51 protein-coding genes, 1 other RNA gene and 7 pseudogenes (1 of these 59 running past the window's edge) are annotated in these 57,671 nt (G+C 54.0%); 33 read left to right on the top strand and 26 right to left on the bottom strand.

Going from position 1 to position 57,671, the window contains the following annotated elements:
• Positions 1–26: 26 nt before the first annotated feature.
• From tgt to secF, 4 genes and pseudogenes are all read left to right on the top strand, one after another.
• On the top strand, positions 27–1,151 hold the full coding sequence (gene tgt, locus O1V66_RS13115) for a tRNA guanosine(34) transglycosylase Tgt (RefSeq protein WP_045046029.1): 1,125 nt from the start codon (positions 27–29) through the stop codon (positions 1,149–1,151).
• Between the two features lie 111 nt (positions 1,152–1,262).
• Positions 1,263–1,596 (top strand): annotated as a pseudogene (yajC, locus tag O1V66_RS13110) (preprotein translocase subunit YajC).
• Between the two features lie 27 nt (positions 1,597–1,623).
• A complete protein-coding gene (gene secD, locus O1V66_RS13105) occupies positions 1,624–3,471 on the top strand; it encodes a protein translocase subunit SecD (protein WP_072045028.1) in 1,848 nt (615 codons plus the stop codon).
• A 70-nt stretch (positions 3,472–3,541) separates the two neighbouring features.
• The gene (secF, locus tag O1V66_RS13100; protein WP_045046841.1) at positions 3,542–4,453 is read left to right on the top strand and encodes a protein translocase subunit SecF; all 912 of its coding nucleotides are present in this window, start codon (positions 3,542–3,544) and stop codon (positions 4,451–4,453) included.
• A gap of 84 nt (positions 4,454–4,537) precedes the next feature.
• Here the strand turns inward: secF and O1V66_RS13095 are convergent, their stop codons facing one another.
• Positions 4,538–5,089, bottom strand: a complete 552-nt coding sequence (locus tag O1V66_RS13095; protein WP_045046031.1) for a DUF3251 domain-containing protein — start codon at positions 5,087–5,089, stop codon at positions 4,538–4,540.
• Between the two features lie 174 nt (positions 5,090–5,263).
• Here O1V66_RS13095 and nrdR point away from each other — a divergent pair, with 174 nt between their 5' ends.
• The 6 genes and pseudogenes from nrdR to pgpA all read left to right on the top strand — a co-directional run bounded on the left by nrdR (position 5,264) and on the right by pgpA (position 9,629).
• Positions 5,264–5,713 carry a transcriptional regulator NrdR gene (nrdR, locus tag O1V66_RS13090; protein ID WP_045046032.1) on the top strand — a complete coding sequence of 150 codons (450 nt, stop codon included), beginning with the start codon at positions 5,264–5,266 and terminating at the stop codon, positions 5,711–5,713.
• 27 nt (positions 5,714–5,740) lie between these two features.
• Positions 5,741–6,883 (top strand): bifunctional diaminohydroxyphosphoribosylaminopyrimidine deaminase/5-amino-6-(5-phosphoribosylamino)uracil reductase RibD, encoded by a 1,143-nt coding sequence (gene ribD, locus O1V66_RS13085; protein WP_045046033.1) that lies wholly within the window; start codon positions 5,741–5,743, stop codon positions 6,881–6,883.
• Positions 6,884–7,063: 180 nt separating this feature from the next.
• Entirely contained in the window at positions 7,064–7,534 is a 471-nt protein-coding gene (gene ribH, locus O1V66_RS13080; protein ID WP_045046034.1) for a 6,7-dimethyl-8-ribityllumazine synthase, read from the top strand.
• A 20-nt stretch (positions 7,535–7,554) separates the two neighbouring features.
• The gene (nusB, locus tag O1V66_RS13075) at positions 7,555–7,968 is read left to right on the top strand and encodes a transcription antitermination factor NusB (protein ID WP_045046035.1); all 414 of its coding nucleotides are present in this window, start codon (positions 7,555–7,557) and stop codon (positions 7,966–7,968) included.
• 92 nt (positions 7,969–8,060) lie between these two features.
• A pseudogene (gene thiL / locus O1V66_RS13070) lies at positions 8,061–9,048 on the top strand (thiamine-phosphate kinase).
• Between the two features lie 86 nt (positions 9,049–9,134).
• Positions 9,135–9,629 (top strand): phosphatidylglycerophosphatase A, encoded by a 495-nt coding sequence (gene pgpA, locus O1V66_RS13065; protein ID WP_045046842.1) that lies wholly within the window; start codon positions 9,135–9,137, stop codon positions 9,627–9,629.
• 93 nt (positions 9,630–9,722) lie between these two features.
• Here the strand turns inward: pgpA and O1V66_RS13060 are convergent, their stop codons facing one another.
• The 4 genes from O1V66_RS13060 to xseB form a co-directional block, all read right to left on the bottom strand.
• Positions 9,723–10,697 carry an aldo/keto reductase gene (locus O1V66_RS13060; RefSeq protein ID WP_045046037.1) on the bottom strand — a complete coding sequence of 325 codons (975 nt, stop codon included), beginning with the start codon at positions 10,695–10,697 and terminating at the stop codon, positions 9,723–9,725.
• 183 nt (positions 10,698–10,880) lie between these two features.
• Positions 10,881–12,743, bottom strand: coding sequence for a 1-deoxy-D-xylulose-5-phosphate synthase (dxs, locus tag O1V66_RS13055; RefSeq protein WP_045046038.1), 1,863 nt, complete (start codon positions 12,741–12,743; stop codon positions 10,881–10,883).
• Positions 12,744–12,811: 68 nt separating this feature from the next.
• Positions 12,812–13,741 carry a (2E,6E)-farnesyl diphosphate synthase gene (gene ispA, locus O1V66_RS13050; RefSeq protein WP_045046039.1) on the bottom strand — a complete coding sequence of 310 codons (930 nt, stop codon included), beginning with the start codon at positions 13,739–13,741 and terminating at the stop codon, positions 12,812–12,814.
• 6 nt (positions 13,742–13,747) lie between these two features.
• Positions 13,748–14,002, bottom strand: a complete 255-nt coding sequence (gene xseB, locus O1V66_RS13045; RefSeq protein ID WP_269127650.1) for an exodeoxyribonuclease VII small subunit — start codon at positions 14,000–14,002, stop codon at positions 13,748–13,750.
• A gap of 220 nt (positions 14,003–14,222) precedes the next feature.
• Between xseB and thiI the strand changes: the two genes are divergently transcribed.
• Complete coding sequence (thiI, locus tag O1V66_RS13040; RefSeq protein WP_045046040.1) at positions 14,223–15,671, top strand: tRNA uracil 4-sulfurtransferase ThiI; 1,449 nt, start codon at positions 14,223–14,225, stop codon at positions 15,669–15,671.
• A gap of 73 nt (positions 15,672–15,744) precedes the next feature.
• On the opposite strand, the gene O1V66_RS13035 is transcribed toward thiI, so the two are convergent.
• The 5 genes from O1V66_RS13035 to O1V66_RS13015 form a co-directional block, all read right to left on the bottom strand.
• The gene (locus tag O1V66_RS13035; RefSeq protein ID WP_045046041.1) at positions 15,745–16,467 is read right to left on the bottom strand and encodes an acid phosphatase; all 723 of its coding nucleotides are present in this window, start codon (positions 16,465–16,467) and stop codon (positions 15,745–15,747) included.
• Positions 16,468–16,625: 158 nt separating this feature from the next.
• Entirely contained in the window at positions 16,626–17,063 is a 438-nt protein-coding gene (locus O1V66_RS13030; protein ID WP_045046042.1) for a hypothetical protein, read from the bottom strand.
• 127 nt (positions 17,064–17,190) lie between these two features.
• Positions 17,191–17,781 carry a protein deglycase YajL gene (gene yajL, locus O1V66_RS13025; RefSeq protein ID WP_045046043.1) on the bottom strand — a complete coding sequence of 197 codons (591 nt, stop codon included), beginning with the start codon at positions 17,779–17,781 and terminating at the stop codon, positions 17,191–17,193.
• On the bottom strand, positions 17,741–18,655 hold the full coding sequence (panE, locus tag O1V66_RS13020; protein WP_045046044.1) for a 2-dehydropantoate 2-reductase: 915 nt from the start codon (positions 18,653–18,655) through the stop codon (positions 17,741–17,743). The genes yajL and panE overlap by 41 nt, the downstream gene beginning before the upstream one ends.
• 229 nt (positions 18,656–18,884) lie before the next feature.
• A complete protein-coding gene (locus tag O1V66_RS13015; RefSeq protein WP_045046045.1) occupies positions 18,885–19,433 on the bottom strand; it encodes a helix-turn-helix domain-containing protein in 549 nt (182 codons plus the stop codon).
• A 102-nt stretch (positions 19,434–19,535) separates the two neighbouring features.
• Here O1V66_RS13015 and O1V66_RS13010 point away from each other — a divergent pair.
• The 3 genes and pseudogenes from O1V66_RS13010 (at position 19,536) to O1V66_RS13000 (ending at position 21,145) form a co-directional block, all read left to right on the top strand.
• Positions 19,536–20,214 (top strand): annotated as a pseudogene (locus O1V66_RS13010) (AzlC family ABC transporter permease).
• Positions 20,211–20,534 (top strand): AzlD domain-containing protein, encoded by a 324-nt coding sequence (locus O1V66_RS13005; protein ID WP_045046047.1) that lies wholly within the window; start codon positions 20,211–20,213, stop codon positions 20,532–20,534. The pseudogene O1V66_RS13010 and the gene O1V66_RS13005 overlap by 4 nt, the downstream one beginning before the upstream one ends.
• A gap of 119 nt (positions 20,535–20,653) precedes the next feature.
• The gene (locus tag O1V66_RS13000; protein WP_045046048.1) at positions 20,654–21,145 is read left to right on the top strand and encodes a YajQ family cyclic di-GMP-binding protein; all 492 of its coding nucleotides are present in this window, start codon (positions 20,654–20,656) and stop codon (positions 21,143–21,145) included.
• 77 nt (positions 21,146–21,222) lie between these two features.
• Here the strand turns inward: O1V66_RS13000 and O1V66_RS12995 are convergent, their stop codons facing one another.
• From O1V66_RS12995 to O1V66_RS12960, 8 genes and pseudogenes are all read right to left on the bottom strand, one after another.
• Positions 21,223–22,587, bottom strand: a complete 1,365-nt coding sequence (locus tag O1V66_RS12995; RefSeq protein WP_045046049.1) for an MFS transporter — start codon at positions 22,585–22,587, stop codon at positions 21,223–21,225.
• Between the two features lie 211 nt (positions 22,588–22,798).
• Positions 22,799–23,686: a heme o synthase gene (gene cyoE, locus O1V66_RS12990; protein ID WP_045046050.1), complete on the bottom strand. Its 888-nt coding sequence runs from the start codon at positions 23,684–23,686 to the stop codon at positions 22,799–22,801.
• Between the two features lie 17 nt (positions 23,687–23,703).
• Positions 23,704–24,036, bottom strand: a complete 333-nt coding sequence (locus O1V66_RS12985; protein ID WP_045046051.1) for a cytochrome o ubiquinol oxidase subunit IV — start codon at positions 24,034–24,036, stop codon at positions 23,704–23,706.
• Positions 24,033–24,650 carry a cytochrome o ubiquinol oxidase subunit III gene (locus tag O1V66_RS12980; RefSeq protein WP_045046052.1) on the bottom strand — a complete coding sequence of 206 codons (618 nt, stop codon included), beginning with the start codon at positions 24,648–24,650 and terminating at the stop codon, positions 24,033–24,035. Before O1V66_RS12980 ends, O1V66_RS12985 begins: the two co-directional genes overlap by 4 nt.
• Positions 24,640–26,631: a cytochrome o ubiquinol oxidase subunit I gene (gene cyoB, locus O1V66_RS12975; RefSeq protein ID WP_045046053.1), complete on the bottom strand. Its 1,992-nt coding sequence runs from the start codon at positions 26,629–26,631 to the stop codon at positions 24,640–24,642. The genes O1V66_RS12980 and cyoB overlap by 11 nt, the downstream gene beginning before the upstream one ends.
• A 3-nt stretch (positions 26,632–26,634) precedes the next feature.
• Positions 26,635–27,588, bottom strand: coding sequence for a cytochrome o ubiquinol oxidase subunit II (gene cyoA, locus O1V66_RS12970; protein WP_045046054.1), 954 nt, complete (start codon positions 27,586–27,588; stop codon positions 26,635–26,637).
• A gap of 610 nt (positions 27,589–28,198) precedes the next feature.
• A pseudogene (ampG, locus tag O1V66_RS12965) lies at positions 28,199–29,678 on the bottom strand (muropeptide MFS transporter AmpG).
• Between the two features lie 151 nt (positions 29,679–29,829).
• On the bottom strand, positions 29,830–30,414 hold the full coding sequence (locus tag O1V66_RS12960) for a lipoprotein (RefSeq protein ID WP_045046056.1): 585 nt from the start codon (positions 30,412–30,414) through the stop codon (positions 29,830–29,832).
• Between the two features lie 309 nt (positions 30,415–30,723).
• Between O1V66_RS12960 and bolA the strand changes: the two genes are divergently transcribed.
• The 10 genes and pseudogenes from bolA (at position 30,724) to O1V66_RS12910 (ending at position 41,474) form a co-directional block, all read left to right on the top strand.
• Complete coding sequence (gene bolA, locus O1V66_RS12955) at positions 30,724–31,038, top strand: transcriptional regulator BolA (RefSeq protein ID WP_045046057.1); 315 nt, start codon at positions 30,724–30,726, stop codon at positions 31,036–31,038.
• A gap of 23 nt (positions 31,039–31,061) precedes the next feature.
• Positions 31,062–31,421, top strand: coding sequence for a hypothetical protein (locus O1V66_RS12950; protein WP_269127641.1), 360 nt, complete (start codon positions 31,062–31,064; stop codon positions 31,419–31,421).
• Complete coding sequence (gene tig, locus O1V66_RS12945; RefSeq protein ID WP_045046058.1) at positions 31,337–32,641, top strand: trigger factor; 1,305 nt, start codon at positions 31,337–31,339, stop codon at positions 32,639–32,641. Before O1V66_RS12950 ends, tig begins: the two co-directional genes overlap by 85 nt.
• Positions 32,642–33,079: 438 nt before the next feature.
• Positions 33,080–33,709, top strand: a complete 630-nt coding sequence (clpP, locus tag O1V66_RS12940) for an ATP-dependent Clp endopeptidase proteolytic subunit ClpP (RefSeq protein ID WP_045046059.1) — start codon at positions 33,080–33,082, stop codon at positions 33,707–33,709.
• 224 nt (positions 33,710–33,933) lie between these two features.
• Positions 33,934–35,208, top strand: a complete 1,275-nt coding sequence (gene clpX / locus O1V66_RS12935) for an ATP-dependent protease ATP-binding subunit ClpX (RefSeq protein ID WP_045046060.1) — start codon at positions 33,934–33,936, stop codon at positions 35,206–35,208.
• Between the two features lie 188 nt (positions 35,209–35,396).
• The gene (lon, locus tag O1V66_RS12930; protein WP_045046061.1) at positions 35,397–37,751 is read left to right on the top strand and encodes an endopeptidase La; all 2,355 of its coding nucleotides are present in this window, start codon (positions 35,397–35,399) and stop codon (positions 37,749–37,751) included.
• 215 nt (positions 37,752–37,966) lie between these two features.
• Positions 37,967–38,242: a nucleoid-associated protein HU-beta gene (gene hupB / locus O1V66_RS12925; protein ID WP_045046062.1), complete on the top strand. Its 276-nt coding sequence runs from the start codon at positions 37,967–37,969 to the stop codon at positions 38,240–38,242.
• A 289-nt stretch (positions 38,243–38,531) separates the two neighbouring features.
• A pseudogene (ppiD, locus tag O1V66_RS12920) lies at positions 38,532–40,416 on the top strand (peptidylprolyl isomerase).
• Positions 40,417–40,564: 148 nt separating this feature from the next.
• A complete protein-coding gene (locus O1V66_RS12915; protein ID WP_045046064.1) occupies positions 40,565–40,948 on the top strand; it encodes a ComEA family DNA-binding protein in 384 nt (127 codons plus the stop codon).
• 133 nt (positions 40,949–41,081) lie between these two features.
• Complete coding sequence (locus O1V66_RS12910; RefSeq protein WP_045046065.1) at positions 41,082–41,474, top strand: YbgC/FadM family acyl-CoA thioesterase; 393 nt, start codon at positions 41,082–41,084, stop codon at positions 41,472–41,474.
• Positions 41,475–41,558: 84 nt separating this feature from the next.
• Here O1V66_RS12910 and queC read toward each other — a convergent pair whose 3' ends face one another.
• Both queC and O1V66_RS12900 read right to left on the bottom strand, forming a co-directional pair.
• Complete coding sequence (gene queC, locus O1V66_RS12905; protein WP_045046066.1) at positions 41,559–42,257, bottom strand: 7-cyano-7-deazaguanine synthase QueC; 699 nt, start codon at positions 42,255–42,257, stop codon at positions 41,559–41,561.
• Positions 42,258–42,350: 93 nt separating this feature from the next.
• A pseudogene (locus O1V66_RS12900) lies at positions 42,351–44,090 on the bottom strand (SgrR family transcriptional regulator).
• 128 nt (positions 44,091–44,218) lie between these two features.
• Here O1V66_RS12900 and cof point away from each other — a divergent pair.
• Positions 44,219–45,067: an HMP-PP phosphatase gene (cof, locus tag O1V66_RS12895; RefSeq protein WP_269127634.1), complete on the top strand. Its 849-nt coding sequence runs from the start codon at positions 44,219–44,221 to the stop codon at positions 45,065–45,067.
• A gap of 103 nt (positions 45,068–45,170) precedes the next feature.
• Here the strand turns inward: cof and O1V66_RS12890 are convergent.
• Positions 45,171–46,215: pseudogene (locus O1V66_RS12890) on the bottom strand (PLP-dependent cysteine synthase family protein).
• Between the two features lie 120 nt (positions 46,216–46,335).
• Between O1V66_RS12890 and O1V66_RS12885 the strand changes: the two are divergent.
• From O1V66_RS12885 to amtB, 5 genes are all read left to right on the top strand, one after another.
• Positions 46,336–46,791 (top strand): Lrp/AsnC family transcriptional regulator, encoded by a 456-nt coding sequence (locus tag O1V66_RS12885; protein ID WP_045046069.1) that lies wholly within the window; start codon positions 46,336–46,338, stop codon positions 46,789–46,791.
• Positions 46,792–46,939: 148 nt separating this feature from the next.
• Positions 46,940–48,709, top strand: coding sequence for a SmdA family multidrug ABC transporter permease/ATP-binding protein (locus O1V66_RS12880; RefSeq protein ID WP_045046070.1), 1,770 nt, complete (start codon positions 46,940–46,942; stop codon positions 48,707–48,709).
• Positions 48,706–50,490 (top strand): SmdB family multidrug efflux ABC transporter permease/ATP-binding protein, encoded by a 1,785-nt coding sequence (locus O1V66_RS12875; protein ID WP_045046071.1) that lies wholly within the window; start codon positions 48,706–48,708, stop codon positions 50,488–50,490. Before O1V66_RS12880 ends, O1V66_RS12875 begins: the two co-directional genes overlap by 4 nt.
• A 368-nt stretch (positions 50,491–50,858) precedes the next feature.
• Positions 50,859–51,197 (top strand): P-II family nitrogen regulator, encoded by a 339-nt coding sequence (gene glnK, locus O1V66_RS12870; protein ID WP_045046072.1) that lies wholly within the window; start codon positions 50,859–50,861, stop codon positions 51,195–51,197.
• A gap of 42 nt (positions 51,198–51,239) precedes the next feature.
• Complete coding sequence (gene amtB, locus O1V66_RS12865; protein ID WP_045046073.1) at positions 51,240–52,526, top strand: ammonium transporter AmtB; 1,287 nt, start codon at positions 51,240–51,242, stop codon at positions 52,524–52,526.
• A gap of 96 nt (positions 52,527–52,622) precedes the next feature.
• Here amtB and tesB read toward each other — a convergent pair whose 3' ends face one another.
• Complete coding sequence (gene tesB / locus O1V66_RS12860; protein ID WP_045046074.1) at positions 52,623–53,489, bottom strand: acyl-CoA thioesterase II; 867 nt, start codon at positions 53,487–53,489, stop codon at positions 52,623–52,625.
• Positions 53,490–53,713: 224 nt separating this feature from the next.
• Here tesB and O1V66_RS12855 point away from each other — a divergent pair, with 224 nt between their 5' ends.
• Positions 53,714–54,280, top strand: coding sequence for a YbaY family lipoprotein (locus O1V66_RS12855; RefSeq protein WP_045046075.1), 567 nt, complete (start codon positions 53,714–53,716; stop codon positions 54,278–54,280).
• A gap of 86 nt (positions 54,281–54,366) precedes the next feature.
• Here the strand turns inward: O1V66_RS12855 and O1V66_RS12850 are convergent, their stop codons facing one another.
• Positions 54,367–54,675, bottom strand: coding sequence for an MGMT family protein (locus O1V66_RS12850; RefSeq protein ID WP_045046076.1), 309 nt, complete (start codon positions 54,673–54,675; stop codon positions 54,367–54,369).
• Between the two features lie 142 nt (positions 54,676–54,817).
• On the opposite strand from O1V66_RS12850, the gene ffs reads away from it, so the two are divergent.
• Positions 54,818–54,914: signal recognition particle sRNA small type (ffs, locus tag O1V66_RS12845), an RNA gene on the top strand.
• Between the two features lie 336 nt (positions 54,915–55,250).
• Here ffs and O1V66_RS12840 read toward each other — a convergent pair.
• The 3 genes from O1V66_RS12840 to O1V66_RS12830 form a co-directional block, all read right to left on the bottom strand.
• Positions 55,251–55,454: an HHA domain-containing protein gene (locus tag O1V66_RS12840; RefSeq protein WP_026110585.1), complete on the bottom strand. Its 204-nt coding sequence runs from the start codon at positions 55,452–55,454 to the stop codon at positions 55,251–55,253.
• Positions 55,455–55,497: 43 nt separating this feature from the next.
• The gene (tomB, locus tag O1V66_RS12835; RefSeq protein ID WP_045046077.1) at positions 55,498–55,866 is read right to left on the bottom strand and encodes an Hha toxicity modulator TomB; all 369 of its coding nucleotides are present in this window, start codon (positions 55,864–55,866) and stop codon (positions 55,498–55,500) included.
• 292 nt (positions 55,867–56,158) lie between these two features.
• On the bottom strand, positions 56,159–56,512 hold the full coding sequence (locus O1V66_RS12830; RefSeq protein ID WP_045046078.1) for a hypothetical protein: 354 nt from the start codon (positions 56,510–56,512) through the stop codon (positions 56,159–56,161).
• A 431-nt stretch (positions 56,513–56,943) separates the two neighbouring features.
• Here O1V66_RS12830 and O1V66_RS12825 point away from each other — a divergent pair, with 431 nt between their 5' ends.
• A protein-coding gene (locus tag O1V66_RS12825) for a metal ABC transporter ATP-binding protein (RefSeq protein WP_045046079.1) crosses the window boundary here: on the top strand, positions 56,944–57,671 show its 5' portion. The gene runs 10 nt beyond the window's last position; the window shows 728 of its 738 coding nt (coding positions 1–728); it begins with the start codon at positions 56,944–56,946; the stop codon falls past the right edge of the window.

Below are 57,671 nucleotides of genomic sequence, written 5' to 3'. Positions count from 1 at the left end.
TTTCCGGCGCGGAGAAGAATGTGAAAATGAAGTACGAACTCTCTACCACTGATGGCCGCGCACGTCGCGGTCGTCTGGTTTTTGAACGCGGCGTGGTCGAAACGCCTGCCTTTATGCCTGTCGGCACCTACGGCACGGTAAAGGGCATGACGCCGGAAGAAGTCAAGGAAACCGGCGCGCAAATCCTGCTCGGCAACACCTTCCACCTGTGGCTGCGTCCGGGTCAGGAAATCATGAAGCTGCACGGCGATCTGCATGATTTCATGAACTGGAAAGGTCCGATCCTTACCGATTCCGGCGGTTTCCAGGTCTTCAGTCTGGGCGCGATGCGCAAGATCAAGGAAGAGGGCGTCTACTTCCGCAATCCTATCAATGGCGACAAAGTCTTCCTTAGCCCTGAAAAGTCGATGGAGATCCAAAACGATCTCGGCTCCGACATCGTCATGATCTTCGACGAATGTACGCCTTATCCTGCCGACTGGGATTACGCCAAACGCTCGATGGAAATGTCGCTGCGCTGGGCACGACGCAGCCGCGATCGTCACGATGAACTGAAAAATAACAACGCCTTATTCGGAATTATTCAGGGCGGCGTTTACGAAGATTTACGAGATGTATCGATAAAAGGGCTGGTAGATATTGGCTTTGATGGTTACGCTGTGGGCGGTTTGGCTGTCGGTGAGCCAAAAGAGGACATGCACCGCATTCTCGAGCACGTCTGTCCGCAGATTCCAGAGGATAAACCTCGCTATCTGATGGGCGTCGGCAAGCCTGAAGATCTGGTTGAAGGCGTTCGTCGCGGTGTGGATATGTTCGACTGCGTCATGCCAACCCGTAATGCGCGTAACGGCCATCTCTTTGTGACCGATGGCGTGGTGAAAATCCGCAATGCCAAGCATAAAAATGACACATCGACCCTTGATGAGCATTGTGATTGCTATACGTGTCGCAATTATAGCCGTGCCTACTTGCATCATCTCGACCGTTGCAACGAAATACTGGGTGCGCGCCTGAACACTATCCACAACCTGCGTTTCTATCAGCGCTTGATGGCCGATATGCGCGCCGCGATTGAAAAGGGCGAGCTTGAGCAGTTTGTGGAAGTGTTTTACACACGTCAGGGTAAGGCAGTTCCGCCTGTAAACTTCTGATGTCGAAGGGCCGAGCGTTTTCAACCGCGACAACGGTCGGCCCCTTCGGCTTCGGCGCTTTTAACGTGTTTTAATAACAACTTGTTTTATAACAACAATGAGGGAATTTAAATGAGTCTTTTCATTTCTGATGCCGTCGCAGCCACTGGCGCACCGTCACAGGGAAGTCCTTACTCTCTGGTTATCATGCTGGTGGTATTTGGTCTGATTTTCTATTTCATGATCCTGCGTCCGCAGCAAAAACGTTCCAAAGAACACAAGAAACTGATGGACTCCATCGGTAAAGGTGATGAAGTCATGACGACCGGCGGTCTGATCGGCCGTGTGAGCAAGGTAGCCGATACCGGTTATGTTGTGATCGCGCTGAACGACACCACGGAAGTGATGATCAAGCGTGACTTCGTGGCTGCCGTTTCTGCCGAAAGGTACGATGAAGGCGCTTTAATTTTTGATTTTCCCGAAGGGAACTGCCGTGTTAAACCGTTATCCTTTGTGGAAGTATCTGATGCTGATCGTGGTTATCATCGTCGGTCTGCTTTATGCGCTTCCCAACCTGTATGGTGAGGATCCGGCTGTTCAAATTACTGGCGCTCGGGGTTCCGACGCCAGTGTTGCAACGCTGGACCAAGTCAGAGATTTACTGAATAAAGACAAAATCGACAGCAAGTCCATTGCGCTTGAAAATGGCTCAATCCTTGCAAGATTTCGTGATACCGATGTCCAGCTGCGCGCGCGCGATGCGCTGTCTGCGGCCCTGGGCGACAAATTTGTCATTGCACTGAACCTGGCTCCTGCGACGCCAACCTGGCTGACCATGCTGGGCGGCGAGCCTATGAAACTGGGTCTCGACCTGCGTGGCGGCGTGCACTTCCTGATGGAAGTCGACATGGATACCGCACTGGGCAAACTGCAAGAGCAGACGATGGACAACATGCGTAGCGATCTGCGCGACCAGAGCATTCCCTATGCAACGGTTCGCAAAGACGACAACTACGGTGTTGAACTGACCTTCCGCGACGCGGCTACCCGCGACAAAGCCTCGGGCTACCTCTCTCCTCGCCATCGCGACCTCGTGTTCACCAACAGCGGTGACAATGCCCTGCGTATCGTCATGACCGACGATCGTCTGAGCGAAGCCAAAGAGTATGCGGTTCAGCAGAACATCAACATTCTGCGTAACCGTGTGAATCAGCTGGGTGTGGCCGAGCCTCTGGTGCAGCGTCAGGGTTCCGACCGTATTGTGGTTGAACTGCCGGGTATTCAGGACACGGCGCGCGCCAAAGAGATTCTCGGTGCGACCGCAACGCTGGAATTCCGTCTGGTAAATACCAACGTGGATACCACCGCCGCGGCCAGTGGACGTGTTCCGGGTGACAGCGAAGTCAAAACGATGCAGGACGGCCAGCCGGTTGTACTGTACAAGCGCGTGATTCTGACCGGTGACCACATCACCGATTCCACCTCCAGTCAGGACGAATATAACCAGCCGCAGGTTAATATTTCTCTCGACAGCGCGGGTGGCAACATCATGTCCAACTTCACCAAGGACAATATCGGCAAGCCGATGGCGACCCTGTTCGTGGAGTACAAGGACAGCGGCAAGAAAGACGCCAACGGGCGTTCGATTCTGGCGAAGCAGGAAGAAGTCATCAACGTCGCGACCATTCAGTCTCGTCTGGGTAACAGCTTCCGCATCACCGGTGTGAATGATCCCAACCAGGCCCGTCAGCTTTCCCTGCTGCTGCGTGCCGGTGCGTTAATTGCGCCAATCCAGATTGTTGAAGAACGTACCATTGGTCCAACCATGGGTGCGCAAAACATCACTCAGGGTCTGGAAGCCTGTCTGTGGGGCCTTCTGGCGTCCATCCTGTTCATGGTGGTGTTCTACCGCAAGTTCGGCGTGATTGCGACCAGCGCGCTGGTGGTAAACCTTGTGCTGATTGTCGGCATCATGTCCCTGCTTCCGGGCGCAACGCTGACCATGCCGGGTATCGCGGGTATCGTACTGACGCTGGCGGTGGCGGTTGACGCCAACGTATTGATTAACGAGCGTATCAAGGAAGAGCTGCGTAACGGACGTTCCGTTCAGCAGGCCATCCATGAAGGCTACAGCGGTGCGTTCTCCAGTATCGTCGATGCAAACGTCACGACGTTGATCACGGCAATTATTCTGTATGCGGTCGGTACGGGATCGATCAAGGGCTTCGCTATCACTACCGCAATCGGTGTGGCGACTTCCATGTTTACATCGATCGTCGGTACGCGTGCCATCGTCAACATGCTTTACGGCGGCAAACGCATCAAAAAGCTGTCTATCTGAGGAGTGCGTTGTGGCACAGCAAGATTATACTGTTGAACAACTGAACTACGGCCGTCGAGTCTATGACTTCATGCGCTGGGACAACGTGGCCTTCTGTCTGTCGGGCCTGTTGTTAATCGCGTCTATCGCGATTATGGGCGTTCGCGGGTTTAACTGGGGTCTGGACTTCACCGGCGGTACGGTTATCGAGATTACCCTGTCTCAGCCTGCCAACCTCGACAATATGCGTGATACGTTGGAGAAGGCCGGTTTCCAGGACCCTATCGTTCAGAACTTCGGCAGCAGCCGTGACGTGGTGGTGCGTTTACCGCCTGCGTCCGATACCGCCGGTCAGGAACTGGGCAACAAGGTTATCAGCCTTATCAACGCCGATGTCGATAAAACCGCGAGCGTGAAACGTATCGAGTTTGTCGGCCCGAGCGTCGGGAGCGATCTGGCGCAGGCCGGCGGCATGGCGCTGCTGATTGCCCTGATCTGTATCCTGATTTACGTCGGTTTTCGCTTTGAGTGGCGTCTGGCGCTGGGTGCCGTGCTTGCACTGGCGCACGACGTCATCATCACGATGGGCGTGCTGTCACTGTTCAAAATCGAGATTGACCTGACCATCGTGGCATCGCTGATGTCGGTCATCGGTTACTCGCTGAACGACAGTATCGTGGTTTCGGACCGTATTCGTGAGAACTTCCGCAAGATCCGTCGCGGCAACTCCTACGAAATCATGAACGTGTCCCTGACCCAAACGTTGAGCCGTACCATCATGACCTCGGCGACAACGCTGATGGTGGTGCTGATGCTCTATATCTTCGGCGGTCCTCTGCTTGCAGGCTTCTCGCTGACGATGCTTATCGGTGTTTCCATCGGTACTATCTCTTCAATCTATGTGGCCTCGGCGCTGGCGCTGAAGCTTGGCATGAAACGCGAACATATGTTGCAGCAGAAGGTCGAGAAGGAAGGGGCGGATCAACCGTCAATTCTGCCTTAAACCGACAGACTTACCATAATAAAAAAGGCCCTGCAGTTCGCTGCGGGGCCTTTTTCTTTGCCGATTCGGCAGTCGATACAAGCGTTAGGGTTTGGGCGGCGTCAGTACGGTGACCTGATGCAGATGCACAAAACCGAGATTTTCGACGGTAACATTGCCGAGGCGAACCTCCGTGGATTGCTCGCTGGAGGGCAGCAGGCGAGGCGTGACGGTAATCACCTGTGACTGCATATCCACTGTCAGCGGCTTGCCCGTCACCTGGTCTATCTGTCCCCAGTCGACCACGGCCTTGAATTCCGGCAGCGGCTTGCCGGAGGTCGCGCGGGTAGTCAGCACCACGCTTACGCCGGTGCTGTCGGGCGTCAGGGACGCGATGGCCACACTGAGCTGACCAAAGTCGGTATTGAGCAAGGCGGCGGTTTTCGCCTGTGGCAGCAGGTAGACGCCGTGCGTCGACTGGCGGTTCAGCAACGTCTGGCGCTCGAGCGCCCCGGCGAGGTCGGTCAGGCGATCAAGTTTCTGATTCAGCTGCGTCACTTCTTTGTTCAGCGCGGGTACCTGCGGATTCTGCCGAGCGCATCCAGCCAGAGTAAACAGGGCCGTCACCGCGCAAACGGCACGAAAGAGGGGAGTCATTGGCCTGAGGTCCTTTTCTGCAATTTATGTCAATGTTAAAGAGAGGGTTATGTGCCAAATTGAATACTACGTGCCAAAGTTTATCACGATAGTGCGTCAAGGTTGCGACAGCCTTTGTTGTCGCGTCACTTCGCGGTAAACTGTTGTCCAGATATTATCCGAGCAGGAAGTTCTATGCATTGTCCATTTTGTGCCGCCGTTGACACGAAAGTCATCGATTCCCGTCTGGTAGGCGACGGATCCCAGGTACGCCGCCGCCGTCAGTGTCTGGTGTGCAGCGAACGTTTCACCACCTTTGAAGTGGCCGAGCTGGTCATGCCGCGCGTGATCAAGAGCAACGAAGTCCGTGAACCGTTCAACGAAGACAAACTGCGCAACGGTTTTTTACGCGCGCTCGAGAAGCGCCCGGTCAGCTCCGACGACGTCGAAACGGCGATAAGCCACATTAAATCCCAGCTCCGCGCCACCGGTGAGCGCGAGGTTCCGGCCAAGATGATTGGCAATCTGGTGATGGATGCCCTGAAAGGGCTGGATAAAGTCGCCTATATCCGTTTTGCCTCTGTATACCGCAGCTTTGAAGATATCCGCGAGTTTGGCGAAGAGATTGCCCGACTTCAGGATTAACCGATTTACATGACGACAGGGAAGGCTATGTCCAGCGACGACTTTTACATGGCGCGTGCTTTCGAACTGGCACGCAAAGGCCGCTTCACCACCACACCCAATCCCAACGTCGGGTGCGTTATCGTACGCGATGGCGAGATAGTGGGCGAAGGCTATCATATTCAGGCCGGTGGCCCGCACGCCGAAGTGCATGCGCTGCGGATGGCCGGTGAACGTGCCAAAGGCGCGACCGCCTACGTGACTCTCGAACCCTGTAGTCATCATGGTCGAACGCCGCCCTGCGCCGACGCGCTGCTCAATGCCGGTATCACGCGCGTGGTGGCCGCGATGCAGGACCCCAATCCCGATGTCGCCGGACGGGGCCTCTATCGCCTCGCGCAGGCGGGCGTCGAGGTGTGCAACGGGCTGATGCCGGCGCAGGCCGAAGCGATCAATCTGGGCTTTCTGAAAAGGATGCGCACCGGTTTTCCGTATATCCAGCTGAAAATCGCCGCTTCGCTCGACGGCAAAACCGCAATGGCCTCGGGTGAAAGCCAGTGGATAACCTCCGCCGCCGCGCGTCAGGATGTTCAGCGTTTTCGCGCCGAGAGTTCAGCCATTCTTTCCACCAGCGCCACCGTGCTGGCCGATGATCCTTCGCTGACCGTGCGCTGGACCGAGCTGGACGAAGACACGCAAAGCGTCTATCCCGCCGACTTTGTCTCCTCCGATACCGCCTCGAGCGAGGGGGTGCGCCAGCCTTTGCGGGTTATTGTCGACAGTAAAAATCGCGTGACGCCGCAGCATCGACTCGTCAATCAGCCGGGTCGGACCCTGCTTGCCCGCGTGCAGGCCGACGACAAAACCTGGCCGTCTTCAACCGAACAGCTACAGGTGCCTGCCAATGCGCAAGGCCGTGTAGATCTGGTGATTCTGATGATGCAGCTGGCGAAACGTCAGGTGAATTCCGTGTGGGTCGAAGCGGGAGCCGAGCTGGCAGGCGCATTGTTGCAGGCCGGTCTGGTCGATGAACTGATAGTCTATATGGCCCCGAAACTGCTGGGAGAGACTGCGCGCGGTCTCTGCGTTCTGCCCGGACTCGAAAATCTGGCCGATGCGCCGAATTTCGAGTTTACGGATGTCCGCCAGATTGGCCCGGACCTGCGCTTGCGCCTCAAGCCGGTCTACTGATTTCGACAGTCATCGCCCTGAATATTGCCCGTCTGCGCAGGTTTACAAAACCGTATGTCCAGGCGGGGGAATAATATGATAGAATCCGCCCCCTGCGGCTAAGCATGGGCTGAGTCGGTTCGAATAGTACGAAGCTTTTAATAGAAAACAAAACGATTTAACCCATTCCAAGGAATATCTATGAACGTTATTGAAGGTGTTGTCGCTACGCCAGACGCGAAGGTTGCCATCGCGATCGCCCGTTTTAACAATTTCATCAACGACAGCCTGCTTTCCGGCGCCCTTGATGCGTTAAAGCGTATTGGCCAGGTGGCCGATGACAATATCACCGTTGTATGGGTTCCTGGTGCCTACGAACTGCCACTCGCGACTCGCGTACTGGCCAACAGCAAGAAATACGACGCTGTTATCGCGCTGGGCACCGTTATCCGTGGGGGTACCGCCCATTTTGAATTCGTTGCTGGCGAATGCAGCTCTGGCTTGTCCAGCGTTGCGATGAACAGTGAAATCCCTGTTGCCTTTGGTGTGCTGACTACAGAAAGCATTGAACAAGCCATCGAACGTGCGGGAACCAAAGCCGGTAACAAAGGAGCGGAAGCCGCTCTGACCGCGCTTGAAATGATCAATGTTATCAAGGCCATCAAGGCCTGAATCTAGTTAAGGGGAATTCCGTGAAACCTGCTGCTCGTCGCCGCGCCCGTGAATGTGCCGTACAGGCGCTTTACTCTTGGCAGTTGTCTAAAAACGACATCGCCGATGTTGAATTACAGTTCCTGACCGAGCAGGATGTCAAAGATGTCGACATTACCTATTTCCGTGAGCTGCTGTCCGGCGTTGCCACCTCTGCCGAGAAGCTCGATGCGCTGATGGCTCCGTACCTTTCTCGTCAGCTCGAAGAATTGGGTCAGGTTGAACGTGCAATTCTGCGTCTGGCCTTGTTCGAACTGAGCAAGCGTCAGGACGTGCCTTACAAGGTTGCTATCAACGAAGCCATCGAACTGGCGAAAACCTTCGGTGCGGAAGATAGCCACAAGTTTGTAAACGGTGTGCTGGATAAAGCAGGCCCGCACATTCGCAAGAAGTAAGGTTCCTCATTACAGAACGCGTTTCATTAAGGCCGGATATCCGGCCTTAATGCATTCTAAAAACGCAGATCGTCATTATTTGGACTACTACTATGGCATGCGGCGAATTTGATTTAATTGCGCGCTATTTCAACCGTTACAGAACGGCACGTCAGGACGTTCAGTTAGGCATTGGCGACGATTGCGCCCTGCTGACTGTAACTGACAAACAGCAAATAGCCGTCAGTACCGATACCCTCGTCGAAGGGATCCACTTTCTTAAAACGATTTCACCCGCCGATCTCGGCTACAAGGCACTGGCGGTCAATCTCAGCGATTTAGCGGCGATGGGTGCCGATCCGGCCTGGGTGTCGCTGGCATTAACGCTGCCCGAAGTGAACACCGACTGGCTGGAAGCCTTCAGCGACAGCCTGTTTGATCAGCTGGATTACTATGGTATGCAGCTGATTGGCGGCGATACCACGCGCGGCCCGTTAAGCATGACGCTGACCATTCAGGGTTTGATCCCGACCGGTCGCGCGTTGCTGCGAAGCGGCGCGCGTGTCGGCGACTGGATATTTGTGACCGGCACGCTCGGTGACAGCGCAGCGGGTCTTGCGATTTTGCAGGACCGTCTCGACATCGACGATGACAAGGCCCGCGCGGCGCTGGTCAAACGCCATCTGCGCCCGACGCCTCGCGTCTTGCAGGGACAGGCGCTGCGCCAGCTGGCGAATTCGGCTATCGATATTTCCGACGGCCTTATTTCCGATCTGCGCCATATCCTGAAAGCCAGCGACTGCGGCGCCCGTCTGGATCTCGACGCCATACCGGTTCTCGGCCGAAATGCAGCAGCACGTCGAACCCGAACAGGCGCTGAAGTGGGCGCTTACGGGCGGAGAAGATTACGAACTTTGCTTCACGGTGCCGGAAATCAACCGTGGCGCGCTGGAAGTGGCGCTCGCGCATCTGGGCGTGCGTTTTACCTGCGTGGGGCAAATTATGCCGCTGTCCGAAGGCATCAAGTATCAACGCTCCGGGGAAACCGTGGAGCTTGAATGGCAGGGATTCGACCATTTCGCACAGGAGATTGCCTCGTGACAATAGACAAGCAAGTAAGCGGTAACGCGGGCGATAAAAAGCGCCCGATGCGCCATAAAGGCAGAACCGGTAATGATGCCGTAGACATGGCCGCCGCCAAGAAGCGCCTGAACCTGCGCAATCCGTGGCATTTGCTGGCTACCGGTTTCGGCAGCGGCCTGTTCCCGGTCGGGCCGGGCACCGCCGGTTCCGTCGCGGCGATCCCGTTCTGGATCCTGATGACCTATCTGCCATGGCAGGTCTATTCAATGGTGGTGATGTTCAGCATCTGTATCGGCGTTTATCTGTGCCGCCAGACTGCGAAGGACATGCGCGTGCACGATCACGGCAGCATCGTGTGGGACGAATTCGTCGGCATGTGGATAACCCTGATGGCCATTCCGACCAACGACTGGCAGTGGGTACTGATAGGCTTTGTGGTGTTCCGCATTCTGGATATCTGGAAACCGTGGCCGATTCGCTGGTTCGACCGCAATGTGCAGGGCGGTATGGGTATCATGATTGATGACGTGGTGGCCGGGGTGTTTGCGGCCGCCATTATCTATCTGATTGGTCATCACTGGCCGGTCAACCTGTTCTAACCCATCAGAATGTGAAAGGGCGTCGTGGAGAAAATCCACGACGCCCTTTTTTATGGCGAAGCCTTTAGGTCAATGCCTGGGCGACGCTTCGCGTTATTTGTAGCCTGTGGCCTGATGTGGCTGGTAGGCCATCTCCAGTTCGGCAATCTCGTCGATGCTCAAGGTGATATCCAGCGCGGCAATCGCGTCTTCCAGATGACCGGCACGCGAGGCGCCAATAATCGGTGCCGTCACAACGGGTTTGTTCAGCACCCACGCCAGGGCAATCTGCGCGCGCGGCACGTCGTGATCTTCGGCGATTTTCGCCACACGTTCGGCAATTTTGGCATCCGCTTCTTCCGTATCGCCATAAAGCGCAGGAATCACTTCATCGGACACCGATCGCGCCGTGGTTTCGCCCCACGGACGCGTCAGCCGTCCGCGCGCCAGTGGACTCCACGGCAGCACCGCGATATCGCGCTCCAGACACAGCGGATGCATCTCTTTCTCTTCTTCGCGCTGAATCAGGTTGTACTGGTCCTGCATCGAGACGAATCGCGCCCAACCCTGCTGCTGCTGAATATCCAGCGCCTGCCTGAACTGGGAGGCATGCATCGACGACGCGCCTATGAATCGTGCCTTGCCCGCCTTAACGACGTCGTTAAGCGCTTCGAGGGTTTCTTCGACAGGCGTGTCATAGTCCCAGCGGTGGATTTGCAGCAGGTCGACATAGTCGGTTCCCAATCGGCGCAGGCTGTCGTCGATTGATTGCAGAATCGAGGCGCGAGAAAGACCGCCTTTCAGGTCAGGCAGCGGGAAATAGACCTTGGTCGCCAGAACGTATTGATCGCGAGCCAGCGATTCACGCAGGATTTTACCGACTATCTCTTCGCTGCTGCCATCGGAGTAGCTGTTGGCGGTGTCAAAGAAGTTGATACCGGCGTCGATAGCCTGCTGGATGAGCGGACGGCTACTCTCTTCGGGCAGCGTCCAGGCGTGTTTGCCGCGAGAAGGTTCGCCGTAGGTCATACAGCCGAGACACAGGCGTGAAATCTTTAAACCGGTGCTTCCAAAGTGCGTGTATTGCATGATTTCTCCAACCTCGGTGCGTCGCAGTGTGCGACAGACAGTGACGGTAAACAGTGTCGTTAAAAATAAGACAGGTATGGAGTAACTGTAGCTCAGTCTGCGGCAGGAAGGGGAGAAGCTGGGCGGTATGAGAGGAGAAATCCCCCTTTTTGTTCACTCGAAAAGGGGAGGACATCAGGTAAATCAGGCAAGCCAGTCGGTAATCTGTTTTTCGATACCTGCGGCATCCAGACCGAAATCGCTGCGGACTTCTTCCTGCGTACCCTGCGGAATAAACAGGTCCGGCAACCCGATATTCAGTACCGGTACAGGTTGACGTTTCGCCATCAGCAGTTCGTTCACGCCGCTGCCTGCGCCGCCCATAATGGCGTTTTCCTCAACGGTCACCAGCACATCGTGGCTGGCGGCAAGGGAGAGGATCAGGTCATTGTCCAGCGGTTTGACAAAGCGCATGTCGACCAGCGTGGCATTGAGTTTTTCAGCCGCCGCTCTGGCTTCCGGCAACAATGTCCCGAAGTTCAGAATGGCAATCTTTTCGCCTTCACGACGCACGACGCCCTTGCCAATCGGCAGCGAAGCCAGCGGCTCGCAGGTTGCGCCCGTGCCGTTGCCGCGCGGATAACGCACCGCCACCGGACCTTGCTGGTGGTGATATCCCGTGTGCAGCATCTGGCGGCACTCGTTTTCATCACTCGGCGTCATGATAATCATGTTCGGAATGCAGCGCAGGAAGGAGAGGTCGAACGCGCCCTGGTGGGTTTGCCCGTCCGCCCCGACGATACCGCCGCGGTCAATGGCAAACAGCACCGGCAGATTCTGGATAGCCACGTCGTGGATAACCTGATCATAGGCGCGTTGCAGGAAGGTCGAATAGATGGCCACAACGGGTTTGTAACCGCCGATAGCCAGACCCGCCGCAAAGGTCACCGCATGCTGTTCGGCAATGGCGACATCGAAATACTGCTGCGGATAGCTTTTGGAAAACTTGACCATTCCGGAGCCTTCGCGCATCGCAGGCGTGACCGCCATGAGCTTGCTGTCACCGGCCGCAGTTTCGCACAGCCAGTCGCCGAAGATCTTCGAGTAGCTCGGCAAGCCTTCCTTGCTTTTCGGCAGCGTGCCGCTGGCGATGTCGAATTTCGGCACCGCGTGCCAGCTGATAGGGTCATTTTCGGCAGGCGCGTAGCCTTTGCCCTTGCGGGTCATGACATGCAGCAGCTGCGGACCGGCCAGACCGCGCATGTTTTTCAGCGTCTGGGTCAGCGCGACTACGTCGTGTCCGTCAACCGGGCCGATATAATTGAAACCGAGTTCTTCAAACAGCGTGCCGGGAACCACCATGCCTTTCAGATGTTCTTCGGTACGGCGAATCAACTCCTTGATAGGCGGCACGCCGGACAGCACTTTCTTGCCGCCTTCGCGCAGGCGAGAATAAAGTTTGCCCGACAGCAGCTGCGCCAGGTGATTGTTCAGCGCGCCAACGTTTTCGGAAATCGACATTTCGTTGTCGTTCAGCACGACCAGCATGTCGGATTTGATATCGCCCGCGTGGTTCATTGCTTCAAACGCCATGCCCGCCGTGATGGCACCGTCGCCAATCACGCAAATCGTGCGACGGCCTTTGCCTTCGCGTTCGGCGGCAACGGCCATGCCCAGACCGGCGCTGATGGAGGTCGACGAGTGGCCTACCGACAGCACGTCGTATTCGCTTTCATCACGCCACGGGAAAGGGTGCACGCCGTTTTTCTGGCGAATGGTCGAGATTCTGTCGCGACGGCCGGTCAGAATCTTGTGCGGATAGGCCTGATGGCCGACGTCCCACACCAGATGATCGAAAGGCGTGTTGTAGACATAATGCATGGCCACGGTCAGCTCGACGGTACCCAGACCGGAGGCAAAGTGGCCGCTCGACTGACTGACGCTGTCCAGCAGATATTGACGCAGCTCGTCACAGAGCTTCGGTAGGCTTTCTTTCGGAAGCGAGCGGAGTTCTTCGGGGTTCTCCGCCAGGGCCAGCGTTGGGTATTTGGCTATATCAAGACTCATTGGTTACTCATATAAGAGGCGCTTCCAGGTACTTTTGGAAATATCGCGACGTTAGCATTCGGGTGAAATCAGCTTTCGCGCTCGATAACAAAGCGGGCTAATGCCAGCAAAGGGGCCGTGTTGTAAGAATGTGTGGCCAGCTCTTCCAGGGCCGTAACGGCTTCCTGATAAAGGTCTTTGGCTTTGGCTTGTGCGCCTTCCAGGCCCAGCAGGGCGGGATAGGTGCTTTTGCCAAGCTGCTGATCCGCACCCTGACGCTTGCCCAGCGTTTGGGTATCTCCAATCACATCCAAAATATCGTCCTGAACCTGGAATGCGAGGCCGATAGCTTCCGCATAGCGGTCAAGCAGCGGCAGCGCGGCGCGTCCGCGTGCACCGGCAGCCAAGGCTCCAATACGCACGGCGGCGCGAATCAATGCGCCGGTTTTATGACGATGAATACGTTCAAGTGCGACCAAATCAACCTGTTTGCCTTCGGCTTCGAGATCCAGCGCCTGGCCGACACACATGCCGGCCACACCGCTGGCGCGCGCCAGTTCGGAGATCATCGACAGGCGATCGTTAACCGCGACGTCGGGCATCTCCACATCGGCCAGAATTGAAAACGCCAGCGTTTGCAGGGCATCACCGGCCAGAATGGCATGGGCTTCACCAAATTTGACGTGACAGGTCGGCTGACCGCGACGCAGGTCGTCGTCGTCCATTGCCGGCAGGTCGTCATGGATAAGCGAATAGGCGTGAATGCATTCGATGGCCGCCGCAGGCGCGTCCAGATTGACGAGATTCAGCCCGAACAGTTGTCCGCTCGCGTAAACCAGATACGGACGCATGCGTTTGCCGCCGAGCAGAGAGCCGTGACGCATCGCGGCTACCAGGGGCGTTTCGCCAAAGGGCAGGCCGTCGATGTAGGCTTCAAGTACGCCATCGACGCGCAGTTGCAGCTCGCGAAGCTGATGACCGAAGCTCGGGGCTTCAATGTGTTGTTCAATTTGGGACATCGGGAATTACTCGGCTTCCGGTGTAAAAGGTTGCAAAGGGGCATCGTTGTCGCTGTCGAGCAGGATCTGCACGCGCTGTTCAGCTTGCTGTAATTTTTGTTGTCCCTGACGGGCAAGCTGTACGCCCTGTTCAAACTCATTCAGCGCGTCTTCCAGCGGAAGTTCCCCTGATTCAAGGCGAGCGACGATTTGTTCCAGTTCAGCCAATGCTGTTTCGAAATTGGCAGGTGGTGCAGCTTTTTTGGCATAATTCTCTTTCAATATCGAAGATCGGGGAGCCGTACAAGGTACGACGCGGATAACTAGCCGGTGGAGAGCATCCTTTTGTGCGCAAAGTACCCAATTAAAGTGCTATACTCCGCGCCGCAGAAACTATTGGTAAGGGCAAAACCCGTGAATCATGCGTTTACCAATAGTTGATTCTAGATCCTTATTCAAATACTTACGACCCAGTATTTTCACCAGCCAATAAAAGATTGCCATGAAGTTTATCATTAAATTGTTCCCAGAAATCACCATCAAGAGCCAATCTGTGCGTTTGCGCTTCATTAAGATACTTGCAAGCAGCATTCGTAACGTTGTGAAGAGCCACGATGAGACCCTGGCGGTAGTTCGCCACTGGGATCATATCGAAGTTCGTAGCAAAGACGAAAGCAAACATGACCAGATTGTTGAATTGCTTTGCCGTATTCCCGGCATCCACCACGTGCTGGAGGTTGAAGACCGTCCGTTCAACGATGTTCACCACATCTTCGAGCAGACGCTGGAAGCCTATCGCGACGAGCTGGAAGGCAAAACCTTCTGCGTGCGCGTTAAACGTCGCGGCACCCACAGCTTTAGCTCCGGCGATGTCGAGCGTTATGTCGGCGGCGGCCTGAACCAGAATATCGCCACGGCGTCGGTGAATCTCACCAACCCTGAAATGACCGTCAAGCTCGAGATTAACGAAGACAAGCTGGTGCTGGTCAAGCAGCGCTATCAGGGGCTGAGCGGTTATCCCATCGGCACGCAGGAAGACGTAATGTCCCTGATTTCCGGCGGTTTCGACTCGGGCGTCTCAAGCTACATGCTGATGCGTCGCGGCAGCCGCGTGCATTACTGCTTCTTTAATCTGGGCGGTTCAGCGCATGAAATCGGCGTGAAGCAGGTGGCGTATTATCTGTGGAACCGTTTTGGCAGTTCGCACCGCGTGCGCTTTATTGCCATCGATTTCGAGCCGGTGGTCGGTGAAATCCTCGAGAAAATCGAAGACGGTCAGATGGGCGTAGTGCTCAAGCGCATGATGGTACGTGCGGCGTCGTCCATTGCCGAACGCTACGGCGTGCAGGCGCTGGTCACCGGCGAAGCGCTGGGGCAGGTGTCGAGCCAGACGCTGTCCAACCTGAGACTCATCGACAACGCGACCGATACGCTAATTCTGCGTCCGCTGATTTCTCACGACAAGCAGCACATCATCGATATCGCCCGTGAAATCGGCACCGAAGACTTTGCCAAAACCATGCCGGAATACTGCGGCGTGATTTCCAAAAGTCCGACGGTAAAAGCCATCAAAGGCAAAATCGAAGCGGAAGAAGCGCAGTTTGATTTCTCGATTCTGGAAAAGGTGATTGCCGAAGCCAGAAATCAGGATATTCGCACCATTGCCGAAGAGAGCGAGCAGGAAGTGGCGGAAGTCGAAACCGTGGCCGAATTCGCGGCGACCGACGTCGTGCTGGACATTCGTGCGCCCGACGAGCAGGAAGAGAGCCCGTTGCAGCTTGACGGCGTTGAAGTGACCTCGCTGCCGTTTTACAAGCTGGGCGGGGCATTCAGCCTGATGGACCAGAGCAAAACCTATCTGCTGTACTGCGATCGCGGCGTGATGAGTCGCCTTCAGGCGCTGTATCTGCACGAGCAGGGCTTCAAGAACGTTAAAGTTTACCGTCCGTAAACCAGACGTCGTGACGAAAAAGGGATGGCTTCGGCCATCCCTTTCTGCTTTCTGGAAACCGCCTTTTCAGCGTTTATTTGCCATTCTGGTTCAGCTTCGCAATTTCGTCTTTGGCTTTCGCCAACTGACTGGCGAACTGCGGATTGGCATGAAGGCGGGCAACCACGGCCGAGGAGACAACGCGCGCGGCATCGACATCGCTCTGCCAATGGTATCCACAAATCACGCGGCTTTGGCCGAGATCGAACCCGCGCTTGAGGATTTCGTTTTGACGCTGTGGATTGATTTCGGCGAGCACCAATGCGATCGACCAGCCAATTGCGGTATGCCCCGACGGATAGGAGCCGTTTTTCGCCAATTTGCTTTCGTCATCGGGGCGGCAGGTCGGTTCGTGGAAGAAGGCGAAAGGCCGAATGCGGTTGTATTTCTCCTTGGCGGCCTTGGTGGCGTAGTCACCGGCGTCTTCTTTCATGGTTGAAATCAGCTCATAGGTCGCGGGCGTGTTCTGCGCATTGATCTCGAAGCCGAACGGCGTGGAGAAATTTTTGGTGACGTTGTCGGCGCTGGAATCGGCATCGCTGAAAGCGACCGCGCCGCGTGGCGTCGAGCGCAGGTATTTACCCTGTTCATAGGCGGCTTTGTCGGCGAGAAACGCCACGCTGTCAAAGGCAGGAGGCGGAGAGAGCAGCAGCACGCTGTCGGCGGTATCTTGCAGTGTCAGGTAATGTTTATCTTCGGCATGGGCATGGCCGCTTAATGCCAAACTAATAAGCAGGGCAGAGGTTATTTTCTTCACGCATGATTTCCCTAAGGTGATTGAAAGCCGTTTTATTTCTCTAAGAAATATTTAGAAATAAAATCATATCAATCACTGATAGGTGTGCAACGGCGGCAGCCCGCGATTGTGAGTCGGGTCGCGTAAAGGCGCTTTTTATTCCTTGCCGAGTCTGGAACTTAGGCCAAAGGCTTGAGTTTGATGATATGGGAATACACCACCATCGCCTCGACGTGGTTGTTCAGCTTTTCAAAGAAACCCGTGAAATTCATCTCGGGATTCTCGCGCAGGTTATAGGTCGCGGAGGATTGGCCCAGTCTGCGAATGCTTTCAAGTAACTCGAGCGCCGGTGTCTTGGAATAAAGCGTGTCGGCATTGTTGTGCAGTTTATAGAGCGATTTCAATGCCTTCTGATGTTTTTTATTGAAGCCCGACGTATTGCTCTCAATAAGCAGCGTGACGTTTTTCAGCTCCGTTAACTGCGCAATAATCGCGTCGGCCAGCAGGGCGATTTTTTGATCTGTTGAAATGGATTGAAAGTAACTCGGCGGTGCTTCGTCAAGGGGGAGAACCGGATAGTTGGCGGGCGACGGGGTATAATGAACGACAGGTTGCATGGACTGACCTCTACAAAAAAGGCCATGATATTTTATATAATTTACAGCGGCTTATATGTTTCGCTCTTTATCGCCACCGTGCAGGTAAATGGCCGAAAACTGCTATTTTCGGCCTGCGGTCAGCCGGTTAGTCCTGATAATTATGAATACCCGGATACAGCACCAGCTGGCTGGCGACCTCGGCGGCTTTCTCTTTGCCCATCAGCAAGTCGATCATTTTCAGCGCGAATTCGATAGCCGTGCCGGGCGCCTGACTGGTCAGGAGATTGACGCGCGGGTCGAACATGACGCGTTTTTCCATCCATTTGTTCGGCGAAATCTTGTCTTTCAGTCCCGGAAAGCCGGTCATGTTGCCCACAGGGAACAGATCATGGAATTCCAGTACCAGCGCGGGTGCCGCACAGAGGGCCGCCACCAGTTTGCCGGTGACATTGACGTGCCTGACTTTTTCCACCAGCAGCGGGCTGTCACGAAAACATTCAGCGCCTTTCACTCCGCCCGGCAACACGATGGCGTCGAACTCGTGGTCCGCAACATCGACCAGCGCCACGTCCGCCACCAATGTCACGCCGCGCGAGCAGCGAACCGTTCTGTTACCGTCGCCTGCCACGCTCGCCGTCGTCACGTTGACGCCCGCGCGAACCAGCAAATCTATCGCCGTAACGGCTTCCAGCTCCTCACTGCCAGGTGCCAGACATACCAGTGCCGAAACGCTCATAATTATTTTCCTTACTTTTAATCATTTCGAATAATTGGGTATTCACCGGCAACTGCAAACCGTGCTTGCGGCCGCGGCGTAAAACATAGCCGGTAATGTAGTCGATTTCGGTGTGGCGCTGGGTACGGATATCTTGCAGCATCGACGAATGGTTGGCCGAGGTGGTATCGATTACCTGATAAACGTAGCTCAACAGCGACTCTTTGTGTGTCTGGTAGCCTTCAATGGCCATCACTTCCGCGACTTCGGCACAGATTTTCTCAATCCGATCGCCATAGGCAAGGAGATCGCCATTGGTACAATTGTAAACAGCCGTCAGCGGATTGATAACACAGTTTACCGCCAGCTTGTTCCACAGGGATGGCAGGATATTGTCATGCCAGGCCACATCGGGCAAGGCATCGTGCAGCACATCGGCGATCGCACTCGACGCCGCGCCGTGGGCATTGGCCGGACCGATATGAGTAATGCCCGAAGCAACATGCATAATCGCGTTGCCTTCGTGGCGCGCTGCATGGGTCGTCGCGCCAAGCAGGATTGGCATTTGACTGGCAGGCAGTTCGTCGAGAGCGCCCATGCCGTTGTGCAGCAGAAGGAGGGTGCAATTTTCGGCAAGTAGCGGCAACAGGCTCACCAGCGCGCTGGAGACCTGCCAGGCTTTCAAGGTGACCAGCAGCAGTTCGCTTTCGGCCAGATGCTGGGGATCGTTGGTCGGCAGATTGCGATTAAACGCCTGACCGTCGGCGGAAATGACGTTGACGGCACAAAACGGCTGCGGAATGCGCAACCAGCCCTGAACGTCGTGACCTTGCTGATAAAGCTTCGAAAGCCAGAGTTGCCCCAATGCTCCACAGCCCAATACCGTAATCTTCATCGTTAATCCTTTATCCCGTCCTTTTCGCCCGACAGCCTGTAGGCTGCTTCGGCAACCTTGATTGCCGCCGCGCAAAAAGACCGGTGCGCGGACAATGTCAGTAACGGCCTGATTGAGAGACACGTCGCGACATGTTGCGAAAATGTAAAATCTATAGTGTTAGTATAGCTGTTTATGTGCGACAGATCACATTATTGCGCCTTATGTTTACCCCTTCATGACGAAGGGATCAGCTTTGCTCCAAAACCAGTATTGCGTGAGTATCAGGTTCAAGCGCTTGAAAAACATGAGGCTGGTCGCCGGGATAGCAAATATAGTCGCCAGGATTCAAGGCAACCGGCGCGTCTGTCGGACCAATCAATGCACGGCCCTGTGTGACAATAATGTGCTCGACTGCGCCGTGGGTATGCGGTTTGGAGTGGCGATCTTCCCCGGGTTGCGCAATCAGCATATAGATGTCGCGTCTCGCGCCCGGTGGGCAGGTAGCCAGTAAAATGGCTTTATAGTCGGCCATTTCTGCGCTGACCGACAACCCTTCGCCAAATCGAATCACCTGAGGCGTGTTGGCTTGAGGTTCCATTAAACGTGCGAAAGGAATATCCAACGCAACGCACAGTGCCCAAAGTGTTTCCAGGCTAGGATTACCGTTTCCGGCCTCCAGTTGCGACAGGGTGGACTTGGCAATCCCTGCGCGGCGGGCGATTTCGGCCAATGACAAGCCTGTCCGCTGACGTTCGCGAACCAGGGCTTTGGCAATAATGCTGATGGGCTGTGTCATAAAAGCTACCAGTGTTTTTTATATCGAACGATTCGTTCGTCTTGAAAGATCGCGATGGATTGTTCATTATAACTGCCAATGTGTTCGTTTTGGGAAGGATATATGCGTGCAGGAAGGATTTTGCCGCTAGGCAATGATGTTATCAGGGCCATCTTTTTGGTCTGTCTGGCCGACGGGATTGTGGCGGTGTCTTATGGCTCACTGGCAACCGCAGGCGGATTTCCGCTCTGGGTGCCGATGGCGCTGTCGATTTTCGTGCTCGCCGGTGCCTCGGAGTTTCTGTTTATTACCGTTGTGGCGGGCGGCGGAAGCCCTTTGCCGCAGCAGCGGCAGGATTATTGGTAAACGCGCGTCATCTGCCGTTTGGAATGGCGGTTAAGGATCTGGTCGGAGAAAAGGGCGCGGCCAGCCTCAAAGCCCTGCTGGGCTGTCACATCATGAATGACGAAAGCGTGGTGTTCGGCGTATCGCAAAAAAACCGCCCCAGTCGCGCGCGGCGTATTGGCTCTGCGGTATCGGTATCGCGGTGTTCTGGCCGCTGGGCGTATTACTTGGCGGCACGCTCGGAAAAATTATTCCTGATATCAAGGTAATAGGTTTAGACGCAGTCTTTCCCGCCATTCTCGTCGCGCTGATTGCTTCCGCGCTTCGCAAACGGCAAACGCTGAAGCGCGCAGTGACCGGCATGCTGCTGTCGATGGCCGCCGTTCCGTGGGTGCCCGCAGGTATGCCGGTGCTTTTTTCGCTGCTTGGCTTGGCGATATGGAGAAAACATAAATGACAGGATATGGGACTATTATCGCCGGTATTGCGCTGCTGGCGGCTGGCACCTATTTGCTGCGCTTTGCGGGCTACAAACTCGGCAGTCGGTTAAGCCTGTCACCGGCCGCCGAATCGCTGCTGGCCGATGCGGCGACTACGCTGCTGCTCGCCGTCGCGGCAATCTCGACCTTTTATGAAGGGGAAGCTTTCGCCGGATTTGCCCGCGTCACAGGCGTCGGCGTTGCGGCCTATCTTGCCTGGCGCCGACGTCCGCTTATCGTGGTTATCCTCGTGGCCGCTGCCGTCACCGCCGGTTTGCGTCTGCTTGGGGTCAAATAGCCGTAAAAACCATCATCGGCGACAGTTTATCCCTCCAGTTTTTGGCAACGCGGATGGAAGGCGGTATCATGGAGGTCATCGCAGATAGACGCACAATTACATTTAAGGGAGAAGCCTAGATGCCATCTTTCGATATAGTTTCCGAAATCGATATGCAGGAAGTTCGCAACGCCGTGGAAAACGCCACGCGTGACCTGGCAAACCGCTGGGATTTTCGCAACGTTGAAGCAAGTTTTGAATTAAACGAAAAAGACGAGTCCATCAAGGTCGCCAGCGTTTCCGACTTCCAGGTCGAGCAGTTGCTGGACATCCTGCGCGCCAGCCTGCTCAAGCGCAACATTGAAGGCGGTTCTCTGGATATCCCGAAAGAGATGACTCACAGCGGTAAAACCTTCAGCGTTGATGCCAAACTGCATTCGGGTATCGAAAGCGCCGTTGCGAAGAAGATTGTCAAACTGATTAAAGACAGCAAACTGAAAGTGCAGACGCAGATTCAGGGCGACGAAATTCGCGTGACCGGCAAAGCGCGTGACGATTTGCAGGCGGTAATGGCGCTGGTGCGCGGTGGCGATTTGGGCCAGCCGTTCCAGTTCAAGAACTTCCGCGACTAAGCGCGTTTCACGGCGCTTTTGCGGCGCAAATAAAAAGGGGAGATCGATTATCGATCTCCCCTTTTTTTATGAGGTTGTTACGCCTCGGCGACAAACGCCTCAAGCGCCTGACGGTTGGTCAGTTTGGTATCGACCTTCACGTAGGCACTCAACTCTTCCACCACGACAACCGCATCGGCGACGCCAGGCTGGGATTTGATGCGCGTTTCAAGCGTGGCATCGCGGGCCACCTCTTCGGAAAGCGTGATCCGCAGGCTGCTGACATAAGGCGGCTCCGACATGGTCGCACTGACCAGGAACCACACAACGGCCAGCGCCGCACAGACCAGGAAGACCGCACCTGCGCCTGCATGACCAAAGATGTAACCGCCAAGGCTGCCGCCAATCGCCACCCCGATAAACTGGCTGGTGGAGTAAAGTCCCATTGCGGTGCCTTTATAGCCCGCCGGAGATTCTTTGCTGATAAGCGACGGCAGAATCGCTTCCATCACGTTAAACGCCAGGAAGAAAATCTGAATGCCCGCGATAACCGCCCACAGATGCAGACCGGCGAACCAGAGAACCAGCTCGGCCAGCAGCAGCACAGCCACGCAACCCATGAAGACCTGCTTCATGTGGCGCTTTTTCTCGGCGTAGATAATGACCGGGATTACGGCGACAAACGAGGTCAGCATCGTTACCAGATACACACGCCAGTGTTCGCTCGGCGGGAAGCCTGCGCGTTCCATCACCTGCGGCAACACGACAAAGCTCGACATCAGCATGATGTGCAGGCACAGAATGCCGAAATTGAGTTTGAGCAGCTTGCCGTTGGTCAGCACCTTGTGGAAGCTGCCTTTCACCATGCTCGACTCGCGATTCATCATGTGAGTGGCAGGGGAGGGGACAACGGCAACGGTTATCACGATGCCGAGGAGAGTCAGTGCGGCAATCGCCCAGAACAGCGCGTGCAGGCCATAGGCATGGGTAATGATAGGGCCGAGAACCATCGCGATGGCAAAGGTGATGCCAAAGCTGATGCCGATAAAGGCCATCGCCTTGGTGCGGTTCTGTTCGCGCGTCAGGTCCGAAAGCAGTGCCATCACGGCGGCGGCAATGGCGCCTGACCCCTGAAGTGCACGGCCGATAATGACGCCCCAGATGGAATCGGTGCAGGCGGCGACAATGCTACCGACAGTGAAAATGAACAGTCCGAAGACGATAAGCGGTTTGCGTCCGACACGGTCGGAAAGCAGACCAAAGGGGATCTGGAAAATGGCCTGTGCCAGCCCATAAATACCGATGGCGATACCGATGAGTGTTTCGCTCGCCCCGGCCAATGACATGCCGTAAGTGGTGAGAACGGGCAGAACCATAAACATGCCGAGCATGCGGAGTGAAAATACTGTCCCTAGTCCCCACGTCGCCCGACTTTCCTGCCGGGTCATTTGGTTATCTTTCATTACTACCTCAAAATGACAAACAGCGACATTGTAGTGTCTTTTTTGTGTGCAGGTAAATTGCTGGATGTTTAGCAGATATTTCAGTTTTCTCAAGTCGGGCAGAAAAAATCGTCATACAGCGAATGCAATGAGGGAGAGGGCACTGAAATACTGGAGTTTTAAATAAAAATGGCCGGTTTGTTAACCGGCCATTTGTCGGGTCACCGCAAGCTTACCAGACGTAGGTAAGCAGGCTATTCGGTGCTGCGGCGTTAAAGTCGATAGACATCATGACACTCAGTGAAGTGATGGCAACGATGGAGAAAACAAACAGCTTTCTGGCCCATACGATGTCATTTTCAGTTTTGTATCCGCGCAGTGCCATGCCAAGCCACCAGACGCTGACGGCGGCGGCGACAATCAGGTATTTATAACCTGCGTAACCGCTCAGAGTCAGCATCAGTGTGGCAATCATAAAGGCCAGAATCCAGACCGTAATATGATGCTTGGCAACGGCTACGCCTTTAACAACCGGCAGAACCGGGATATTCGCTGCCTGATAATCTTTGAAGCGGAAGATGGCAATCGCGTACGAGTGCGGCATCTGCCACAGGCTGAAGATCAGTAACAGGATCAACGCGCCGGTATCGAACTGACCGCTGACGGCACAGTATCCGATAACCGGCGGCGCAGCGCCGGATAAGCTACCAATCAGCGTGCCGTAGACGGATTTGCGTTTCATGTACAGGCTATAAATCCCGACATAAACCACAAAGCCCATTACCGCCAACCACATAGACAACGGGTTGGCGCCAACGTACAGCAGCGCAAAGCCTAAAATACCCAGGATAGTAGCGTAAACCAGGGTGGTTTTCGGCGGTATAAGTCCTTTTACCAGAACTCGGTTCTTCGTTCTTTCCATTACCTTGTCGATATCGCGGTCTATGTAGTTGTTAAACACACAGCCCGAAGCAACAACCAACGAGACGCCAACAAATGCAGCGAGAAAGAGAGGGAAATCGATGCTTCCTTTGGAAGCAAGGAGGAATCCCCCGACGACAGAAATTAAATTACCGAAAATAATTCCTGGCTTAGTTACTTGCAGGTATTTCTTAATCATCACATGCAGCTCGGCTTTTAACTGACCATCATATTGAGGTTGAGGTTATACATAATCCACAGTGAGCCCACAACGACGATAAAGATAATCACAGCGGTGAACAGGAACGCGATCAGGTTCCAACGTGCTTCCGACGACGTATTCATGTGCAGGAAGTACACCAGATGAACGACGATCTGGATGACTGCCGAAGCAATTACCGTACCCAGGATCAGCGAATGCGACGCTGTATCACTCATCACCATCGCAAACGGAATAACCGTCAGGATGATAGACAGGATGAAGCCGGTCAGATAAGACTTCAGGCTACCGTGGCTTGAACCGCCGTGAGAGGTGGCTGAATGACTCATGCTAGAACTCCCATCAGATAAACTACGGTAAACACACAGATCCAGACCACGTCAAGGAAGTGCCAGAACAGGCTCAGACACATCAGACGGGTCTTGTTCGTTTCGCTCAGACCGCGACGGCTAACCTGGATAATCATCACGATAATCCAGATAAGACCACAGGTTACGTGCAGACCGTGCGTGGCGACCAGTGCAAAGAATGCAGACAGGAAGCCGCTGCGGTCAGGACCGAAACCTTCGGCAATCAGGTGGTGGAACTCATAGAGTTCCATCCCGATGAAGCCAAGACCGAACAGGAAGGTCACAAACAACCAGCCCTTCACAGAGCCGGTGTTGCCTTTTTCCATGCCCAGCATGGCCATGCCGTAAGTAATACTCGAGAACAGCAGGCAGAACGTTTCGACCAGCACAAACGGAAGTTCGAAAATGTCTTTACCAGCGGGACCACCAGCGGTCCCGTGTACCAGTACGGCGTAGGTTGCAAACAGGCTTGCAAACAGTACGCAGTCACTCATCAGGTAAATCCAGAAGCCAAAGACTTTGGTCTCACCCGCGTCGTGGTGCCCATGCTCCGGATCAACCGTGCTATGAGGATTCAGAGAATCAGTTGCCATATTTCACGCCCGCTTTGCTGATATTTTCATAATGTTCGTTTTCGATACGTTCTACTTCTGCAACAGGTACGTAGTAGTCGACATCTTCATCGAAGCTTTTCCAGATCCAGGTAATCACTACACCCAGGAAGCCAACGATAACCAACCACCACATGTCCCAGATTGCTGCGAAACCGAAGGCCAGGCTGCACACGGCAATGACAAAGCCCGCGCCGCTGTTTTTTGGCATATGAATTTCTTCATATTTTTCTGGTTTCACATAAGCGGTACCTTTCTCTTTCATGTCCCAAAACTCATCGCGGTCGTGGATATGTGGCACGATGGCGAAGTTGTAGAACGGAGGAGGAGAAGAGGTTGCCCACTCCAGAGTACGTGCACCCCACGGGTCACCGGTCAGGTCGCGATTCTTCTCACGGTCACGTACGGAGACGAAGAACATGATGAAGATACAGGCGATACCACAGGCAATCAGGAAGGCACCGAACGCGGCAACACACAGCAGGGTGTGGAACTGCGGGTCGATGTCCTGGCTGATACGACGCGTCATACCCATGAAGCCCAGTGCGTAAAGCGGCATAAAGGCAACGAAGAAGCCGATAATCCAGAACCAGAACGCGCGCACACCCCAGGTTTCGTTCAGCGTGAAGCCGAAAGATTTAGGGAACCAGTAAGTCAGACCTGCGAAGCAGCCAAATACCACACCGCCGATAATAACGTTATGGAAGTGCGCAATCAGGAACAGACTGTTGTGCAGAACGAAGTCGGCACCTGGAACTGCCAGCAGAACGCCGGTCATACCACCCACAGAGAAGGTGATGATAAAGCCGATGGTCCACAGCATTGCTGCGTTCAGGGTAATACGACCCTGATACATGGTGAACAGCCAGTTGAAGATTTTTACCCCGGTAGGGATAGAAATGATCATCGTCATGATGCCGAAGAAGGCATTGACGTTGGCGCCTGAACCCATGGTGAAGAAGTGGTGCAGCCAGACAATAAACGCAAGCACGGTGATGGCAATCGTTGCCCATACCAGTGAGGTGTAACCAAACAGGCGTTTTTTGGAGAAGGTTGCAGTGACTTCAGAGAACACACCGAACACTGGCAGGATAAGGATATACACTTCCGGATGGCCCCAGGCCCAAATCAGGTTGATGTACATCATCATGTTGCCGCCCATATCGTTAGTAAAGAAATGGGTACCGATATAACGGTCAAGCGTCAGCAGTGCTATCGTCACGGTCAGGATCGGGAACGAGATAATGATAAGCACGTTGGTGCACAGTGCAGCCCAGGTAAATACCGGCATTTTCATGAGCGGCATACCAGGCGCACGCATCTTCAGGATGGTCGCGAAGAAGTTGACACCCGTCAGCAAGGTCCCGATACCGGATATCTGTAGACTCCATATCCAGTAGTCGACCCCCACGCCAGGGCTGTACACCTTGCCTGACAACGGCGGATAGGCCAGCCAGCCAGTCTGTGCGAACTCACCAATACCCAGAGAGATGTTGATAAGTACCACGGCGACGGCGGTGAACCAGAAGCTGACGTTGTTCAGGAACGGGAACGCAACGTCGCGCGCACCGATCTGTAGCGGAACCACCACGTTCATCAGACCGATTACGAAAGGCATCGCCATGAAGAAGATCATGATAACGCCGTGCGCGGTAAAGATTTGGTCGTAGTGATGAGGCGGCAGGAAGCCAGGGCTGCCTTCAGATGCCATAACCTGTTGGGTACGCATCATTACGGCATCGGCAAAGCCACGGATAAGCATGACAATCGCAAGGATGATGTACATGATACCCAGTTTTTTGTGGTCAACCGAAGTGATCCACTCGGTCCATAGATATTTCCATTTACCGAAATAGGTTATTGCTGCAAGCAGAGCGATACCGCCCAGAATGATTGCGGCAACAGTGACCATAACGATAGGAACGTCAAATGGAATGTCACTTAGCGAAAGTTTTCCGAACATCTTTTATTCCCCGGCTCCGGCAGTGTGAGACTTGTCACCCATATCCATGCCTTTCATGTCTGTGCCACCCGGCATAGGCATGGTCTGGCCTGCTGGCATATTCATGTCATGCGAATATTGACCAATGATATTTTTGAACAAATTCGGCTGAACGGTGGAGAAGTATTCGACTGGGTTGTCGATACTGTCCGCGGCCAGTGATTTGAATTCGTCCATCGTAGCGAGCTGATTCGGGGCCTGCTTGACTTTGGCAACCCACGTATCGAAATCGGCACGGGTAGGGGTAGCGATAGCGTTGAACTTCATACCAGAGAAGCCACGACCACTGTAATTTGCCGAGATGCCTTTGTAGGTACCCGCTTCATTTGCAATCAAGTGCAACTGAGTCTGCATACCGGCCATCGCGTAAATCTGTCCACCTAACTGCGGGATAAAGAAGGAGTTCATCACAGTGTCAGAAGTCACTTTGAACTGAACCGGCACATCTTTAGGAATAACCAGCTCATTTACCGTTGCGATGCCCTGCTCCGGATAAATAAACAACCATTTCCAGTCGAGAGAAACGACTTCGACGGTCATTGGTTTTTCTTCGGTTACGATAGGTTTGAACGGGTCAAGCGCATGGGTGGTTTTCCAGGTTATCGTCGCCAGAATGGCGATGATGATAATTGGAATGGTCCATACCACGGCTTCTACTTTGTTGGAGTGTGACCAATTAGGACTGTACTTAGCATTGGTATTGGAAGCGCGATACTTCCATGCAAAAGCAAAAGCCATGATGATGACGGGTATAACGACGATCAGCATTAAACCGATCGCTGTCAATATCAGCGTCCTTTGCTCTAGTCCAATTGCTCCCTTGGGATCCATTAGTGCCGTATTGCAGCCACTTAACATTAAAGTGGATGCAAATATAGACAACATCCCAATACTTTTATTGTATTTCTTAAGTCTCATCTAACGACCTCAATAACAGGGCTCTATTGTCGCTTCATGTGTGCGGGCATTTTACGGGAAGGTTACGGTACTGTAAACACGCTTAAAGCAGTGTAAATGCACGTCCCACACTTTATGTTAACGTGGTCACACCTGTTACGGGAAGTGACAATTTCTTTGTGGCGACAATGAGTTGCACTGTTTTTGTCCACTATGTAGTGAAAAAACAAGGCGTAGCAACAGTATGGATATTTAGTGCCTTTTTTTAATGATCGCGAGAGGTATAATTTATGTAAATGGAATGTTGAAATTAGGTGAAAATAAAATGACTAGATGGTTGGATAAAAATTATCTGTGCAACAAAGTGTAAATCGGAAATATTTTTTTATTACCTTTGAAGTAATTTTTGATCTAGATCAGGGTAAATAAATATATTAACCAAAATACAACAATGACGCCCCAGTGAGCATAACAAAATGCCGACTGAGGTAGGAAGATATTGGCTTGAAAATCGCCGAAGACACGAAGAGTGTAGATGAGATTTCAGGATGTGCCAGTCGAATGCAGAGCCCGTGTCAATTGACTCGGGCTCTGGCGGGCAGAAAACAGGATTTGAGATAGGGAAAGGCCGTCAGGCGTGTTGCTCACGGCGAAGCGCAAGAAAGTCCAGCACGCTGCCGAGTGCAATGCCAAACAGCGCCAGCAGGGCGCCGGCCTGAACGAGTGTTGACGCAGGCTGCGATAATTGCGTCCAGTCGAGGCCGTCGGTAATCAAGATAATCACCCACAGCGCGAGCAGGAGACTGCCGCCTGATAACAGTCTGAGCGCCAGTTTATAGGCCGGAGCAAAATGCCGACGCGGCAGGAAGGTCTCCGTCTGCTGGGTGTGTTCGAGCGTTTGCCGACACAGTAACAGCAGAATCAGGCCCGGCACCGCCGCCACGATGGAGAACAGATAAAACAGCGGCCAGCCGTTGGCCTCGACGAACCAACCGGCAATCGGGCCGACATAGACACGCCCCACCGCCGACAAGGCCGACAGCAGTGCAAACTGGGTGGCTGAAAACGACTTGTTGCAGAGCGCCATCAGCAGCGCAACAAAGGCTGCCGTGCCCATGCCGCCGCACAGATTTTCGAAGAAGATGGCCGTGCCCATCGAATAGAGATGTTTGTCGGTGACGGCTAATATCCAGTAACCGGCGGTTCGAGACGCCCTGGAGAATGCCAAACAAGAGCAGGGCGCGAAACAGACTGAGGCGCTGCATCAGCACGCCGCCCAGCAGCGCGCCCACAATGGTTGCCAGCAGGCCCAGCGTCTTGTTGACCAGCCCGACTTCGCCCGCATCGAAGCCTACGCCGCGAATCAGAAAGGTGGTACTCAAACTGCCCGCAAAGGCATCACCTAACTTGTACATCACGATAAGCAGCAGAATCAGCCAGGCATTATTGCGGCCAAAGAAATCTTTAAGCGGGGCAACCACGGCCATTTCCAGCGTCTTCGGGGCAGGGCTATCCACTTCCGGCTCCGGCGCGAAAAGGGTTGCCGCAACGCCAATCAGCATCAATGCCGCCATCAGCCAGTACGTTTGCTGCCAGCCGAGATAACGGTCGGCGAGCCACAGCGCCAGTCCACCGGACACCAGCATCGCCAGCCGGTATCCCAGCACTGAAACCGCCGCGCCGTTTCCTCGCTCCTGCGCGGAAAGCAGATCCGTTTTGTAGGCATCGAATACGATGTCCTGCGAGGCCGACGCAAAGGCGATAAGCACCGCCAGCGACGCCAGCCAGAACAGGTCACGGGTTGGATCCATATACCCCATCGCGAAAATAGCCGCGACCAGCAACAGCTGGGTGATGAGAAGCCAGCCCCGACGGCGACCAAAAAACGACGGCGTGTAGCGGTCCATCATCGGCGACCACAGGAACTTGAATACATAGGCCTGACCCACCAGCGAGAAGATGCCGATGGTTTTGAGATCCAGATTTTCGACTGTCATCCAGGCTTGCAGCGTGCCGGAGGTCAGAGCCAGCGGCAGGCCGGATGCAAAGCCCAACAGCAGCAGGATCGCGGTATTACGTTGGGTAAAGATTGAGAAGTACTGTTTCAGCATGGCATCCGTGTTCCTGCAGGCCGTTGAATAGGGGGCGCAGAGGCATGATAAAGGATAAATGCGGATAATAAAGGAGGGAATCGGCGGGTCGGGGTAAAACGGGAAAAGAATCAGACGCTTCTGCCCGACCGGAGCCGGGCAGAAGAAGAGCTTAGTGCGAGTTGGCCTTGATGAACTCGCTTACGCTGGTGTCTTGCGCCATGTCGGCGATGACATCGCCAAGCACGGTATTGACGACATCGGTGATTTTCGCGTCGGTTGCGGTAAATGCGCCCTGAACGTTATAGGTCGAGCGGTAGTTCTTCACCTGCTTGTTGCCGTTTTTGGCGGTCGCAATGATGGAGATATCCGCTTTGGTAGTGATGTTGTAGCGCAGATTGCCTTCCTGCACATCGGCGTACAGATTGTTGACCACGATTTGCAGATCGACGGTGCCGTCAGGGCCGACCATGTAGCCACGTGCCGTCATCTGCTTCTCGAGGGATTCCTGAAGCAGGAAACGCAGGTCGCGGGAAGGCGTCAGCGACACCAGCTGGCCGTCGCGGTTAACTTTGGCGAGCGCCTTGTCCTGACGCAGATCGGCACCGTTGATGCTGATGGTCACGCCCATAAGGGTAGGGTCCTGCGTCGGCAGGGCAATCTTGGGTGAAATATTCAGGGTATTATTGCTGGTCGCACATCCTGCAAGCATAAATAATGCCAGCACAGGGAAAATAACTTTTTTAAGTAGCGTCATTTTTTCAATTTTCCGTCTTTGCAAAGTCAAAAGTTGGCGTGTTTTCATTGTAGAATTGGCAGCATCATAGCACTGCGAATGTTTAGCGTGCCATGAGATTGGACCGCGAAATGTGTGAAAATATCGTAAGTAAGAGAAAAAATAGTGAGAGGACGCGCCGTTTTGCAGCCCAAACCCCCTTTTTGTTCACATAAGTAATATTTTCTTTTTGAAAGTAAGAATAAAACGGAAAACAGCCTATTCTTTAATGTAAGTAGGCGAAATAGTTGGGCGCAGTTCTCTTGTGGGCATGTTTTTAAGGAGATGGCTATGATTCGCGAACAAATAGAAGCAAAGTTGGCCGCAGCGTTTGAACCAACGCACCTGGATGTAACAGACGAGAGTTATCGCCATAATGTGCCTGCGGGTTCCGAGAGTCACTTCAAGGTGGTGATGGTTAGCGATAAATTCGTGGGCGAACGCTTCCTGTCGCGCCACCGTTCAATCTATTCCGTCTTGTCGGCCGAGCTTGCAGGCAGCGTACATGCGCTCGCCCTGCATACCTATACGCTCAAGGAGTGGGAAGGCCTTCAGGACACGGTACCCGCTTCTCCGCCTTGCCGCGGAGCCGGAACACTTGCCTGAAATCGCGTATTTTCGGCAAAATCGTGACTAAAACGCCTTTAATGGACAGTATTTGTGGAACTTTCCCCCCTGATGCTGTATTAGTAGATGCGAATTTAAAAACGGCCTGCGGGCCGTTTTTGTTTTACGGGTTTTATTTCACGGCAGCCGTCCTCGACTCCCTGCCGTTGCGCCGCTATAATGCTGCGTCTTATTTTTCCGGAATGGTTTCGGGACTTCCTCGAATACTGAGCCAGGTCTGCATGAAGCGTCCCGGTTCGGGGTTGACCGAGCACTTTGATTTTTTTGAGGTAACAAGATGCAAGTTTCTGTTGAAACCACTCAAGGCCTTGGTCGCCGTATCGCTATTACTGTTCCTGCTGAAAGCATTGAAAAAGCAGTAAAAAGCGAACTGGCTAAAGCGTCTAAATCTGTACGTATTGACGGCTTCCGCAAGGGCAAGGTACCACACCACATCATCGAACAGCGCTACGGTGCAAGCGTTCGTCAGGACGTACTGGGCGATTTGATGCAGCGCAGCTTCGTTGATGCCATCATCAAAGAAAAAATTAACCCGGCTGGCGCACCAAACTACGTTCCAGGCGAGTACAAAGACGGCGAAGATTTCAACTTCACCGTCGAGTTCGAAGTTTACCCGGAAGTTGAACTGAAAGATCTGGAAAACATCGAAGTCGAAAAACCGGTTGTAGACGTTAACGAAGCCGATGTTGACGCCATGCTGGAAACCCTGCGCAAGCAGCAGGCAGACTGGAAAGAAACCGACGCAGCCGTTACCGCTGAAGATCGCGTTACCGTTGATTTCTCCGGTTCTATCGACGGCGAAGAATTCGAAGGCGGCAAAGCCTCCGATTTCGTGCTGGCGATGGGCCAGGGCCGCATGATCCCGGGCTTCGAAGAAGGTCTGGTAGGTCATAAAGCCGGTGAAGAGTTCGCCATCGACGTAAACTTCCCTGAAGATTACCACGCAGAAAACCTGAAAGGTAAAGCGGCCAAGTTCGACATCGTTCTGAAGAAAGTTGAAGAGCGCGAACTGCCGGAACTGACCGAAGAATTCATCAAGCGTTTCGGCGTGGCTGATGGTTCCGTTGAAGGTCTGCGTGCCGAAGTGCGTAAAAACATGGATCGCGAGCTGAAAGGCGCGGTGCGTAACCGCATCAAGACTCAGGCCATCGACGGCCTGGTCAAAGCCAACAGCATCGACGTGCCGGCTGCCCTGATCGACAGCGAAATCAACGTGCTGCGTCAGCAGGCTGCACAGCGTTTCGGTGGCAACGAGAAGCAGGCTCTGGAACTTCCTCGCGAACTGTTCGAAGAGCAGGCCAAGCAGCGTGTTGTTGTCGGTCTGCTGCTGGGCGAAGTTATCAGCCAGCACGAACTGAAAGCTGACGAAGAGCGTGTCAAGGCACTGATCGAAGAGATGGCCTCTGCCTACGAAGATCCGTCTGAAGTGATCGAGTTCTACAGCAAGAACAAAGAGCTGATGAACAACATGCGTAACGTCGCGCTGGAAGAACAAGCCGTCGAAACCCTGCTGTCCAAAGCTAAAGTGACAGAAAAGGCGACCACCTTTACTGAACTGATGAACCAGAACACCCCGGCTTAATTGCCTGAGGTGAGCCGTCGATGAGCACATCCATCGACGGCGCTGGTTCCGAAAGCCCGTAGTTTGCGCTACGGGCTTTTTTATTTTGTCATTTTTGGCTGTGGGGTAGTTTTTTCGGAACTGCCTGCTCTATATTAAGTAGACTTTGCACTATATTTATCAGAGTGATAACCACCAAAGCGCCAATAAGTACATTTATTGAGCTATTTAGCGATTCAATGATCAAGGGAAGTAAAAGAATTCGCCAACGGGCTTGAATTCCTGTGCTACCCCCCAATTGTCTAGTGCTACGAGAGTAACGTTGCTGTTAGCTTCTGACTGATAACAACCGTCAGCCGTGTACGTGGCGACTTGGCCGCTTGAGCATAGTCATCATCGCTTATCTCAAGTAGAATCGGTTTCAACTCGCGCTAAAGAGCATTCTATTAGGAGACGGTTATGTCATACAGTGGTGAAAGAGAGCAGTTTGCGCCAAACATGGCTCTGGTACCGATGGTTGTAGAGCAGACTTCACGCGGTGAGCGCTCATACGATATTTTTTCCCGCCTGTTAAAGGAACGCATTATTTTCCTGACCGGTCAGGTTGAAGACCATATGGCCAACCTGATTGTGGCCCAGATGCTGTTTCTGGAAGCCGAAAACCCGGAAAAGGATATCTACCTTTATATCAACTCGCCGGGCGGCGTGATTACCGCAGGGATGTCAATCTATGACACCATGCAGTTCATCAAGCCGGATGTCAGCACCATCTGTATGGGCCAGGCCTGTTCAATGGGCGCATTCCTGCTGACCGCCGGAGCAAAAGGCAAGCGTTTCGCGCTGCCGAACTCCCGCGTGATGATCCACCAGCCGCTGGGCGGTTTCCAGGGTCAGGCATCGGATATCGACATCCATGCCCGCGAGATCCTGAAGGTCAAGCACCGTATGAACACGCTGATGGCGCAACATACGGGCAAGTCTCTTGAAGAAATAGAGCGTGACACCGAGCGAGATCGTTTTCTGTCTGCCAACGAAGCTGTAGAGTATGGCCTGGTTGACAAGGTTATGACGCATCGCGGCGAACTCTAATAGGCCTTTCTGCTGACGCGATGGTCTATAGTTAAACTCATACGGACGTTTTGTGCGTGCGGCGGCGTGAAAATCGCCGCCCGATGCTTTACCCGAGGCACAATATATGAGTGAATTGTCCAATAGACATCAGCCATGCGTCAGAGAATGACCTGTCTGTTGAGTTAAATGGTCGTACCGCCGTGTGTTGTCCGCGGGACTGAGAATAAAGAAGAGGTTTACTGATGACAGATAAGCGCAAAGACGGTTCAGGAAAGCTGCTGTACTGCTCTTTTTGCGGCAAAAGCCAGCATGAAGTGCGAAAGCTGATTGCCGGGCCGTCAGTGTATATCTGCGATGAGTGTGTCGATTTATGCAACGACATTATTCGCGAAGAGATTAAAGAGGTCGCACCGCATCGCGAACGCAGTGCGCTGCCGACACCACACGAAATCCGTGAACACCTCGATGACTATGTTATCGGTCAGGAACCGGCGAAGAAAGTGCTGGCTGTTGCGGTTTACAACCACTACAAGCGCTTGCGTAACGGCGATACCAGCAACGGTATCGAACTGGGCAAGAGCAACATTTTGCTTATCGGCCCAACTGGTAGCGGTAAAACGCTGTTGGCCGAAACGCTGGCTCGCTTCCTGGATGTGCCATTCACCATGGCCGATGCCACCACATTGACCGAAGCCGGTTATGTCGGTGAAGACGTCGAGAACATCATTCAGAAGCTGCTGCAAAAATGTGATTACGACGTGCAGAAAGCGCAGCGCGGCATCGTTTATATCGATGAGATCGACAAGATCTCCCGCAAGTCCGACAACCCGTCGATTACACGTGACGTGTCGGGCGAGGGCGTGCAGCAGGCACTGTTGAAACTGATCGAAGGTACTGTGGCGGCTGTTCCACCACAGGGCGGACGCAAACATCCCCAGCAGGAGTTCCTGCAGGTCGATACGTCCAAAATCCTGTTTATCTGCGGCGGCGCATTTGCCGGCCTGGATAAAGTGATCGGACAACGTCTGAACACCCGTACCGGTATCGGTTTTGGTGCGGAAGTGAAAGGCAAGTCAGAAAAGGCGACCGAAGGTCAGCTGCTGGCGCAGGCCGAACCGGAAGATTTGATCAAGTTTGGTCTGATCCCCGAGTTCATTGGCCGTCTGCCGGTTGTGGCAACGCTGAGCGAGCTGAGCGAAGAAGCCTTGATTCAGATCCTGAAAGAGCCGAAAAATGCCCTGACCAAGCAGTATCAGGCATTGTTCAATCTTGAAGGCGTCGAGCTTGAATTCCGCGATGAAGCATTGACGGCTATCGCGAAGAAGGCGATGGAGCGTAAAACGGGTGCTCGTGGTCTGCGTTCTATTGTTGAAGCTGCATTACTGGATACGATGTATGATCTGCCATCTCTGGACAGTGTGGACAAAGTCGTGGTTGACGAGTCCGTCATTGCGGGGCAATCCGAACCTCTGATGATTTATGGCAAACCCGAGGCTCAACAAGCTTCTGGTGAATAACTAGCCAGTTTAACAGTGGTTTAGATGAGAAATGGGGGATATTTTCCCCCATTTTTTTCCTCGCTTTCTGGTCGTTGAATGTCGGATATTCATCCCCATATACTCAGTTAACTACTTGCTGAAACCCGCTGACTCGTGTTTCACGAGGTTTCCTTAACCTGGCGGAAGCTAAACTAAGAGAGAGCTCTATGAACCCTGAGCGTTCCGAACGCATAGAAATCCCCGTATTGCCTCTGCGCGATGTGGTGGTTTATCCGCATATGGTTATCCCGCTGTTCGTCGGCCGGGAGAAATCAATTCGCTGTCTTGAAGCGGCAATGGATAATGACAAGAAAATCATGCTCGTTGCCCAGAAAGAGGCTTCGACGGATGAACCTGGTATCAACGATTTATTCTCAGTCGGAACCGTAGCCTCCATTCTGCAGATGCTGAAACTTCCTGACGGAACGGTCAAAGTTCTGGTTGAAGGTTTACAGCGTGCACGCATTACCACACTGTCTGACAGCGGTGAACATTTTGCAGCCCAGGCCGAATACCTCGATTCTCCGGCAGTAGACGAGCGCGAGCAGGAAGTCCTGGTCCGCACGGCGATTAACCAGTTTGAAGGCTACATCAAACTGAACAAGAAAATCCCGCCGGAAGTCCTGACTTCATTAAACAGCATTGAAGATGCTGCGCGACTGGCTGACACCATCGCCGCACATATGCCGCTGAAACTGGCCGACAAACAGTCCGTGCTGGAGATGTTCGACATTACCGAACGTCTCGAGTATCTGATGGCGATGATGGAATCCGAAATCGATCTGCTACAGGTCGAGAAACGCATTCGCAATCGCGTCAAGAAACAGATGGAAAAAAGCCAGCGCGAGTACTATCTGAACGAGCAGATGAAGGCGATTCAGAAAGAACTGGGCGAAATGGACGATGCGCCTGACGAACACGAAGCGCTGAAACGCAAAATCGACGCGGCCAAAATGCCGAAAGATGCGCGTGAAAAAACAGAAGCCGAACTGCAAAAGCTGAAAATGATGTCGCCGATGTCCGCCGAAGCTACGGTGGTCCGTGGGTACATCGACTGGATGCTTCAGGTGCCATGGAATGCCCGCAGCAAAGTGAAAAAAGACCTGCGCAAGGCGCAGGAGGTGCTGGATACCGATCACTTCGGTCTGGAACGTGTGAAAGACCGTATCCTCGAGTACCTCGCCGTGCAGACGCGCGTCAGCAAAATCAAGGGACCTATCCTGTGTCTGGTAGGGCCTCCGGGTGTGGGTAAAACCTCTCTCGGACAGTCGATCGCCCGTGCGACCGGCCGTGAATATGTGCGTATGGCGCTGGGTGGCGTGCGTGACGAAGCGGAAATCCGTGGTCACCGCCGTACCTATATCGGTTCGATGCCGGGCAAGCTTATCCAGAAAATGGCGAAAGTCGGCGTTCGCAACCCGCTGTTCCTGCTCGATGAAATCGACAAGATGTCTTCCGACATGCGTGGCGACCCGGCTTCCGCCCTGCTGGAAGTGCTGGACCCTGAACAGAACGTGGCATTCAACGACCATTATCTGGAAGTTGACTACGACCTGTCCGACGTCATGTTTGTCGCGACCTCGAACTCGATGAACATTCCGGCGCCGCTGCTTGACCGTATGGAAGTGATTCGCCTTTCCGGTTATACCGAAGACGAAAAGCTGAACATCGCCAAACAGCACCTGCTGCCGAAACAGATCGAGCGTAATGCGCTGAAGAAAAACGAACTGACGGTTGAAGACAGCGCCATCATCGGCATCATTCGTTTCTACACCCGCGAAGCCGGTGTGCGAAGCCTGGAACGTGAAATTTCCAAGCTGTGCCGCAAAGCGGTGAAACAACTGTTGCTCGACAAGACGCTGAAGCACATTGTCATCAACGGCGACAACCTGAAAGACTACCTTGGCGTGCAGAAAGTCGACTACGGCCGCGCCGACACGGAAAACCGTGTGGGTCAGGTAACGGGTCTGGCGTGGACCGAAGTGGGCGGCGAACTGCTGACCATCGAAACCGCCTGTGTGCCGGGTAAAGGCAAGCTGACCTACACCGGTTCTCTGGGTGAAGTGATGCAGGAGTCCATTCAGGCGGCACTGACCGTGGTACGCGCTCGCGCAGACAAGCTGGGTATCAACCCTGACTTCTACGAGAAACGCGACATTCACGTGCACGTGCCGGAAGGCGCGACCCCGAAAGACGGTCCAAGTGCCGGTATCGCGATGTGTACCGCGCTGGTGTCCTGTCTGACCGGTAACCCGGTTCGCGCCGATGTGGCGATGACCGGCGAGATAACGTTGCGTGGTCAGGTGTTGCCGATTGGCGGCTTGAAAGAGAAGCTGCTGGCCGCACACCGTGGTGGCATCAAAGTGGTGCTGATTCCTGACGACAACAAGCGTGACCTGGAAGAGATCCCCGACAACGTGTTGGCCGATCTTGAAATCCACCCGGTCAAGCGCATTGATGACGTGCTGAACCTTGCACTGCAAAATCCGGCCTTTGGCGCACTGCCTGTTGCAGCCAAATAGTGACCTGATGCATAAAGTGTAAGCGAAACTGAGGCTGGCAAGTGAAATCCTACTTGCCAGCTTTTTTTGTGCCGTTAAGTTAGTAACCCTGTCAGGAGGGGGCAACGCGTTCTGGGTCGCTTGCATACCCCTGACAAGCTTGATATAACAGCTGCGCTGTCGCGTCCGTAGGGAAATTTCGGCGCGACGATAGAATTTTAAGAGGGGATGAAAACGTGAATAAGTCACAACTGATCGACAAAATTGCAGCCGGTGCGGACATTTCTAAAGCGGCCGCGGGACGTGTTCTGGACGCGGTGCTTGAATCGGTAACCGATTCTCTGAAAGCCGGAGAAGAAGTTGCGCTGGTTGGCTTTGGTACCTTCGCGGTTCGTGAGCGTTCGGCTCGCACCGGTCGTAACCCGCAAACCGGTAAAGAAATCAGTATTCCGGCTGCCAAAGTACCTGGCTTCCGTGCCGGTAAATCGTTGAAAGATGCGGTAAACGGATAATTACTAACAATAACCTGACGTCACAGGGTTGCTAAGGTAATATGTGAGGCGCATCGAAGAGATGCGCTTTTTTCTTTTTCGGCGCCGTGAGTGGCTTCGAACAGGAGAATAAGTGCGATTGTTGCCTGTTGACAGTGATTCTTTTGAACGCCGTTTGAAACGAAGTGTCAGTGTAAACACGCAGTTAGCAGTTAATTGTGCAGCACCCTGAAGGGTGTCACAGGGATCGTCGGCATCGTCCACGCAGCCCAAGTTTTAAACCCCAAATACAGCGGAGTGTTGCTTCACTATGATGGACAACTTACGCGCGGCAGCTAATCACGTCGTGCTCAAAATCATTCTTGGCCTGATCGTTTTATCTTTTGTTTTAACGGGTGTAGGCAATTACCTCATCGGTGGAAACAGCGACTATGCGGCAAAAGTCAACGGTCAGGACATCAGCCGTGCGCAGCTCGATGACGCCGTACAGAATCAGCGTAACCGCCTGCAGCAGCAGCTCGGTGACCAGTTTGCCGCACTGGCCGGCAGCGACGGTTATATGCAGCAGCTGCGCCAGCAGTCGCTCAACAACCTGATTGACGTGACGCTGCTTGACCAATACTCCAAAAAACTGGGCATTACGGTCAGCGATCAGCAGATCAAGGACGCGATTCTGGCGACCCCGCAGTTCCAGACCAACAAACAGCTCGACAACGCCAAGTATCTGCAAACTATTCAGGGAATGGGCTACACCGCAGACAACTTTGCTCGTCTGATGAAACAGCAGCTGGTCAGCCAGCAGCTGGCCCACGCCTATGGCGAGTCCGACTTCGTGTTGCCGGTTGAAACCAAATCCATGTCCGAGCTGGTATTGCAGGAGCGCGACGTTCATACCGCTACCTTCAACACCGAGGCGCTGGCAGCCAAACAGCAGGCGAGCGACAGCGAACTTCAGGCCTTCTACGACCGCAATAAAGACAGCTTCGTTGCGCCGGAACAGATAAAAGTCAGCTATATCGAGATGGACGCTGCGTCCATGCAGGCTAAAACCGACGTTTCCGATGCCGATGTCACTGCGTATTACGACCAGCATAAAAGCGAGTTCGGTCAGCCGGAGCGCCGTCGTTACAGCGTTATCGTCGCGAAAAGCCAGGCCGATGCCGATGCTATCGACGCCCAGCTGAAAAGCGGGACCGATTTTGCCGAACTGGCGAAAACCAAATCCATCGATACCCTGAGCGGCAGGAAGGGCGGTGATCTTGGCTGGATGGAACCTGAAACGACACTGCCGGAATTCAAAAGCGCCAATCTGAACACCAAAGGTCAGATGTCGGGCGTAATCAAATCCGACAGCGGCTTCTTTATTCTGCGTCTCGACGACATTCAGCCAGAGCAGGTTAAACCGCTCCCTCAGGTGCACGACGGTATTGTTGCCAAGCTGAAGCAGGAAAAAGCGCTGGATGCCTATTACGCGCTCCAGCAGAAAGTCAGCGACGCGGCCAGCAATGACAACGAATCTCTGGCCTCTGCCGAGCAGGCTGCCGGTACCAAGGCGTCACAGACCGACTGGTTCACCCAGCAGAATATTCCTGCGGCCATCAACTTCAAGCCGGTGGTGCAATCCCTGTTCGATGGTTCGCTGATTGGCCGTGATGGCGCGCCGGGCAGCAACTCCGACGTGATTACCGTTGACGGCGACCGTGCCTTTGTCGTGCGTGTCGATGCCCACAAGCCGGAAGGGATCAAACCTTTCGCCGAGGTGAAAGAACAGGTTGCCCAGCAGGTGAAACGCCAGAAGGCAGAAGATCAGGCACGGGTTGACGCACAAAAAGTGCTGACCGCCCTCAAAGAAGGCAAAGGCGACGACGCGCTCAAAGCCGCAGGCGTGAGCTTCGGCGATGTACAGAAAGTGCAGCGCACCGCGCAGCCTTCCGACTTCGAGCAGAACGTCTACGCGCTGGCACAGCCGCAGGCCGACAAACCGACGTACGGCATTTCGCAGGACGAGAACCGGCAACACCGTGCTTATCAAGCTGACCGCAGTTACCCAGGGTAAATTGCCGGAAGCCGAAGCGGCCCAGTTCAATCAACAGCTGCAACAGACTTCTTCCAACAGCACATTCGATGCGCTGCTGGCCAACCTGCGTAAACAGGCGAAGATCAAGCTCGGCGCTGCGGCGCAAAACCAGCAATAATGCGAGGCTCCCCGGAGCCTCTCTGCAACACGCTGCAATACCTGAAGGCCGCTTTCGCGGCCTTTTCCATTTCCAAACTCTGCCGTTTGTAGTTCCTCTCGCGCTGCGCCACTCTGTCCGTGCTGTCAACAACACGGAGGATTACAGCATGAAAAAGATGTCAATGAGCACACTGGCTTTGGTTTTTGGACTGGCGGTGATGCCGCTCGGCGTACAGGCGGCAACGGAAGGGGCGGCGAAAAGTACAACCGCGAGCAGTGTCGGCAAGTCGGCAGGCAAAGAGAAATCTGCCGACAAGAAGGCCGTGAAAGAGGCGGCAGCCAGTCAGGCCGAAGAAGAGAAGGTTAGCATGAACAAGGCCAGCGCTGTCGAGTTTTCGAAAGCCCTTAATGGTGTAGGACTCAAGAAAGGGCAGACCATCGTGGAGTATCGCGAAGAGATGGGGCCCTTCACCCAGATTGAGCAATTACAGGAAGTTCCGGGCATTGGACCTGCATTATTTCAACGTAATCAATCGCGTTTGAAATTGTGATACGGATCGCGGCGATGAGGGCGAGACTTTTTTCGCCGCGTTCTTCTGCTAACCTGAAAGAAGTCCGACCAGTTGGCGCGTCGCGTACGCTGCGCTGTCCGGGATCACTTTTTTATGGAGGCAGGCAATCACTATGCAAACAACGTTGAAGGTTCGCGGATTTCACATTGATGTCTATCGGCACGTCAACAATGCTCGTTATCTTGAGTTTCTTGAAACGGCGCGCTGGGAATGGCTCGACAACAAGGAAGGTTTTAAATGGATGGCGCAAAACCATATTGCCTTTATTCTGGTTAACATCAATATCAACTACCGTCGGCCCGCCGTGCTGGGTGACGTGCTGTTAATAGACAGTCAACTGGAACAGCTCAACGGCAGGAGCGGGGTGCTAAAACAGGTGATAACCTGTAACGACGAAACGGTGGTGGATGCCACACTGACTTTTGTCTGTATCGACCTGCGCACGCAGAAGGCATTGCCGCTGGAAGGTGAGTTGCGTGAGAAACTGAAAGAGCTGGAAGAGTAAGCATTTACGGCTATCGCCGCCGTCATTCATGTTGCAGCGGCATGGGCTGCAACACGAACAAGATAGGCGGTAAATGTCGCGAATTTAAACCAGCGCCGTTTTCTGTTTCAGGCTGGCTTTGATGGCATCGGGATCCTGCTGGTATTCGTGCAGTCCTTTTGCCCGCAGATGGCAGGCGGCGCATTCACCGCAGCCGTCTCCGGCGATGCCGTTATAGCAGGTCAGTGTCTTGTTGCGGACAAGCGGCAGTTGCCCATAGTAGTCGGCAAGTGCCCAGGTTTCGGCCTTGTTGAGCCACATCAGCGGTGTTTCGAAACGGATATCGCGCGCGATGCCCAATGAAACGGCATGGTTCAGCGCCTTGACGAATTCGTCACGACAGTCCGGATAACCGGAGAAGTCTGTTTCGCATACGCCGGTTATGACCGCTTCGGCCTGAATCTGGTAGGCATAGATGGCGGCCAGCGTAAGGAACAGAATATTACGGCCCGGCACAAAGGTGCTTGGTAGCGCATTGGCATCGCCTTCGCCATATTGAGGCACCGGAATATTGTCGCGGGTAAGGCTGCTGACGGCCAGTTCGTTGAGCAGACCGACATCGAGCACTTTGTGCGCCTTGGCACCCAGCTCGACCGACAGTTTCTGTGCAATCTCGATTTCGGCACGATGGCGCTGGCCATAATCAAAGGTAATGCAGTGGACTTCGTCATATTGTGTCAGCGCCTGCACCAGACAGGTGGTGGAGTCCTGACCGCCACTGAATACCACAACGGCTCTTTTCATCTTGATACCCTATATTTCGTTAAGGCCGTAGAAACGGCTACGGCGTTCAATGGCGGTATGTTACTGACGTTTTGCGCGGGTTAATAGCAAAAATCAATCCGTCTGGCCGATGGGCGGCGGCAGCCAGGCACGACAGAAATCGAACCAGCCCCAGGCTGTCAACTGCACGCCATTGACGCCCGGCGGTGCACTGACCTGATACTGATAATTAAACAGCGGCGTAATGCTGCATTGCTGCATCAGCCGAAAGAAATGCGCGCGCAGCTGCGCTTCCCGTAGGGTCGGATCCGGGTGCTGCTGAATGGCCAAGAGACATTGCTGTTGCGCGCGCCGCGCCTCGTCGTCGAGTATGGCGTCCCATAACGGATCCTGCCGCAGCCAGTTTTCAAGGGTCGCGACCGGCGCTTCGCCAATCAACCGGTCGCCCAGCAGTAAATCGATGTCGGCCAGTTGCTCCGCGTTTTCCCATAGCCTGCCGGAGTGAAAACGCGTCTCCAGCACACAGCCTTGTGCCGCCAGCAAAGACTTGAGCGCATCGGCGAACAGCTCAAGCTCGACGGGCGGATGAAACAACAGCGTAAGCGTAGGCGGCAGCGGTTCATCAGGCCCTTGCAAGGTAGCGCGGTCGTGACCCATAAACGAAGGCAGCGGCCAGCCGGGCAGCAACTCTCGGCTACGGGTCACCAGATTGCGGTCGATGGGCAGGTTATCCAGCAGCCCTGATTGATGGATGAGCGCAACGATTTTTCGCGCCTGTCGTTGACTCAATCCGTTGCGGCGCAGATTCAGCGCCAGATAGCCAAACCCCAGACTGGTACTGCGTTTGACCGGCCTGACGTGCGCCATGTCGCGTTGTTCCCCAAGTACAATGCGCACAGGATGCTGAAGGCTTATCTGGCCGCGCGTGGCCTCGTCGAACAGCTTCGGCGAGATCCAGTATTCGATCGCCGAAAGATAAGGGCGTTGCAGCGGATAATAGGGATTCTGCTCGAGCCTGACCCTTTCCGGGGCGAAATGCGCCAGCCTGAAAGGTCCTGCGCCGACGGTCGGTTCATCAAGATGAAACAGAAGACAGCCAAGATCGGCAAGGCGATGCGCCAGCCAGTAATCGGGTACGTGAAGACGAAATTGCAGGCACAGAGCATGCGGCTGTGTAATGGCTGCCACGTTTTGCAGGTGATGTCGGCTGCGCGGCGAATGGCGCAGCCGCTCGAAAATCTGGCACAGCTGTCTGCCCAGCAACGGTTCGCCGTTATGCCAATAGAGTTGGCTGCGCAGAAAGAATTGCCAGACATAGCCGTTTTCGGCGAGTTGCCAGTGGTGGGCGAGATCCGGCTGCGGCACTGCGCTGCCCGTGACAAAACGCGTCAGCCCGGCGTGCAGGGTATGCGCAATGTGCTGTTTCTGCACGGCCGGTCAATGTTTGCGGGTCCAGCTTTTGCAACTCGCGATAAAACGGAATACGCAGTGTGGGGGCATCTTCCTGCCACTGCGCACCCAGATGAGGAACCAGTAAATCATTGAGATGCCTCGGATCCACCTGGCTGAGTTGCAGCGCTGCCGAATGATCGCCCTCATTGAGCAATTTTTGCAGATAGCCTTCCCGCAGGCTGTCGGGCGTTTGCAGACAAGTGATGATGGCACGTTTTCCGCGTCCTGCCTGTGCCGACCAGTGGATCCATCCTGCCTGTTGAAACTGCGTGAGCAACGTGCGGGTATGGCGCTCACTGCAGAAAAAATCGCCGCCAGTTCGCCCACGGTGACAGGACAAGACTTCAGGCCGGTTTTACTGAACAAACGCTGATACTGATTGAGGCGATGCTGCAGGCGCATAATAAATCCGGAACAGTTTTTATCAAGATGTCACTATTTGTTCAGCATATAGCAGGCGATACTTTTTTCCGACAATGATTGCGCGAAACGCGGTGGAGATCGCATTCGGGTAGAGGAGGAATGACAGAGTGAGAGACAACAATACGTTTCGTCTGGCCGCTTTTGATATGGATGGCACGCTTTTGATGCCGAATCACCAGTTGGGTGACAAAACGCTACATACCTTGCGCCAGTTGGCCGCGCGCGCCGTGACCCTGACGTTCGCGACCGGTCGTCATTATCTCGAAATGAAACAGGTGCTCGCCAATATCGATATTCCGGGTTATCTCATCACCGGCAACGGCACGCGCGTACACGCACTCGACGGAACCTTGCTGCATGCCAGCAATCTTCCCGAAGACAGTTTCCGCGAGCTTGTCGGCCACGATTGGCGCACACCGGCCAGTCTGCATGTATTTCGCGATGACGGCTGGTTTACCCATCATGACAATCCCGAACTGCTTCACGCCCACGCGTTCAGCGGTTTTCGCTATCAAGTGGTCGAGCTGGCGAAAATACCGGCGACGGGCAACAGCAAAGTCTGCTTCTGCGCGCCGCACGAGGTGCTGGCAGAGTTGGTGCCGGTGCTTGAAAGCCACTTCGGCAATCGTCTCGACTTCTGCTTTTCGGCGCATGACTGTCTGGACGTAATGCCCGCAGGCAGCAACAAGGGCAGCGCGCTGGCGCTGCTGACGGACAGGCTCGAGATCCCCCTTGCCGAGTGCATGGCCTTTGGCGATGCCATGAACGATCGTGAAATGCTGCACAGCGTAGGACGAGGACTGGTCATGGGCAATGCACTGCCGCTCCTGCGGGAGCACGCCGCGCAGCTTGAGGTAATCGGCCACTGCAAGGATCAGGCCGTGTCACACTTTTTACAACATTGGCTGAATTACCCCGATCGGCCTTATTCATTGGAGTCCTTTTCGTTTGAATAAGCGAGTCGAATAAGGGTTACCCGAGTTATCGTCCCCCGTAAACTTGGGCATTACAGCCAGCCGACGTTTTCCCGTCGGCTTTTTTATTAGCTAGACAGCATGTCTAGCGTAAGCCGTGCAGCTTTTCGCGATAGGGTGACAGGTCGCCGAGGTTTTCGGCCACCCAGTGCGGATTGAAATAGGTGTGCTGATAACGCTCGCCGCTGTCGCAAAGCAGCGTCACGATAGCGCCTTTTTCACCGCGCGCGCGCATCTCTTCGGCAAGCTGCAACGCGCCCCAGACATTGGTACCGGTCGACCCTCCGACCTTGCGGCCCAGCATGGTTTCCAGCCAGTGCACGGTCGCAACGCTGGCGGCATCGGGCACGCGCATCATGCGGTCAATCACGCCCGGCAGGAAGGAAGGCTCGACCCGCGGACGACCAATACCTTCAATTCTGCTGCTGCACGCGGCGACGGTCGTCTTGTCGTTTTGCTGATAACTGTCATGGAACACCGAATTCTCGGGGTCGACGACCACAAGCTCCGTCTGATGTCCCTGATAGCGAATATAACGCCCCAACGTTGCCGAAGTGCCCCCGGTTCCGGCGCTCATGACGATATAGCGCGGAACCGGGTGACGGCTCGAGCGCCATCTGGCGATAAATACTTTCGGCGATATTATTGTTGCCGCGCCAGTCGGTTGCGCGCTCGGCGTAGGTGAACTGATCCATATAATGACCGTTCAACTCTTTTGCCAGCTGTTCGGAGGCCGCATAAATCTGGCTCGAGTTCTCAACAAAGTGGCAACGACCGCCGTAAAATTCGATCTGCTGAATTTTTCGCGGCGCAGTGCAGGCGGGCATGACGGCAATAAACGGCAGGCCAAGCAGGCGCGCGAAGTAGGCTTCTGAAATGGCAGTGCTGCCCGACGAAGACTCGATGATCGGCGTATTTTCCTTGATCCAGCCGTTGCATAGGCCGTAAAGAAACAGTGAACGCGCCAGACGATGTTTCAGACTGCCCGTCGGATGCGTGCTTTCATCTTTGAGGTAAAGCGGGATGCCCGGAAAATCGGCGATGGCCAGGCGAATAAGATGGGTGTCGGCTGAACGCTGAAAATCTGCGTCGATCTCTTTGATGGCGTTTTTGACCCAGCAGTCGTTCATGTGAAGCTTCCGGTATTAAAAGGTAGAGAACGGTAGATTACCGTGCTCCCCGGGAAAAAGGATTGCTATTTTTGGTTGATAACGGCAATTTTAGAGAAAGATTTTCTCTCGGAGCGCCAAATGATAGATAAAATTGACCGTAAGCTGCTGGCGATGCTGCAAGAGGACTGTACGCTGTCGCTTGGCGAACTGGCCGACGCCGTAAATCTGACCTCGACGCCCTGCTGGAAGCGGGTCAAAAGGCTGGAAGAAGAAGGCATTATTCGTGGGCGGGTGGCGCTGCTTGACGGCGAAAAACTCGGCCTGAGCCTGACGGCTTTCGTGCGCATCAAAACCCAGCAGCACAGCAGTCAGTGGTATCAGAATTTTGTCGAGCAGGTTGAGTCCTTTCCCGAAGTGCTGTCGTTCTATCGCATGGCCGGAGAATTCGACTACCTGATGCAGGTGCAGGTCGCCGACATGAAAAGCTATGATAACTTCTATAAAAAGCTGGTCAGTGCCGTGCCCGGCCTGCTCGATGTCACTTCCAACTTCGCGATGGAGCGCATCAAGTCGACCACGCATTTGCCACTTTAGGTAAAAAACTTTCATGAGAAGGGCGGGTCATCGGTGTTATTCTAGACGCGTCAAACAAAGCGAATCATGGAAATCAACGCGAATCCCGTAATTCAACGCTACTCTGGTCAATGCAAAAACTAACATCTACAATCATGGAAAAATCTGCGTGAGACTGTTCGCTCAACTGGCCTGGTACTTCCGCCGTGAATGGCAAAGGTATCTGGGTGCCGTCGCTCTGTTAATCATCATTGCTATCCTGCAACTTCTGCCACCCAAACTGGTGGGGATTATTATCGATGGCGTGACCAGTAAGACACTCCCTTCCGGCAAGCTTTTCGGCTGGCTGGGCCTGATTCTGGGCACGGCGGTGCTGGTCTATCTGCTGCGCTATGTCTGGCGCGTGTTGCTTTTCGGCGCGTCTTATCAGCTCGCCGTCGAGCTGCGTCAAAATTTCTATCGTCAGCTGAGTCGTCAGCATCCGGCATTTTATTTACGTCACCGCACCGGTGACCTGATTGCGCGCGCCACCAATGATGTCGACCGGGTGGTATTTGCGGCGGGCGAAGGCGTGCTGACGCTGGTGGATTCGCTGGTGATGGGGCTTGCCGTGCTGATTGTCATGGCGACGCAAATCAGCTGGGAACTGACCCTGCTTTCGCTGGTGCCGATGCCGATTATGGCGGCAGTTATCAAGCGCTACGGCGATCAGCTGCATCAGCGATTCAAGGTTGCGCAGGCGGCGTTTTCGTCGCTAAACGATCAGGCGCAGGAGAGTCTGACCAGCATTCGCATGATCAAGGCGTTTGGTCTCGAGAATCATCAATCCTCGCAGTTTGCCGAAGTGGCCGAAGACACCGGTTTTAAAAACATGCGCGTGGCGCGTGTCGATGCCCGTTTTGATCCCACTATTTATGTCTCTATCGCGATGGCCAACCTGCTGGCGATTGGCGGCGGTAGCTGGATGGTGGTCAATGGCTACCTGACACTCGGCCAATTGACCAGTTTCGTGATGTATCTTGGCCTGATGATCTGGCCGATGCTGGCGCTGGCCTGGATGTTTAATATTGTCGAACGCGGGAGCGCCGCCTACAGCCGCATTCGCAGCCTGCTGGAAGAAGCGCCGTGCGTGGTCGATGGCACGCAACCGCTAACCGCCGATCGCAGCACGCTCGACGTGAATATCCGCCGTTTTCAGTATCCGCAAACCGACACGCCCGCCTTGCAGGATGTACAGTTTCGTCTCGCGTCGGGCAATATGCTCGGCCTTTGCGGCCCGACCGGCTCCGGAAAAAGTACGTTGCTGGCCTTGTTGCAGCGCCAGTTCGACGTCACGCAGGGCAGCATCTCCTATCAGGGCAAGTCGCTGGATAACGTGCTGCTCGACGACTGGCGCGCCAGACTCGCGGTCGTCAGCCAGACGCCGTTTCTGTTCTCCGACACCATTGCGCAAAACATCGCGCTCGGCCGACCGGAGGCGACCACCGAACAGATTGAGCAGGCGGCCAGAATGGCCTGCGTGCACGACGATATTCTGCGCCTGCCGCAAGGCTATGAAACCGAGGTCGGCGAGCGCGGCGTCATGCTGTCCGGCGGGCAGAAGCAGCGTATTTCAATTGCGCGCGCGCTGTTGCTCGATGCCGAAATTCTTATCCTTGACGACGCACTCAGCGCCGTCGATGGCCGTACGGAACATCAGATTTTGCAAAACCTGCGCCAGTGGGGCAGCAATAAAACGGTCATTATCAGCGCTCACCGCCTGTCTGCGCTGGTCGATGCCGCCGAGATCCTGGTCTTCAACAAAGGCACCGTGGTTCAGCGGGGCGACCACGAGATGCTGGCGTCGAATGCTGGCTGGTATCGCGATATGAATCGTTATCAACAGCTTGAAGCGGCGCTGGATGATGTTCCTGCCGAACCGGAGCCAGAATTGTCATGAGTGAGCTTATTTCCAACGCGCCGCCCGCCAAAAAAATAAAACTCTGGCCGACGCTGAAACGCCTGCTGGTCTACGGAAAATCCTACCGACGACCGTTGTCGATTGCGGTCATCATGTTGTGGATTGCCGCCGCCGCCGAAGTGCTCGGCCCTATCCTTATCAGCTATTTCATCGACCACTTTGTCGCCAAGGGTGAGTTGCCGCTGGGCAAGGTCAGCCTGCTGGCGGTGACCTTTATCGTGTTGCAGATTCTGGCTGCCAGTCTGCACTACTGGCAGGCGCTGCTGTTTAACCGCGCGGCGGTTGGCGTGGTTCAGCGGCTGCGTACCGAAGTGATGGATGCCGCACTGCGCCAGCCGTTGAGCGCCTTCGATACCCAGCCGGTCGGGCAGCTTATTTCTCGCGTAACCAATGATACGGAAGTGATTCGTGATCTTTATGTCACCGTTGTCTCGACCGTATTGCGCAGTATCGCCCTGATTGGCGCGATGCTGGTGGCGATGTTTTTACTCGACTGGCGAATGGCGCTGATTGCGTCGTGCATCTTCCCGGCCGTGCTGGTGGTGATGGCGCTGTACCAGGTCTACAGCACGCCGGTCGTGCGTCAGGTGCGCAGCTATCTGGCCGATATCAATGACGGATTCAATGAAGTGATCAACGGCATGGGCGTAGTGCAGCAGTTTCGCCAGCAGCAGCGCTTTGGCGAACGCCTGAGCCGCGCCAGTCAGTCACACTATCTGGCGCGCATGAAAACGCTGAAGCTGGAGGGTTTTCTGCTGCGTCCGCTGCTCAGCCTGTTTGGTTCACTTATTCTGTGCGGTTTGCTGGTGCTGTTTGGTTTCAGCGAAGAAGGCAGCATTGGCGTAGGTGTGCTGTATGCCTTTATCAACTACCTTTCACGACTTAACGAACCTTTGATAGCGCTGACTTCGCAACAGTCGATTCTGCAACAGGCGGTGGTCGCCGGTGAACGTATCTTTGACCTGATGGACCGTTCGCAGCAGGAGTACGGTGAAGATACCGCGCCGTTGACCAGCGGAGAAATCGAGTTCGACAACGTCTCCTTTGCCTACCGTCAGGACAAAATGGTGCTGGAGAACATCTCGCTACACGTGCCGTCACGAGGGTTTGTGGCGCTGGTCGGGCACACAGGCAGCGGCAAGAGTACGCTCGCGAATCTGCTGATGGGCTATTATCCGCTGAATCATGGGGATATCCGCGTCGATGGCCGCTCGCTGACGACGTTGTCCCATTCCTGCCTGCGCAAAGGCGTGGCGATGGTGCAGCAGGACCCGGTGGTATTGGCCGAATCGGTGCTCGCCAACGTGACACTCGGCCGCGATGTCGACGAAGCGCAGGTGTGGCTGGCGCTCGAAACCGTGCAGCTTGCGCCGCTGGTAAAAGCGATGCCCGAAGGCATCAATACCCGTCTCGGCGAGCAGGGCAATAATCTCTCCGTGGGGCAGAAGCAATTGCTGGCGATGGCGCGCGTTCTGGTGCAAGCGCCCGAAATTTTGATCCTCGACGAGGCAACGGCCAATATCGACTCCGGTACCGAACAGGCGATTTCCCGTGCCTTGCGGGCCATTCGCCAGCAGACGACGCTGGTAGTGATTGCACACCGTTTGTCGACCATCGTCGATGCCGACAACATTCTGGTGCTGCATCGCGGTCAGGCAGTGGAGCAGGGCAATCATCTTCAGCTGCTTCAGCAAAAAGGCCGCTACTATCAGATGTATCAACTGCAACTGGCAGGCGAAGAACTCGCCTCCGCCGAGTAGTGTTTCCACATTTTCGACAGCTTTTCAACGCGCGCTACGCCTGATTCGACAGGGCGTAGCGCCTAAAATTCAACCGCCTTCTTGACCTCGATTCTCCGCATTCTGCACTCTCCTGTGGCATCATCTCAGCCGCCTCCGATATCCCTGCACTCTTTGTGACCATTATGCACCGTTTTGGTGCCTTGCCGTTTGCACGCCTGTGGCCCAATACGCGCCAAATCCTTTGGCGAATATTCCGAAAATGCCGTGGCTAGGGGCTAATGACGCGAATCCGCTAAATTGAGCATTTTTGGCACAACCCTTGCTTTAACCAATTCGTATTGGGCGTGAGTCGCATCACGATAAGCTCTTAATTAAGGAGTGGCAAAATGAAGCTGGTTACTGTGGTGATCAAACCTTTCAAGCTGGAAGACGTGCGCGAAGCACTGTCAGCTGTAGGCATTCAGGGGCTGACCGTAACAGAAGTCAAAGGTTTTGGTCGCCAAAAAGGTCATGCGGAGTTGTATCGTGGTGCTGAATATAGCGTCAACTTCCTGCCAAAAGTAAAAATAGATATCGCTATCGCTGACGATCAGCTTGATGAAGTGGTTGATGTGATTAGTAAGGCGGCCTACACCGGCAAGATCGGTGATGGCAAGATTTTCGTTGCCGAATTGCAACGCGTTATTCGCATCCGTACCGGCGAAACCGACGAAGCAGCGCTGTAATTACAGACTCGGATTAGAACTAGAAATAGGGGTAGATTGATAATGAAAAAACTTTTATCCATGATGGGGCTTGCCGGCGTTGCCTTGTTGCCTTCTCTGGCAATGGCGGCCGATCCGGTTGCCAACGGCGCCGACAATGCCTTCATGATGATTTGTACAGCACTGGTATTGTTCATGACCGTTCCCGGCGTGGCGCTGTTCTACGGCGGCCTGCTGCGTTCCAAAAACGTCTTGTCGATGCTGACTCAGGTCATCGTCACGTTTGCTCTGGTTTGCGTACTGTGGATGCTTTACGGCTATAGCCTGGCCTTCAGCGAAGGCAACGCGTTCTTCGGCGGATTCAGCAACGCAATGCTGAAAGGCATCGGTCTGACCTCGCTCACCGGCACCTTCTCGCAGATGATTCACGTGGCGTTCCAGTGCTCCTTCGCGGCGATTACCGTGGCGCTGGTCGTCGGCGGCATTGCTGAACGTGTCCGCTTCTCTGCGGTGCTTATCTTTACCGTTATCTGGCTGACGTTCTCTTATATTCCAATCGCGCACATGGTATGGGCAGGCGGTTTCCTGGCGGCCGACGGCGCGCTGGACTTTGCAGGCGGTACTGTCGTTCACATCAACGCAGCAAGCGCCGGTCTGGTCGGTGCGTATCTGCTGGGTAAACGTGCGGGCTTTGGCAAGGAAGCGTTCAAACCTCACAACCTGCCGATGGTGTTTACCGGTACGGCGGTGCTGTATGTGGGCTGGTTCGGCTTCAACGCCGGTTCTGCAAGCTCGGCAAGTTCGATTGCTGCGCTGGCGTTCCTGAACACCGTCATGGCTACCGCAGGCGCAATCCTGTCATGGGTGCTGGTCGAGTGGATGGTTCGCGGTAAACCTTCGCTGCTGGGTGCCTGTTCCGGTGCCATCGCGGGTCTGGTTGCCATCACGCCGGCCTGTGGTACGGTCGGCGTCGGCGGGGCTCTGATTATTGGTCTGGTAGGCGGCGTTGCGGGCCTGTGGGGTGTTGTTACCCTGAAAAAATGGCTCAACGTGGATGACACCTGTGACGTGTTCGGCGTGCACGGCGTGTGCGGTATCGTAGGATGCATCCTGACCGGCGTATTCAGCGCCAGCTCCCTGGGCGGCACCGGCTACGCAGAAGGCGTAACAATGGGTCATCAGGTCTGGATCCAGCTGTTGAGCATCGTGGTGACACTGGTCTGGTCGAGCGTCGTGGCGTTTATCGCCTACAAGATTGCCGACATGGTCGTAGGTCTGCGTGTTCCTGAAGAGCAGGAACGTGAAGGTCTGGACGTGAACAGCCACGGCGAAAACGCGTACAACCAGTAATACGATTTGATAAAAATATAACGAGTAGTGATGAGATGGCAAAAGGGGACGATAATTTCGTCCCCTTTTTTATTGTGCGCAAAAACGTCGTAAACCTTATTCCGCCTTTCTGTTACGCATCACGCCTTCCTGCACCGTAGAGGCGACCAGCACGCCGTCACGCGTGTAGAACTGTCCTCTGACAAATCCCCTTGCGCCCGACGCCGAAGTGCTCTCTATGCTGTACAGCAGCCATTCGTCCAGACGGAAAGGGCGGTGGAACCACATGGAGTGGTCGATGGTCGCGACCTGCATGCCCGGCTCGAGAAAACCGACGCCGTGCGGTTGCAGCGCAGTCGGCAGAAAGTTGAAATCCGAGGCATAGCCCAGCAGATACTGATGAATGCGCAGGTCATCCGGCATCTCGCCATTGGCTTTTATCCAGATGGCGCGTTCCGGTAAATCTTTCTTGCCTTGCAGAGGATTATGGAATTTCACCGGGCGCATTTCGATAGGGCGCTGGCCGGTAAACTTTTCTCTGTATTTTTCGGGGATCAGGTGCGCGAAATTACGTGCAATCTCGGTTTCGGAAAGCAGTGTTTCTGGCTCTGGCACCTCGGGCATGCTGTTTTGATGCTCGAATCCCTTTTCATGACTCTGGAAAGAGGCGGTCATATAGAAAATCGGTTTGCCGCCTTGTACCGCCTTGACCCGCCGCGCACTGAAACTGTTGCCATCGCGCAGGATTTCAACGTCATAAACGATAGGCCGCGTGCTGTCGCCAGGGCGCAGAAAATAGCTGTGGAAGGAGTGAATGCCGCGGTCGGTGGGAACGGTCTGCTTGGCGGCGTACAGCGCCTGCCCGACCACCTGTCCGCCGAAAACCTGCCGTAGCCCGAGATCTTCGCTTTGCCCGCGAAACAATCCCTCTTCAATTTTTTCAAGATTGAGTAAATCCAGAAGATTATGCAGTGCCTGACTCATGGCTAACCTCGTCAATGTGGTTTTTTCTACTATGCTGTGATGGCGGGCGTTTCTCAACAAAAGATAGTGGAACTTCCCGCAGGCAGAAGAAGCTTTATTCCGGCGGCAGGAATATTTCGGATTTATGTGCCATAGTTATTTGTACGAGTGGTTAAATTGACTATTCCAATCAAATTGGCATATAGAATTGCGCCGAAAAGATGACAATAAAAGGAGTACGATCTATGAAACTTTGGCAGATAGTAGGTGGGACCGCGCTGTCTTTTGCTCTAGCAGGTTGTGCTACACATCAGACGCCTCCCCCAGAATCACCTAACTCGTCCGCGAGTCCGTCAACGCGTCCGGCCATTACCGGCCCCAACGTGTCCGGTACGGTGAATATTTCTCAACGTGTCGCTTTACCACCGGATTCGGTACTGACGGTCACACTGTCCGACGCCTCGTTGGCCGATGCCCCTTCACGGGTCATTGCCCAGAAAGTCGCGCGTACAGAGGGGAAACAGGCACCATACAGCTTTATCCTGCCGTATAACCCGCAGGACATTAAACCTAACTCCCATATTATCCTGAGTGCGGCGCTGACCATTAATGGTCGTCTGGCCTTTATCACCCAGGACATCAAGGAAGTCATCAATAATGCGAAAGGCACGCGTGCCGATCTGCAATTGGTGCCAGCAACCTCGGTGCCGGTAGTGACTCAACCGGCCGCACCGGGCCCGATGGGCAACCCGGCCGTGTCGCAGCCTAACGGTGCACCCGTACCGCCACCGGCTCCAGCCCCAATGTATTAACAGGCTGTAATCCTTCCCCGTCTTGATTCCTGGTGACAACAAGTCACCTTCAAGGCGGGGAATGCCTGCCCTTCACATCGTATTCTCTAGAATTTCCAGCCGAACGTCAGTAAATCTATCTTGCCCGCCCTGAACATTACGCCTTCGGCCAGCAGTGCCTGACGCTGACGTTTGAAATCTTCACCTTGCAGCGAGATCTCGCCGTGGCGATTCACAACGCGATGCCAGGGTAGCGTGCTGCCTTCGGGAAGCTTTTTCAACACGCCGCCTACCTGCCTTGCCGCGCGAGGCGAGCCTGCCATACGGGCGACCTCGCCATAGGTTGTGACCTGACCCGACGGGATGGCGGCGATTATCTGGAAAACGCGTTGACGAAAATTATCGACTTCTGACATGCCCGATACCTTTATCAATAAAACTGGCGTCGATTGTATAAGAAAACAACGGTTGTCGGCAGTTAACTTGCAATTGTTATACTCATCCCTGATAATGCCCACCGCTTCGCAGTATTGAAGCCGTTAACGACAATGGGGGCCCTGTTGGTTCTCCCGCAACGCTAACTTGTTAACCAGGTCAGGTCCGGAAGGAAGCAGCCATAGCAGGTGTCGTGTGTGCCGGGATGTAGCTGGCAGGGCCTCCACCATTTCAGCCATACCTTTCCATTGCCCTCACTCTTTTTTGTCGCTTTCCTTATTTTCCCTTTGTCATCATTGCAACTCTTCAACCACTTTGAGTTATTCATTTCGAAAAATAGAGTTATTTTAATATAGTGATTTAAGTCAAATTAATGGGTAGGAAAGGCAACATTAGTTTCACTGGATGGAACTTGCCGTCGCGATATGAAATAGGGTGTAAAAGATAATGAATGGAATTGGGGAATAGGCGCAACACCGAAATGAGAAATATCATTCGGAAGAGGAGAGATTGAGCCGACGAGAATATCGGCTCAATCGAGGTCATGGTCAAAAAATTAGCGAACGAATTTCCAGACGGAAGTCGGGATCTTGTCATACAGCTTGTTCATCGTCAGCTCGGCTAAACGGTGATCGGCAGCTGAATAGAAAAGCTCCAACTCGTCATTGGAAAGTTCGTACTTATTTTTTTCGATAACGCGTTCGAGAGTGTCAATGGTGGTGCACTTTCTCAAACGCATCAAATAATCAATTTTGTTCATCATGGCCTTTTCAACTGTTGCTCATTACTTTATTAAATTATCTTTAGGTTTTCATCAGGGCACAAACATAATCCCCTGAGAACATTCTGAATAGTCGTTTCTTGGTTTTTTGCCATTGACGTAAATCAGAATCGTTAATTCCGTAGTTGCTAAATAAGGTATAAGTATCATCAAGATACTCTTCTACCAGATCGCTGAGGTTTGTTTCGTCCGGGTATTTAATTTTAAAGCTCATGACGAACGAGGCAATATGCTCAATCAGGTCATTAAGCTGCAAGTTGACAGCGGAGGTCGGGTCGTTGACCCAGCCATGATGGCTGTCTCCCAAGGTCGCAATTCCTTCGTCATACAAATTTTCGTTGAGGAACCGCAGTTGCGCAATATCGTGTCGCTTAGGCGAGTACTCATCCATATCATCCCCTCCGTAATGGTTATTCGGTGTGATAACACTCTGTGAGTAAACAAAAACTTTAAAAACAACAAAATCCGAGCTAACCAAGGACTGCCAGGTAAACGTGAATACCCGTTAAATCAAACTACATTTATCAAAGAGGATTGCCGCAGGCGTTCGCTTCAGGACGTGTTTCTGCTGCGCCGTGCTACGGCCATTATCTTGTCGGAGGATGTTTATCGAGACGTAATAATGGCCTCACAATATAAATATAATCTAATTTTAGAAAACTGCGCAAACCTATTACTGAAACTTACAATTCATTTTCGGTGCCAACAGAGTCAAAATCTATTATATCAAACTCAAGACCTTCAGGTTTTAAGATAAAGGAGACTGTTTCTATTGAATCTTCTTCTGCATTAAGGTCGAGACAACCATTGAAAATGGTCCAATCATAGCGGTAACTCATTGAGTAGGCTTGATTATCTTTTAACTCGATTGACTTGATAACTAAGGAACCCGGCGTATAACGTGCGTTCGGCGAATAATAACCTAAACCGGCAGTTAATGGATCTTCAATCACCTGAATATTAGATTCTATTATTTGCTTTAGTTCCGCAATGCTTGGCGTTTTTCCATGACTCTCGAACGGAATCAATTTTTTCATAAGAGTTTTCTGATCAAAAAAACGGACAACAATAATTATTGCATATTTTTTCGAGCTTGTACCCCACGGCAATAAAATAATTTAGCGTGAGGATATCTCCCATTTTATTGTTTTTATTAACTATTTTATGGAAAATCATATTTGATTACGCTTTATCTGTCATAATAAGCGACGATTTTTGTCTAAATCTTGACCTTTCGCACACGTTTTTATTCTCTACATGCGCCAGCGCGCGGCGGTTATCCGCAGATGCGCTCCGCCGTGGCGGTTCTTGAAAAACGGTTCGGAATATGTTGTTATATTATAACATCTCTAGAGCATTTCATTATGACTAAAACATTTTTCACCCTTTCTGCATTTTCCCGCTGTGCTATTGCCCTGATTTTACTGGCAATCTTGTGGTCAGGGATTTATTGGGCCATCTCGTTACCATGATTAACCTCTCCAATCTCGAAGTCGGCTATGAGCGACGCGCCGTGGCGATGCCGCTAAGTGGGCAGATTACGGCCGGCTCGTTAACCGCTGTCATCGGTGCCAACGGCGCAGGCAAGTCGACCTTTCTGAAAACCCTGGCAGGTCTGCAACCGGCAATTTCCGGTTCTATCGAATTTACCGAGGGTTCTGCGCGCGGCAAACGTCCGCAGTTGGCCTATCTACCGCAGCAGGCCGAACTGGATCGCCAGTTTCCCATCAGCGTCTTTGACCTCGTGGCAATGGGATGCTGGCCGCAGAGCGGGCTGTTTGGCGGCATCAGCCGCGAGTCACAGCGTCAGGTTACCGAAGCGCTCGACACCGTCGGCATGACCGATATGCGCAACGTCGCCGTGGGCGAACTCTCGGGCGGTCAGTTGCAGCGCACGCTGTTTGCCCGTCTGCTGATTCAGAAAGCGCCGCTGATTATGCTCGATGAACCCTTTACCGGCATCGACAGCCAGACCACCGAACTGCTGCTGAAAGTGATTCGCCAGTGGCACGAGCAGGGGAGAACGGTGATAGCCGTGCTGCACGACATCGCGATGGTCGCGCGCCACTTCCCCCAAGTGCTGTTCCTGAGTCAGCAACAAAATATCTGGGGAAAGGCAGACGACGTGCTGTGCCATTTTCCCCATCGCGATCATGCCTGCATCCTGGCCGACGAGTTCAGCGAGCAGCGGAGAGT

Source organism: Rouxiella chamberiensis, assembly GCF_026967475.1.
Lineage (GTDB): Bacteria > Pseudomonadota > Gammaproteobacteria > Enterobacterales > Enterobacteriaceae > Rouxiella > Rouxiella chamberiensis.
Note: the sequence above shows the minus strand (reverse complement) of the source record. Positions and strands in the feature narration are given on the sequence as shown.

Excerpts from the sequence above, each read along its gene's own strand:
- ribD (WP_045046033.1), top strand. The coding sequence starts at position 5,741 with ATGTCCAGCGACGACTTTTACATGGCGCGTGCTTTCGAACTGGCACGC.
- pgpA (WP_045046842.1), top strand. The coding sequence starts at position 9,135 with ATGGCCGCCGCCAAGAAGCGCCTGAACCTGCGCAATCCGTGGCATTTG.
- O1V66_RS12915 (WP_045046064.1), top strand. The coding sequence starts at position 40,565 with ATGAAAAAGATGTCAATGAGCACACTGGCTTTGGTTTTTGGACTGGCG.
- cyoA (WP_045046054.1), bottom strand. The coding sequence starts at position 27,588 with ATGAGACTTAAGAAATACAATAAAAGTATTGGGATGTTGTCTATATTT.
- cyoB (WP_045046053.1), bottom strand. The coding sequence starts at position 26,631 with ATGTTCGGAAAACTTTCGCTAAGTGACATTCCATTTGACGTTCCTATC.
- thiI (WP_045046040.1), top strand. The coding sequence starts at position 14,223 with ATGAAGTTTATCATTAAATTGTTCCCAGAAATCACCATCAAGAGCCAA.
- cyoE (WP_045046050.1), bottom strand. The coding sequence starts at position 23,686 with ATGATTAAGAAATACCTGCAAGTAACTAAGCCAGGAATTATTTTCGGT.
- ispA (WP_045046039.1), bottom strand. The coding sequence starts at position 13,741 with ATGTCCCAAATTGAACAACACATTGAAGCCCCGAGCTTCGGTCATCAG.
- lon (WP_045046061.1), top strand. The coding sequence starts at position 35,397 with ATGAACCCTGAGCGTTCCGAACGCATAGAAATCCCCGTATTGCCTCTG.
- nrdR (WP_045046032.1), top strand. The coding sequence starts at position 5,264 with ATGCATTGTCCATTTTGTGCCGCCGTTGACACGAAAGTCATCGATTCC.
- secF (WP_045046841.1), top strand. The coding sequence starts at position 3,542 with ATGCGCTGGGACAACGTGGCCTTCTGTCTGTCGGGCCTGTTGTTAATC.
- ribH (WP_045046034.1), top strand. The coding sequence starts at position 7,064 with ATGAACGTTATTGAAGGTGTTGTCGCTACGCCAGACGCGAAGGTTGCC.
- clpP (WP_045046059.1), top strand. The coding sequence starts at position 33,080 with ATGTCATACAGTGGTGAAAGAGAGCAGTTTGCGCCAAACATGGCTCTG.
- bolA (WP_045046057.1), top strand. The coding sequence starts at position 30,724 with ATGATTCGCGAACAAATAGAAGCAAAGTTGGCCGCAGCGTTTGAACCA.
- O1V66_RS12910 (WP_045046065.1), top strand. The coding sequence starts at position 41,082 with ATGCAAACAACGTTGAAGGTTCGCGGATTTCACATTGATGTCTATCGG.
- O1V66_RS13030 (WP_045046042.1), bottom strand. The coding sequence starts at position 17,063 with ATGCAACCTGTCGTTCATTATACCCCGTCGCCCGCCAACTATCCGGTT.
- O1V66_RS13005 (WP_045046047.1), top strand. The coding sequence starts at position 20,211 with ATGACAGGATATGGGACTATTATCGCCGGTATTGCGCTGCTGGCGGCT.
- O1V66_RS12995 (WP_045046049.1), bottom strand. The coding sequence starts at position 22,587 with ATGAAAGATAACCAAATGACCCGGCAGGAAAGTCGGGCGACGTGGGGA.
- queC (WP_045046066.1), bottom strand. The coding sequence starts at position 42,257 with ATGAAAAGAGCCGTTGTGGTATTCAGTGGCGGTCAGGACTCCACCACC.
- O1V66_RS13060 (WP_045046037.1), bottom strand. The coding sequence starts at position 10,697 with ATGCAATACACGCACTTTGGAAGCACCGGTTTAAAGATTTCACGCCTG.
- O1V66_RS13015 (WP_045046045.1), bottom strand. The coding sequence starts at position 19,433 with ATGACACAGCCCATCAGCATTATTGCCAAAGCCCTGGTTCGCGAACGT.
- O1V66_RS12885 (WP_045046069.1), top strand. The coding sequence starts at position 46,336 with ATGATAGATAAAATTGACCGTAAGCTGCTGGCGATGCTGCAAGAGGAC.
- O1V66_RS12985 (WP_045046051.1), bottom strand. The coding sequence starts at position 24,036 with ATGAGTCATTCAGCCACCTCTCACGGCGGTTCAAGCCACGGTAGCCTG.
- tgt (WP_045046029.1), top strand. The coding sequence starts at position 27 with ATGAAGTACGAACTCTCTACCACTGATGGCCGCGCACGTCGCGGTCGT.
- O1V66_RS12830 (WP_045046078.1), bottom strand. The coding sequence starts at position 56,512 with ATGAAAAAATTGATTCCGTTCGAGAGTCATGGAAAAACGCCAAGCATT.
- O1V66_RS12960 (WP_045046056.1), bottom strand. The coding sequence starts at position 30,414 with ATGACGCTACTTAAAAAAGTTATTTTCCCTGTGCTGGCATTATTTATG.
- O1V66_RS13000 (WP_045046048.1), top strand. The coding sequence starts at position 20,654 with ATGCCATCTTTCGATATAGTTTCCGAAATCGATATGCAGGAAGTTCGC.
- tig (WP_045046058.1), top strand. The coding sequence starts at position 31,337 with ATGCAAGTTTCTGTTGAAACCACTCAAGGCCTTGGTCGCCGTATCGCT.
- tesB (WP_045046074.1), bottom strand. The coding sequence starts at position 53,489 with ATGAGTCAGGCACTGCATAATCTTCTGGATTTACTCAATCTTGAAAAA.
- O1V66_RS12840 (WP_026110585.1), bottom strand. The coding sequence starts at position 55,454 with ATGAACAAAATTGATTATTTGATGCGTTTGAGAAAGTGCACCACCATT.
- dxs (WP_045046038.1), bottom strand. The coding sequence starts at position 12,743 with ATGAGTCTTGATATAGCCAAATACCCAACGCTGGCCCTGGCGGAGAAC.
- O1V66_RS12855 (WP_045046075.1), top strand. The coding sequence starts at position 53,714 with ATGAAACTTTGGCAGATAGTAGGTGGGACCGCGCTGTCTTTTGCTCTA.
- O1V66_RS13095 (WP_045046031.1), bottom strand. The coding sequence starts at position 5,089 with ATGACTCCCCTCTTTCGTGCCGTTTGCGCGGTGACGGCCCTGTTTACT.
- glnK (WP_045046072.1), top strand. The coding sequence starts at position 50,859 with ATGAAGCTGGTTACTGTGGTGATCAAACCTTTCAAGCTGGAAGACGTG.
- amtB (WP_045046073.1), top strand. The coding sequence starts at position 51,240 with ATGAAAAAACTTTTATCCATGATGGGGCTTGCCGGCGTTGCCTTGTTG.
- tomB (WP_045046077.1), bottom strand. The coding sequence starts at position 55,866 with ATGGATGAGTACTCGCCTAAGCGACACGATATTGCGCAACTGCGGTTC.
- clpX (WP_045046060.1), top strand. The coding sequence starts at position 33,934 with ATGACAGATAAGCGCAAAGACGGTTCAGGAAAGCTGCTGTACTGCTCT.
- O1V66_RS12850 (WP_045046076.1), bottom strand. The coding sequence starts at position 54,675 with ATGTCAGAAGTCGATAATTTTCGTCAACGCGTTTTCCAGATAATCGCC.
- O1V66_RS12875 (WP_045046071.1), top strand. The coding sequence starts at position 48,706 with ATGAGTGAGCTTATTTCCAACGCGCCGCCCGCCAAAAAAATAAAACTC.
- panE (WP_045046044.1), bottom strand. The coding sequence starts at position 18,655 with ATGAAGATTACGGTATTGGGCTGTGGAGCATTGGGGCAACTCTGGCTT.
- yajL (WP_045046043.1), bottom strand. The coding sequence starts at position 17,781 with ATGAGCGTTTCGGCACTGGTATGTCTGGCACCTGGCAGTGAGGAGCTG.
- O1V66_RS12980 (WP_045046052.1), bottom strand. The coding sequence starts at position 24,650 with ATGGCAACTGATTCTCTGAATCCTCATAGCACGGTTGATCCGGAGCAT.